Annotated in this window: 53 protein-coding genes, 1 pseudogene and 1 riboswitch; of the genes and pseudogenes, 23 read left to right on the top strand and 31 right to left on the bottom strand. The window is 73.1% G+C overall.

Features of this window, described 5'->3' with window-relative positions:
- Positions 1-7: 7 nt before the first annotated feature.
- From K4G64_RS13540 to K4G64_RS13515, 6 genes are all read left to right on the top strand, one after another.
- The gene (locus K4G64_RS13540) at positions 8-805 is read left to right on the top strand and encodes an ABC transporter ATP-binding protein (protein WP_221756287.1); all 798 of its coding nucleotides are present in this window, start codon (positions 8-10) and stop codon (positions 803-805) included.
- A 102-nt stretch (positions 806-907) separates the two neighbouring features.
- A complete protein-coding gene (locus tag K4G64_RS13535) occupies positions 908-1,624 on the top strand; it encodes a hypothetical protein (protein WP_308122351.1) in 717 nt (238 codons plus the stop codon).
- Positions 1,621-2,163: a histidine phosphatase family protein gene (locus tag K4G64_RS13530; RefSeq protein ID WP_221756282.1), complete on the top strand. Its 543-nt coding sequence runs from the start codon at positions 1,621-1,623 to the stop codon at positions 2,161-2,163. The genes K4G64_RS13535 and K4G64_RS13530 overlap by 4 nt, the downstream gene beginning before the upstream one ends.
- 27 nt (positions 2,164-2,190) lie before the next feature.
- Entirely contained in the window at positions 2,191-2,817 is a 627-nt protein-coding gene (locus K4G64_RS13525; protein ID WP_221756281.1) for a YigZ family protein, read from the top strand.
- A 200-nt stretch (positions 2,818-3,017) separates the two neighbouring features.
- Positions 3,018-4,181, top strand: coding sequence for an exonuclease SbcCD subunit D (locus tag K4G64_RS13520; RefSeq protein WP_221756280.1), 1,164 nt, complete (start codon positions 3,018-3,020; stop codon positions 4,179-4,181).
- Entirely contained in the window at positions 4,178-7,174 is a 2,997-nt protein-coding gene (locus K4G64_RS13515) for an AAA family ATPase (protein WP_221756279.1), read from the top strand. Before K4G64_RS13520 ends, K4G64_RS13515 begins: the two co-directional genes overlap by 4 nt.
- Positions 7,175-7,176: 2 nt before the next feature.
- Here the strand turns inward: K4G64_RS13515 and K4G64_RS13510 are convergent, their stop codons facing one another.
- Positions 7,177-7,623, bottom strand: a complete 447-nt coding sequence (locus K4G64_RS13510) for an Lrp/AsnC family transcriptional regulator (RefSeq protein WP_031108314.1) — start codon at positions 7,621-7,623, stop codon at positions 7,177-7,179.
- 93 nt (positions 7,624-7,716) lie between these two features.
- Here K4G64_RS13510 and K4G64_RS13505 point away from each other — a divergent pair, with 93 nt between their 5' ends.
- Positions 7,717-8,190, top strand: a complete 474-nt coding sequence (locus tag K4G64_RS13505; RefSeq protein WP_221756278.1) for a rhodanese-like domain-containing protein — start codon at positions 7,717-7,719, stop codon at positions 8,188-8,190.
- A gap of 45 nt (positions 8,191-8,235) precedes the next feature.
- On the top strand, positions 8,236-8,754 hold the full coding sequence (locus tag K4G64_RS13500) for an immunity 21 family protein (protein ID WP_221756277.1): 519 nt from the start codon (positions 8,236-8,238) through the stop codon (positions 8,752-8,754).
- Positions 8,755-8,824: 70 nt separating this feature from the next.
- Here K4G64_RS13500 and K4G64_RS13495 read toward each other — a convergent pair whose 3' ends face one another.
- Both K4G64_RS13495 and K4G64_RS13490 read right to left on the bottom strand, forming a co-directional pair.
- Positions 8,825-10,516 (bottom strand): DUF885 domain-containing protein, encoded by a 1,692-nt coding sequence (locus K4G64_RS13495; RefSeq protein ID WP_221756276.1) that lies wholly within the window; start codon positions 10,514-10,516, stop codon positions 8,825-8,827.
- 31 nt (positions 10,517-10,547) lie between these two features.
- Positions 10,548-11,039, bottom strand: a complete 492-nt coding sequence (locus tag K4G64_RS13490; protein ID WP_030835643.1) for an Lrp/AsnC family transcriptional regulator — start codon at positions 11,037-11,039, stop codon at positions 10,548-10,550.
- A gap of 67 nt (positions 11,040-11,106) precedes the next feature.
- On the opposite strand from K4G64_RS13490, the gene K4G64_RS13485 reads away from it, so the two are divergent.
- On the top strand, positions 11,107-12,324 hold the full coding sequence (locus K4G64_RS13485; protein WP_221756285.1) for a PLP-dependent aspartate aminotransferase family protein: 1,218 nt from the start codon (positions 11,107-11,109) through the stop codon (positions 12,322-12,324).
- Between the two features lie 9 nt (positions 12,325-12,333).
- Here K4G64_RS13485 and K4G64_RS13480 read toward each other — a convergent pair whose 3' ends face one another.
- From K4G64_RS13480 to K4G64_RS13460, 5 genes are all read right to left on the bottom strand, one after another.
- Positions 12,334-13,590, bottom strand: a complete 1,257-nt coding sequence (locus K4G64_RS13480) for a GNAT family N-acetyltransferase (protein ID WP_221756275.1) — start codon at positions 13,588-13,590, stop codon at positions 12,334-12,336.
- A 109-nt stretch (positions 13,591-13,699) separates the two neighbouring features.
- The gene (locus K4G64_RS13475; protein WP_221756274.1) at positions 13,700-15,262 is read right to left on the bottom strand and encodes an alkaline phosphatase; all 1,563 of its coding nucleotides are present in this window, start codon (positions 15,260-15,262) and stop codon (positions 13,700-13,702) included.
- A gap of 127 nt (positions 15,263-15,389) precedes the next feature.
- A complete protein-coding gene (locus K4G64_RS13470) occupies positions 15,390-16,829 on the bottom strand; it encodes a PLP-dependent aminotransferase family protein (RefSeq protein WP_221756273.1) in 1,440 nt (479 codons plus the stop codon).
- 60 nt (positions 16,830-16,889) lie between these two features.
- Positions 16,890-17,720 carry an alpha/beta fold hydrolase gene (locus K4G64_RS13465; protein WP_221756272.1) on the bottom strand — a complete coding sequence of 277 codons (831 nt, stop codon included), beginning with the start codon at positions 17,718-17,720 and terminating at the stop codon, positions 16,890-16,892.
- A gap of 107 nt (positions 17,721-17,827) precedes the next feature.
- Entirely contained in the window at positions 17,828-18,481 is a 654-nt protein-coding gene (locus tag K4G64_RS13460) for an NADPH-dependent F420 reductase (RefSeq protein WP_221756284.1), read from the bottom strand.
- 109 nt (positions 18,482-18,590) lie between these two features.
- Between K4G64_RS13460 and K4G64_RS13455 the strand changes: the two genes are divergently transcribed.
- Both K4G64_RS13455 and K4G64_RS13450 read left to right on the top strand, forming a co-directional pair.
- Complete coding sequence (locus tag K4G64_RS13455) at positions 18,591-19,475, top strand: RNA polymerase sigma-70 factor (protein ID WP_221756271.1); 885 nt, start codon at positions 18,591-18,593, stop codon at positions 19,473-19,475.
- A 168-nt stretch (positions 19,476-19,643) separates the two neighbouring features.
- Positions 19,644-20,405: a GntR family transcriptional regulator gene (locus tag K4G64_RS13450; RefSeq protein ID WP_221756270.1), complete on the top strand. Its 762-nt coding sequence runs from the start codon at positions 19,644-19,646 to the stop codon at positions 20,403-20,405.
- Between the two features lie 182 nt (positions 20,406-20,587).
- Here the strand turns inward: K4G64_RS13450 and K4G64_RS13445 are convergent, their stop codons facing one another.
- From K4G64_RS13445 to K4G64_RS13435, 3 genes are all read right to left on the bottom strand, one after another.
- On the bottom strand, positions 20,588-21,736 hold the full coding sequence (locus K4G64_RS13445) for an ROK family transcriptional regulator (RefSeq protein ID WP_221756269.1): 1,149 nt from the start codon (positions 21,734-21,736) through the stop codon (positions 20,588-20,590).
- A gap of 89 nt (positions 21,737-21,825) precedes the next feature.
- On the bottom strand, positions 21,826-22,488 hold the full coding sequence (locus K4G64_RS13440) for a response regulator transcription factor (RefSeq protein WP_221756268.1): 663 nt from the start codon (positions 22,486-22,488) through the stop codon (positions 21,826-21,828).
- Between the two features lie 14 nt (positions 22,489-22,502).
- Positions 22,503-23,672 (bottom strand): sensor histidine kinase, encoded by a 1,170-nt coding sequence (locus K4G64_RS13435; RefSeq protein WP_221756267.1) that lies wholly within the window; start codon positions 23,670-23,672, stop codon positions 22,503-22,505.
- Between the two features lie 108 nt (positions 23,673-23,780).
- Here K4G64_RS13435 and K4G64_RS13430 point away from each other — a divergent pair, with 108 nt between their 5' ends.
- Genes K4G64_RS13430 through K4G64_RS13420 form a run of 3 tightly spaced genes read left to right on the top strand, consistent with a single transcriptional unit; the run spans position 23,781 to position 25,916 of the window.
- Positions 23,781-24,701 (top strand): ATP-binding cassette domain-containing protein, encoded by a 921-nt coding sequence (locus K4G64_RS13430; RefSeq protein ID WP_221756266.1) that lies wholly within the window; start codon positions 23,781-23,783, stop codon positions 24,699-24,701.
- Positions 24,702-24,703: 2 nt separating this feature from the next.
- On the top strand, positions 24,704-25,429 hold the full coding sequence (locus K4G64_RS13425; protein WP_221756265.1) for an ABC transporter permease: 726 nt from the start codon (positions 24,704-24,706) through the stop codon (positions 25,427-25,429).
- A gap of 55 nt (positions 25,430-25,484) precedes the next feature.
- Positions 25,485-25,916: a hypothetical protein gene (locus tag K4G64_RS13420; protein ID WP_221756264.1), complete on the top strand. Its 432-nt coding sequence runs from the start codon at positions 25,485-25,487 to the stop codon at positions 25,914-25,916.
- 4 nt (positions 25,917-25,920) lie between these two features.
- Here the strand turns inward: K4G64_RS13420 and mug are convergent, their stop codons facing one another.
- The 8 genes from mug to K4G64_RS13380 all read right to left on the bottom strand — a co-directional run bounded on the left by mug (position 25,921) and on the right by K4G64_RS13380 (position 35,372).
- On the bottom strand, positions 25,921-26,466 hold the full coding sequence (mug, locus tag K4G64_RS13415) for a G/U mismatch-specific DNA glycosylase (RefSeq protein ID WP_221756263.1): 546 nt from the start codon (positions 26,464-26,466) through the stop codon (positions 25,921-25,923).
- Between the two features lie 13 nt (positions 26,467-26,479).
- Positions 26,480-27,922 (bottom strand): adenylosuccinate lyase, encoded by a 1,443-nt coding sequence (gene purB, locus K4G64_RS13410; protein ID WP_221756262.1) that lies wholly within the window; start codon positions 27,920-27,922, stop codon positions 26,480-26,482.
- A 92-nt stretch (positions 27,923-28,014) separates the two neighbouring features.
- Entirely contained in the window at positions 28,015-28,794 is a 780-nt protein-coding gene (locus K4G64_RS13405; protein WP_221756261.1) for an SGNH/GDSL hydrolase family protein, read from the bottom strand.
- A 141-nt stretch (positions 28,795-28,935) separates the two neighbouring features.
- Positions 28,936-29,949 carry a hemolysin family protein gene (locus tag K4G64_RS13400; RefSeq protein ID WP_221756260.1) on the bottom strand — a complete coding sequence of 338 codons (1,014 nt, stop codon included), beginning with the start codon at positions 29,947-29,949 and terminating at the stop codon, positions 28,936-28,938.
- Positions 29,946-31,286 carry a hemolysin family protein gene (locus tag K4G64_RS13395; protein WP_221756259.1) on the bottom strand — a complete coding sequence of 447 codons (1,341 nt, stop codon included), beginning with the start codon at positions 31,284-31,286 and terminating at the stop codon, positions 29,946-29,948. The genes K4G64_RS13400 and K4G64_RS13395 overlap by 4 nt, the downstream gene beginning before the upstream one ends.
- 178 nt (positions 31,287-31,464) lie before the next feature.
- Positions 31,465-31,929 carry a GNAT family N-acetyltransferase gene (locus K4G64_RS13390; protein WP_221756258.1) on the bottom strand — a complete coding sequence of 155 codons (465 nt, stop codon included), beginning with the start codon at positions 31,927-31,929 and terminating at the stop codon, positions 31,465-31,467.
- A gap of 55 nt (positions 31,930-31,984) precedes the next feature.
- Positions 31,985-34,552 carry an ABC transporter permease gene (locus tag K4G64_RS13385; protein WP_221756257.1) on the bottom strand — a complete coding sequence of 856 codons (2,568 nt, stop codon included), beginning with the start codon at positions 34,550-34,552 and terminating at the stop codon, positions 31,985-31,987.
- A gap of 4 nt (positions 34,553-34,556) precedes the next feature.
- Entirely contained in the window at positions 34,557-35,372 is an 816-nt protein-coding gene (locus tag K4G64_RS13380) for an ABC transporter ATP-binding protein (RefSeq protein ID WP_221756256.1), read from the bottom strand.
- Positions 35,373-35,507: 135 nt separating this feature from the next.
- Between K4G64_RS13380 and K4G64_RS13375 the strand changes: the two genes are divergently transcribed.
- Complete coding sequence (locus tag K4G64_RS13375) at positions 35,508-35,783, top strand: toxin-antitoxin system HicB family antitoxin (RefSeq protein ID WP_221756255.1); 276 nt, start codon at positions 35,508-35,510, stop codon at positions 35,781-35,783.
- Positions 35,784-35,787: 4 nt separating this feature from the next.
- Positions 35,788-36,162 (top strand): fic family toxin-antitoxin system, toxin component, encoded by a 375-nt coding sequence (locus tag K4G64_RS13370; protein ID WP_142165227.1) that lies wholly within the window; start codon positions 35,788-35,790, stop codon positions 36,160-36,162.
- A 12-nt stretch (positions 36,163-36,174) separates the two neighbouring features.
- On the opposite strand, the gene K4G64_RS13365 is transcribed toward K4G64_RS13370, so the two are convergent.
- From K4G64_RS13365 to bioB, 6 genes are all read right to left on the bottom strand, one after another.
- The gene (locus K4G64_RS13365; RefSeq protein ID WP_221756254.1) at positions 36,175-36,849 is read right to left on the bottom strand and encodes a class I SAM-dependent methyltransferase; all 675 of its coding nucleotides are present in this window, start codon (positions 36,847-36,849) and stop codon (positions 36,175-36,177) included.
- Positions 36,850-36,925: 76 nt separating this feature from the next.
- A complete protein-coding gene (locus tag K4G64_RS13360) occupies positions 36,926-37,864 on the bottom strand; it encodes an endonuclease/exonuclease/phosphatase family protein (RefSeq protein ID WP_308122350.1) in 939 nt (312 codons plus the stop codon).
- 8 nt (positions 37,865-37,872) lie between these two features.
- A complete protein-coding gene (gene bla, locus K4G64_RS13355; protein WP_260460412.1) occupies positions 37,873-38,775 on the bottom strand; it encodes a class A beta-lactamase in 903 nt (300 codons plus the stop codon).
- Between the two features lie 84 nt (positions 38,776-38,859).
- Positions 38,860-39,585 (bottom strand): dethiobiotin synthase, encoded by a 726-nt coding sequence (bioD, locus tag K4G64_RS13350; RefSeq protein WP_221756252.1) that lies wholly within the window; start codon positions 39,583-39,585, stop codon positions 38,860-38,862.
- Between the two features lies 1 nt (position 39,586).
- Positions 39,587-40,921 carry an adenosylmethionine--8-amino-7-oxononanoate transaminase gene (locus K4G64_RS13345; protein ID WP_221756251.1) on the bottom strand — a complete coding sequence of 445 codons (1,335 nt, stop codon included), beginning with the start codon at positions 40,919-40,921 and terminating at the stop codon, positions 39,587-39,589.
- Positions 40,914-42,089, bottom strand: a complete 1,176-nt coding sequence (gene bioB, locus K4G64_RS13340) for a biotin synthase BioB (protein WP_221756250.1) — start codon at positions 42,087-42,089, stop codon at positions 40,914-40,916. Before bioB ends, K4G64_RS13345 begins: the two co-directional genes overlap by 8 nt.
- Before the next feature lie 150 nt (positions 42,090-42,239).
- Between bioB and K4G64_RS13335 the strand changes: the two genes are divergently transcribed.
- On the top strand, positions 42,240-43,367 hold the full coding sequence (locus tag K4G64_RS13335) for an 8-amino-7-oxononanoate synthase (protein ID WP_221756249.1): 1,128 nt from the start codon (positions 42,240-42,242) through the stop codon (positions 43,365-43,367).
- A gap of 81 nt (positions 43,368-43,448) precedes the next feature.
- Here the strand turns inward: K4G64_RS13335 and K4G64_RS13330 are convergent, their stop codons facing one another.
- Both K4G64_RS13330 and K4G64_RS13325 read right to left on the bottom strand, forming a co-directional pair.
- On the bottom strand, positions 43,449-43,679 hold the full coding sequence (locus tag K4G64_RS13330; protein ID WP_221756248.1) for a DUF397 domain-containing protein: 231 nt from the start codon (positions 43,677-43,679) through the stop codon (positions 43,449-43,451).
- Positions 43,680-43,688: 9 nt separating this feature from the next.
- Positions 43,689-44,549 (bottom strand): helix-turn-helix transcriptional regulator, encoded by an 861-nt coding sequence (locus tag K4G64_RS13325; RefSeq protein ID WP_221756247.1) that lies wholly within the window; start codon positions 44,547-44,549, stop codon positions 43,689-43,691.
- A 214-nt stretch (positions 44,550-44,763) separates the two neighbouring features.
- Between K4G64_RS13325 and K4G64_RS13320 the strand changes: the two genes are divergently transcribed.
- Positions 44,764-45,222: an ATP-binding protein gene (locus tag K4G64_RS13320; protein WP_221756246.1), complete on the top strand. Its 459-nt coding sequence runs from the start codon at positions 44,764-44,766 to the stop codon at positions 45,220-45,222.
- Between the two features lie 223 nt (positions 45,223-45,445).
- On the opposite strand, the pseudogene K4G64_RS13315 reads toward K4G64_RS13320, so the two are convergent.
- The 4 genes and pseudogenes from K4G64_RS13315 to K4G64_RS13300 all read right to left on the bottom strand — a co-directional run bounded on the left by K4G64_RS13315 (position 45,446) and on the right by K4G64_RS13300 (position 48,134).
- Positions 45,446-46,074, bottom strand: a pseudogene (locus K4G64_RS13315) (DUF6328 family protein).
- An 82-nt stretch (positions 46,075-46,156) separates the two neighbouring features.
- Entirely contained in the window at positions 46,157-46,630 is a 474-nt protein-coding gene (locus tag K4G64_RS13310; RefSeq protein ID WP_221756245.1) for a C40 family peptidase, read from the bottom strand.
- A gap of 3 nt (positions 46,631-46,633) precedes the next feature.
- Positions 46,634-46,846, bottom strand: a riboswitch (cyclic di-AMP (ydaO/yuaA leader).
- A 336-nt stretch (positions 46,847-47,182) separates the two neighbouring features.
- Positions 47,183-47,491 (bottom strand): hypothetical protein, encoded by a 309-nt coding sequence (locus K4G64_RS13305; protein WP_221756244.1) that lies wholly within the window; start codon positions 47,489-47,491, stop codon positions 47,183-47,185.
- A gap of 7 nt (positions 47,492-47,498) precedes the next feature.
- A complete protein-coding gene (locus K4G64_RS13300) occupies positions 47,499-48,134 on the bottom strand; it encodes an ATP-dependent Clp protease proteolytic subunit (protein ID WP_221756243.1) in 636 nt (211 codons plus the stop codon).
- A gap of 89 nt (positions 48,135-48,223) precedes the next feature.
- Here K4G64_RS13300 and K4G64_RS13295 point away from each other — a divergent pair, with 89 nt between their 5' ends.
- The 5 genes from K4G64_RS13295 to K4G64_RS13275 all read left to right on the top strand — a co-directional run bounded on the left by K4G64_RS13295 (position 48,224) and on the right by K4G64_RS13275 (position 52,035).
- Positions 48,224-48,511 (top strand): type II toxin-antitoxin system Phd/YefM family antitoxin, encoded by a 288-nt coding sequence (locus K4G64_RS13295; RefSeq protein ID WP_221756242.1) that lies wholly within the window; start codon positions 48,224-48,226, stop codon positions 48,509-48,511.
- 498 nt (positions 48,512-49,009) lie between these two features.
- Positions 49,010-49,312, top strand: coding sequence for an urease subunit gamma (locus K4G64_RS13290; RefSeq protein WP_190897035.1), 303 nt, complete (start codon positions 49,010-49,012; stop codon positions 49,310-49,312).
- A gap of 12 nt (positions 49,313-49,324) precedes the next feature.
- Positions 49,325-49,636: an urease subunit beta gene (locus tag K4G64_RS13285; protein ID WP_221756241.1), complete on the top strand. Its 312-nt coding sequence runs from the start codon at positions 49,325-49,327 to the stop codon at positions 49,634-49,636.
- Complete coding sequence (locus K4G64_RS13280; RefSeq protein ID WP_221756240.1) at positions 49,629-51,350, top strand: urease subunit alpha; 1,722 nt, start codon at positions 49,629-49,631, stop codon at positions 51,348-51,350. The genes K4G64_RS13285 and K4G64_RS13280 overlap by 8 nt, the downstream gene beginning before the upstream one ends.
- A 10-nt stretch (positions 51,351-51,360) precedes the next feature.
- Positions 51,361-52,035, top strand: coding sequence for an urease accessory protein UreF (locus tag K4G64_RS13275; RefSeq protein WP_221756239.1), 675 nt, complete (start codon positions 51,361-51,363; stop codon positions 52,033-52,035).
- The last annotated feature ends 114 nt before the right edge of the window (positions 52,036-52,149 follow it).

Below are 52,149 nucleotides of genomic sequence, written 5' to 3'. Positions count from 1 at the left end.
GGGCGCGGTGAGCGGCGCAGGAGCATCGGTGGCGGAGGGGCTGCGGGCCGAGCGGGTCAGCCGCCGCGCCGACGGGCGTCTCATCCTGGACGGCGTCGCCCTCGCGCCGGAGACCGGCTCCACGGTCGGCGTCCTCGGACCCAACGGCTCCGGCAAGTCCACGCTGCTGCGACTGCTGGCCGGGCTGCTCACCCCGACCTCCGGAGTCGTCACCCTCGACGGCACACCGCTGGGCGACCTGCCCCGCCGCACGGTCGCACGCCGCCTCGCCGTGGTCGAGCAACAGTCCGACACCCAGGTCGAGTTGACGGTCGAGGACGTCGTACGGCTGGGCCGCGTCCCGCACCGCCGTGCCTGGACACCCGCCTCCGCGGACGACGAACGGGCCGTGCGCGCTGCCCTTCGGCGCACGGGCCTCGACGGCCGGGCCCGGCAGCTCTGGCACACCCTCTCCGGCGGCGAACGCCAGCGGGTGCAGATCGCCCGCGCGCTCGCCCAGGAACCCCGCGAACTCCTCCTCGACGAGCCCACCAACCATCTCGACATCCACCACCAGCTCGACCTCCTCACCCTGGTCACGGGTCTGCCGGTCACCACCGTCGTCACCCTGCACGACCTCAACCTCGCGGCCATGTACTGCGATCGGGTCGTCGTGCTGTCCGCGGGGCGGGTCGTGGCCGCGGGCACTCCGGGCGACGTCCTCACCGCCGAGCTCGTCGCCGATGTGTACGGGGTGCGGGCCGCCGTCAGCCGCGAGGGGCCCGAGGGGCGGCCCCATGTGCGGTTCCTGGGCCCGCAGGCCTGACAGCAGCGGCCGGACACGCCGTGGGCGGGGCGATCGCGCCACGGCGGCCGGAAATCGCCGAACCTGCCCGCGCATGCCCGCCCATCCGCCTACGCTCGCCTCGTGCTGCGCATCATCGACGCCCGAACCCGTGAGCCGGTCGACGCCGCCCCGGCCCGCCGGGGCCTGACCCGTGTCGAGGTGCACGCACCCGGCTCCGACACGACGAACCTGCGGGTGCTGCTCGTCGGAGACCTGCTGGTGCGGACCCTGGAGCTCGGCGGCACACCGGTGTGGGCGCTGCTGACCGGCGGCCACCGGCAGGCGGAGCTGCGCGCCGACGCCGCGACGCTCGGCATCCGCCCCTTCGAGGACAGCCCCGACGTCGGTGCCGGTCTGGGCGAGTCCCAGGTCGTCCACGTCACCACCGAGGACGGGGCGGCACCCGACGGGGTGCGGATCGCCGTCGCGCCCGCGGAGCCGGGCCCGCCGCACCCCTTGGACCCCGCCGTCCTGCGCCTCGCCCTGATCAGCCGGCACCACCGCACCCCCCTCCGGCTGGAGGCGGCCGCACTCGACGACGCCCACGCGACCCTGGCCCGCTGGCGCGGCGCGGTCGCCCGCTGGGCGCGGCAGCCCTCGCGGCCGGTCCCCGACGACGTACGGGACCGGCTGCGCGCCGCCTGGGACGACGACCTCGACGTGCCGCGGGTACTGGACGTCCTGCGTCAGGTCGAGACCGAGCCGGTGCTGGCGGACGGTGCCCGCTTCGAGACGTACGCCTACGCCGACCGGATCCTCGGCCTCGACCTCACCCGCGACCTGGGAGCCCCGTCATGATCGAACGCTCCGGAGCCGGCCCGCTGCGCCGCCTCATCGTGCTGCGGCACGCCAAGTCCGCCTGGCCCCTGGACGTCGTCGACCACGAACGCCCCCTCGCCCCGCGCGGCCGCCGGGACGCCCCCGCGGCCGGGCGCGCCCTGGCCGACGCCGACCTCCTGCCGGACCTGGCGCTGTGCTCCACCGCCGTCCGCGCCCGCCGGACCTGGGACCTCGCCGCCGCCGAGTGGGGCACGCCGCCGCCGGTCCGGTACGACCGGCGGCTGTACGCCGCCGGACCCGCCGGCCTGCTGGCCGTGGTGCACGAGGTGCCCGCCGCGGTGGAGACGCTGCTGCTGCTCGGGCACAACCCCGGCCTCGAGGAACTGGTCCTGGCCCTCGCCGGCGACGGCCTCGACGACACCCTGGAGCAGGTCCGCACGAAGTTCCCCACGTCGGCGATCGCTGTTCTGGCCTGGCGCGGCACGGCCTGGCGGGACCTCGCCCCCGGCACTGCGCTGCTCACGTCCGTGACCGTGCCCCGGGGCGCGAAGAAGTAGGCCCGGACCCGCGCATAGGCTGGCCGTATGCCCGACGAATACCGCACGGTCGCCGGCCCCGGCGTGCACGAGACCGAGGTCAACCGCTCCCGCTTCCTGTGCGCCCTCGCCCCGGCGGCCACCGAGCAGGAGGCCCAGGACTTCATCGCCGCGGTCCGCAAGGAACACGCCGACGCCAACCACAACTGCTGGGCCTACGTCATCGGCGCCGACGCCTCCGTCCAGAAGGCGAGCGACGACGGCGAACCCGGCGGCACGGCCGGCGTCCCCATGCTCCAGATGCTGCTGCGCCGCGACATGCGGTACGTCGTCGCCGTCGTCACCCGCTACTTCGGCGGGGTCAAACTCGGCGCCGGCGGGCTCATCCGGGCGTACGGCGGAGCGGTCGGCGAGGCCCTGGACACCCTGGGCACCCGCACCCGCCGCAGGTACCGGCTGGCCACGGTCACCGTCGACCACCAGCGGGCCGGCAAGCTGGAGAACGACCTGCGCACCGGCGGGCGCGAAGTCCGGGACGTGCGCTACGGAGAGGCCGTCACCCTCGAGATCGCCCTCCCGGACGCCGACGTGCCCGCCTTCCGTTCCTGGCTCGCCGACGCCACCGCCGGCACGGCCGGCTTCGAGGCGGGCGGGGAGGCGTACGGGGACGCGTGACGGCGGCTCCGCCTCGCGCGTTGGCGCGGTACACATGCGGACATGTCCGCCGAATTGGCCCCGGGCAGGCGTGAAATGCCGAGGTTCGTGAGGGAGCGGGTGCCCGCACGCGTTAGCGTGGTGGGTGCTGACAGCGAGCCGTACCGGCTCGCGCTGGTCGTACGGAAAGCAGGGGCGGACATGCAGGTCGGAGCGGCGTCTTGAGGCTGCTGCACACCTCCGACTGGCATCTCGGCCGCGCCTTCCACCGGGTGAACATGCTCGGCGCCCAGGCCGAGTTCATCGACCACCTCGTCACCACCGTGCGGGAGCGCGACGTGGACGCCGTGGTCGTGTCGGGAGACGTCTACGACCGCGCCGTGCCGCCGCTCGCCGCGGTCGAGCTGTTCGACGAAGCCCTGCACCGCCTCGCCGCTCTCGGCGTGCCGACCGTGATGATCTCCGGGAACCACGACTCGGCCCGCCGGCTCGGCGTCGGAGCCGGGCTGATCGGGCGGGCCGGCATCCACCTGCGGACCGAGCCGTCGGCGTCCGGCACCCCGGTGGTGCTGGCCGACGGCGACGGCGACGTCGCCTTCTACGGGTTGCCCTATCTCGAACCGGCCCTGGTGAAGGACGAGTTCGGAGTGGAGAAGGCCGGGCACGAGGCCGTGCTCGCCGCCGCCATGGACCGGGTCCGCGCCGACCTCGCCGCCCGCGCGCCCGGCACCCGCTCCGTCGTCCTCGCACACGCCTTCGTCACCGGCGGCGAACCCAGCGACAGCGAGCGGGACATCACCGTCGGCGGCGTCGCCGCGGTGCCGGCCGGGGTGTTCGACGGCGTCGACTACGTGGCGCTCGGGCACCTGCACGGCTGCCAGACCCTCACCGACCGCGTCCGCTACTCCGGCTCCCCGCTGCCCTACTCCTTCTCCGAGGCCGCCCACCGCAAGAGCATGTGGCTGGTGGACCTGGCCGCGGACGGCTCCCTCGACGCCGAGCGCGTCGACTGCCCGGTGCCCCGCGCCCTGGCCCGGATCCGGGGCACCCTGGAGGACCTGCTCGCCGACCCGGACCTGGCACGGCACGAGGAGGCGTGGGTCGAGGCGACCCTGACCGACCCCGTCCGCCCGGCCGACCCGATGGCCCGGCTCGCCGAGCGCTTCCCGCACACCCTCAGCCTCGTCTTCGACCCCGACCGCGACGACGCCGAGTCCGAGGTGTCGTACGCCCGGCGCCTCGCCGGCCGCAGCGACCAGCAGATCGCCGAGGACTTCGTCGCCCATGTGCGCGGCGCCGCGCCCGACCCGCACGAACAGGGCGTGCTGCGGGACGCGTTCGACGCGGTCCGGGCCGACGAGACTGTACGGGAGGTGGCCCGGTGAGGCTCCACCGGCTCACCCTCACCGCCTTCGGTCCCTTCGGCGGCACCCAGACCGTCGACTTCGACGACCTGTCCGCGGCCGGGCTGTTCCTGCTGCACGGCCCCACCGGCGCGGGCAAGACATCCGTCCTCGACGCCGTCTGCTACGCGCTCTACGGCTCGGTGCCGGGCGCCCGGCAGGGCGGCGGACAGGGCACGGCCCTGCGCAGCGATCACGCCGCACCCGCGACCCGCACCGAGGTCACCCTCGACCTCACCGTCGCCGGACGCCGCCTGGAGGTCACCCGCCGGCCGCCCTGGGAACGCCCCAAGAAGCGCGGCACCGGCACCACGCTCGACAAGGCCCAGACATGGCTGCGCGCGTACGACGCGACGGCCGGGGCCTGGAAGGACCTCAGCCGCTCCCACCAGGAGATCGGCGAGGAGATCACCCAGCTGCTCGGCATGAGCCGGGAGCAGTTCTGCCAGGTCGTGCTGCTGCCGCAGGGCGACTTCGCCCGGTTCCTGCGCGCCGACGCCGAGGCCCGCGGCAAACTGCTGGGCCGCCTGTTCGACACCCGCCGCTTCGCCGACGTCGAGAAGCGCCTCGCCGAGCGGCGCCGCACCACCGAGACCCAGGTGCGGGACGGGGACGCGGAACTGCTGGCCGACGCCCACCGCATGCAGCAGGCCGCGGGCGACGCCATGGAGCTGCCCGAACTGGCCCCGGGCGAACCGGGACTCGCCGAGGCCGTGCTGAACGCCGCCGCCGTCGCCCGCAGCACCGCCCGCGAGCAGCTCACCGTCGCCGCCTGCACGCTCACCGCCGCCGAGTCCGCGCAGGCCGCCGCCGGCCGGGCCCTGGACGACGTACGCGAACTCGCCCGCCTTCAGGGGCGATTCGCGCAGGCGCAGGAGCGGGCGGCACGCCTGGAACAGGGAGCCGAGGCCTACCGGGAGGCCCTGGCGCTCATGGAGCGGGCCCGCAAGGCCGAAGCGGTCGCGCCCGCCCTGGACCTGCGGGAGTCCTCCGAAGCCGAACACCGCCGGGCGGCCGCCGCCGAGGCACGCGCGCGTGCCCTGCTCCCGGACACCTTCGCCGACGCGGGCGCGGCCGGGCTGGCCGCCGCCGCACGCCGGGCCGCCGAGGAACTGGGCGGGCTCGACGCGGCCCGCCGGGCCGAGCGGCGCCTGGCCGAACTCCTCGACGAGCGCGCCGGCCTGGACCGCCAGGAGCGTGCCGACGCGGACCTCCTGCACGAGGCGGAGGCCTGGCTCGACGGCTGGGAGGAGACGCGCACCGCACTCCAGACCCGCCTCGACACCGCGCAGCAGGCCGCCGCCCTCGCCGAGCAGCTCGCCGAGCGCCGCGAGCCGGCGCAGCAGCGGCTTCGGGCGGCCCGCATGCGCGACCAGCTCGCCCAGGACACGGACCGGGCGGTCGACCGGGTCCGCACCGCGCAGGACGACACGCTCCGTGCCAAGCAGCACTGGCTCGAGCTCAAGGAGCAGCGCCTGAACGGCATCGCCGCCGAACTGGCCGCGCACCTCACCGACGGCGCGCCCTGCGCCGTCTGCGGCGCCACCGAACACCCCGCCCCGGCCCGCAAGGTGGCCGGGCACGTCGACCGCGAGGCGGAGGAGCACGCCCTCACCGCCTACCAGCGCGCCGACGAGCAGCGCGCCGAGGACGAACGGCGTCTCGCCGTCGTACGGGAGGCCCTCGCCGCGGCCACCGCGGAGGCCGGTGACAGTCCCACCGAACAACTCGCGCAGGAACTGGCGGAGTTGGACGAGCGTTACGCGCAGGCCCGCAGTGCCGCGGCCGAGCTGCACGCCGCGCGGGAGCGGCTGCGGCAGGCCGGGCAGGAGCACGAACGCCGCCTCGCCGCCCGGCAGGAGACGGCCGTGCGGACCGCCTCCCGGGTCGGTCACCGGGAGCGGCTGGACCGCGAACGGGCCTTGCTGGAGGAGGAGCTGGACCGGGCGCGCGGCTCCCTGGACAGCGTCGCCGCGCGGGCCGCGCAGCTGGAGCGGCGCACCGCGCTGCTCACGGACGCCGCCGACACCGCCCGCGCCGCCGAGGACGCCGCCCAGCGGCTGAAGGACGCCGACGCCCGCCTCGCCGACGCCGCCTTCCGGGCAGGCTTCGAGACCCCGCAGGCCGCGGCCGACGCCCTCCTCGACCGCGCCGCCCACCGCGAACTGCAACGCCGCCTGGACGCCTGGCAGCACGAGGAGGCCGCCGTACGGGCCGTCCTCGCCGAGGCCGACACCGCCGCGGCGGCCCGCGAGCCGCAGGCCGACCCGGACGCGGCGCAACAGGCCGCCGACGAGGCGGCCCGGCGGCTGCGCGCCGCCGCCTCCGCCCACGACGCCGCGCAGCGGAGCTGCGCCGAACTCGACCGGCTCTCCGCCCGGGCGACCGCCGCCGTGCGTCGGCTGGCGCCGCTGCGCGAGGAGTACGACCGCGTCGCCCGCATGGCCGGCCTCGCCGCGGGCACCTCGGCGGACAACGAACGCCGCATGCGCCTGGAGTCGTACGTCCTGGCCGCCCGGCTGGAGCAGGTCGCCGCCGCCGCGACCGTCCGGCTGCGCCGCATGTCCTCCGGCCGCTACACCCTCGTCCACTCCGACGACCGCACCGGACGCGGCCGCAGCGGGCTCGGACTGCACGTCGTCGACGCCTGGACCGGCCGTGAACGCGACACGGCGACGCTGTCGGGCGGCGAGACGTTCTTCGCCTCGCTCGCCCTGGCCCTCGGCCTCGCGGACGTCGTCACGGACGAGGCGGGCGGGGTGCGGCTGGACACCCTCTTCATCGACGAGGGCTTCGGCAGCCTCGACGACCAGACCCTCGACGAGGTCCTCGACGTCCTCGACTCCCTGCGCGAACGCGACCGGAGCGTCGGCATCGTCAGCCACGTCGCCGACCTGCGGCGGCGGATCCACGCCCAGCTCGAAGTGGTCAAGGGCCGGTCCGGCTCGACCCTGCGCCAGCGCGGCACCGGCTGACGTCAGCGCCCCAGGGGACGCCGGGGGAGGGGTGAGGAATACACCACGCTCGTGGTCACCGAGCCCAGCGCCCCGATCTTCCCCGACACCTCCTCCAGGTGACGCATCGAGCGGGCCGTGACCTTGATGACGAAGCAGTCGTCCCCCGTGACGTGGTGCGCCTCCAGGATCTCGGGCGTGACGGCGACCAGGTCGTGGAAGGGCTTGTAGTTGCCGTTCGGATACCTCAGGCGCACGAACGCCAGGATCGGCAGGCCCAGCCGCTCCGGGTCCACCACCGCGGCGTAGCCCCGGATGACCCCGGCCTCCTCCATGCGGCGCACCCGGTCGGTGACCGCGCTCGCGGACATGGAGACGGCCCGGGCCAGCTCGGCGAAACTGGCCCGGCCCTCCCGCTGGAGGACGTCCAGAATGCGCCAGTCGGTGGCGTCCGGGGAATACTCGGTCATGCCCGAGGGATAGCAGGGGAATCCCCGGCGGATCAAGCCGAGCGCCGGGGATCGTCACTTCAGGGAGGGGACCGGCGGCCGTAGTTTTGCCGCATGACCACCATCGTGAACCCCGTCCTGCGCGTCGCCCCCGCCGCTCCGGCTGAGGCCGTCGCGCACTTCCGCGCCGGGCTCGCCTTCCACACCGACGTGTCCGACGTCGCCGCCGCACTCGACGCCGGCGGCGACCCCGGCTTCGTCCTCGTCGACTCCCGCTCCACCGAGGCGTGGGACCAGGGCCACATCCCCGGCGCGCTCCACCTGCCGACCGTGCTCGTCCCCGAGCAGGCCGGGCAGCTCCTCGACCGGTCGGTGCCGGTCGTCACGTACTGCTGGGGCCCCGGCTGCAACGGTGCCGCCCGCGCCGCCCTGGCCCTCGCCGAACTCGGCTACCGGGTCAAGGAGATGCTCGGCGGCTTCGAGTACTGGGTGCGCGAGGGACTGGAGTTCGAGACCTGGCAGGGGCGCGAGCGCCGGGCCCCGGACCCCCTGACGGCGCCCGTGGACGCCGGCGACTGCGGCTGCTGAACCCCCGATCCTTTGCGGCGAGTTGACCCTGTAGGTTCTTGCGCCATGGTGCGATACGCGGAGCCGGGCGCAGTGGAATGGGTGGAGTCGGGCGGCGGACCGCTGATAGCGGTGCCGGAGACCGTCCTGCCGTTCTGGGCGGGTGCCGACGGCGAGGAGACGGCCTCGGACTACGACCGGGCCTGCGAGGTGGACGGCCACGTCGGGCTCCTCCCGGTCGGCGACTCCACGGCCCTGGTCCTGGGCGACGAGCCCGCCTCGACCGCCTACCTGCCCGACCGGGGCATGTTCGTCCGGTGGTGCGCCGCCGACTCCGAGCACGAACTCCTGGCGAGCGTCCCGCCGGCGACCACCACGGCGGAGTGGGGGCCGGAGACGACCTGGAAGGTGCCCGGGCCCGTCCGCCTCTTCGACGCGGCGTGGCCCGGCACGGGCCTCACGGACACCGACCAGGTCCGGGTGGCCCTGGAACCCGGCAGCTACGCGGTCCGCGCGGCGAGGGTCCAGCCGGGCCCGGAGACCTGGCTGGACCTGATCGAGCTGCGCCTCCTGGCGCCGCGATAGCGACGGCCCGCGACGCGCCCGCGTCCTGGCGCCGCGACGCCCCGCCGACACGCCTGCAGCTGCGACGCCCTTACAGCCGCGACAGTTCGTCCACCAGATCGTCCAGACCCAGCGACCCCTGCGACAGTGCCGCCATGTGCCAGGCCTTCGGGTCGAAGGCGTCGCCGTGGCGGGCGCGGGCGTTCTCGCGACCCAGCAGCCAGGCCCGCTCGCCGAGCTTGTAGCCGATGGCCTGGCCCGGCATGGACAGGTAGCGGGTCAGCTCGCTCTCCACGAAGTCGGCCGGGCGGCTGCTGTGCGAGCCGAAGAACTCCTGCGCCAGCTCGGCCGTCCAGCGCTCGCCGGGGTGGAAGGGTGAGTCGTCCGGGATCGTCAGCTCCAGATGCATGCCGATGTCGATGATGACGCGCACCGCCCGCATCATCTGGGCGTCCAGGTAGCCGAGCCGGCGCTCCGGGTCGGTCAGGAAGCCCAGTTCGTCCATCAGTCGCTCCGCGTACAGCGCCCAGCCCTCGGCGTTGGCGCTCACCATGCCGACGCTCGCCTGGTAACGGGAGAGGTTCTGCGCCACGTGCTTCCACTGGGCCAGCTGGAGGTGATGGCCGGGCACGCCCTCGTGGTACCAGGTCGACACCAGGTCGTAGACCGGGAAGCGCGTCTCGCCCATCGTGGGCAGCCAGGTGCAGCCCGGGCGGGAGAAGTCGTCCGACGGCGGCGTGTAGTAGGGGGCCGCGGCGCTGCCCGGAGGGGCGATGCGCGACTCCACCCGGCGCACCCGCTCGGCCAGGTCGAAGTGGGTGCCGTCGAGGGCGTCCATCGCCTCGTCCATGAGGCTCTGCAGCCAGTCGCGGACCTCGTCGACGCCCTCGATGTGCGTGCCCTGCGCGTCGAGGTGGGCCAGCGCCTCCCACGGCGTGCCGGCACCCGGCAGGATCTTCTCGGCCTCGCTCTTCATCTCGCCGAGCAGCCGGTGGTACTCGGACCAGCCGTAGGCGTACGCCTCGTCCAGGTCGAGGTCCGTGCCGTTGAAGTAGCGCACCCAGCGCGCGTACCGCTCCCGGCCCACCACGTCCGGTGCGCCCTCGATCGTCGGCGCGTACACGTCCCGCATCCAGTCGCGCAGCCGCACGACCGCCTCGGTGGCCGAGCGGGCGGCGGTGTCCAGCTCGGACCGCAGGGCCTCGGGGCCGGCCGCCGCGTACTGCTCGAACCAGCCGTGCCCCTCGCCATCGGCGTCGGCCCACTCACCGAGCTGCGTCACGAAGGTGGCGGTGGCGCGGGGGCCGGCGTACAGCTTCCGCTCCAGGCCGAGCGCCAGGGACTCCCGGTAGCCCTCCAGCGCTGCCGGGACGCCGCGCAGCCGCTCGGCGATCGCCGCCCAGTCCTGCTCCGTCTGCGCGGGCGTCACGGTGAACACCTGCCGCACCGCGTGCGCGATCGAGCTCAGATTGCTGACGGAACGCAGGCTCTCGTCGGCCTCGTGCACCGCGAGTTCGGCGCCCAGCCGCTCGCGCAGCAGCCGCGCGCACCGGCGCTCGATGTCACTGTCCGCGCCGGGCAGCCGCTCGGCCTCGTCCAGCCGTGCCAGTGTCCGCCGCGCCAGCTCCGCGAGCGCCTCCTGCCCCGCGGGCGAGGTGTCGGGCAGCCTGCTCGAACTCTCCTTGTCGCCGAGGAACGTGCCGGTGATCGGGTCGAGGGCGACGAGCTCGTCGACGTACGCGTCGGCGACCTCTCGGGGCAGCGGGCTCTTGATCTCAGACATGCGGCCATCCTCGTACGGCGGACCGCGCACGTCACGCGGATTGAGCCGAGGGCGAAGGCGGCAGCAGCGGCCCGCACTCCCACTGCTGGAAGATCAGCCGGGTCTCCACCCGCGCCACCTCCCGCTGCGACGTGAACTCGTCCAGCACCAGCCGCTGCAGGTCGGCCATGTCGGCGACCGCGACATGGACCAGATAGTCGTCGGGACCGGTCAGGTGGAACACCGTCCGCGACTCCGGCAGGACCCGGATCCGCTCCACGAACGGTCCCACCAGCTCCCGGCGGTGCGGCCTGACCTGCACCGACAGCAGGGCTTCCAGCCCCCGTCCCAGCTTGGCCGGATCCAGTTCCAGCCGGTGCCCGAGGATCACGCCCGACCGGCGCAGCCGCGTCACCCGGTCCAGGCACGTCGACGGCGCCACCCCGACCTGCGCGGCGAGATCCCGGTAGGTCGCCCGGGCGTCGTTCTGCAACAGCCGCAACAGATGGAGATCCACCGGATCGAGTACGACAGATTCAGCCATCGGCCGAACGTAGCACGGGAGCCGCACCCGGCAGCCCGGCCGATGTTCACCCTTGCCCACCATGGACATGGACACAACGAGCACGCACGCCCACGACGCCATACGCACCGCACCGCGAGCCCTCGCCACCGAGGCCGTGCACGCCGGGCGGGACGACCTCGCCCGGCAGGGCCTGCACGCCCCGCCGATCGACCTGTCCACCACCTACCCGTCGTACGACAGCCGCGGTGAGGCGGCCCGGATCGACGCGTTCGCCACCACCGGCGCGGAGCCGGACGGGCCGCCCGTCTACGGACGGCTCGGCAACCCCACCGTCGCCCGCTTCGAGACCGCCCTGGCCCGCCTGGAGGGCACCGAGGCGGCCGTGGCGTTCGCGAGCGGCATGGCCGCACTCAGCGCCGTGCTGCTCGTCCGCGGCTCCATGGGCCTGCGCCACGTCGTCGCCGTACGCCCCCTCTACGGCTGCAGCGACCACCTGCTCACCGCCGGGCTGCTGGGCTCGGAGGTGACCTGGACCGACCCGGCCGGCGTCGCCGACGCCCTGCGCCCGGACACCGGGCTCGTCCTGGTCGAGTCCCCGGCCAACCCCACGCTTGCCGAGGTCGACCTGCGGGCTGTCGCGCACGCCTGCGGCTCGGTGCCGCTGCTCGTCGACAACACCTTCGCCACGCCGGTCCTCCAGCGCCCCGCCGAGCACGGGGCGCGGCTGATCCTGCACAGCGCCACCAAGTACCTCGGCGGGCACGGCGACGTCCTCGCGGGCGTGGTCGCCTGCGACGAGGAGTTCGCGGGCCGGCTGCGGCAGGTGCGCTTCGCCACGGGCGGTGTTCTGCACCCATTGGCCGGCTACCTGCTGCTGAGGGGCCTGTCCACCCTCCCCGTCCGCGTCCGGGCGGCCTCCGCCACGGCGGCCGAACTCGTCCGCCGCCTCGCCGCCGACCCGCGCGTCGCCCGCGTCCACTACCCGCGCATCGGCGGCGCGATGGTCGCCTTCGAGGTGGACGGCGACCCGCACGAGGTGATCGGCGCGGTCCGCCTGATCACCCCGGCGGTGAGCCTCGGCAGCGTGGACACCCTCATCCAGCACCCGGCCTCCATCAGCCACCGCATCGTCGACGCGGACGACCGCAGGGGAGCCGGCGTGAGCGACCAGCTCCTGCGCATGTCGGTGGGCCTGGAGGACGTGGAGGACCTGTGGTCGGATCTCGACCAGGCGCTGGGGCGCCCCGAAACGGGCGCGGGGAACTGCGCGACAAGCCACAACGAACCCGCGCCCGCGCACTGACAGATACCGCTACGGTGCGGAGGCGCTCCCGAGGCCCTCCGCACCCGTCACGACCGCTTCACTCAACCGCGCCGTGATGACCAGTGTCCCTTCCTCGACCTGGTAGTCGAGAGGCAGTCCCAGTCCCCGCATGGCGGCGACCATCCCCGTGTTGGACGACTGCGTCACGGCATACACACTCGAGCACCCGGCATCGACTGCCATCCCCACCAGCCTGCGCAGCAACTCCGCCCCGACACCCCGCCGCTGCCAGGTGTCCTCGACGAGCAGCGCGATCTCCGTCTCGTCGCCGTCCCACAGGAGGTGACCGAGCCCGACGATCCGCCCGGAGGCCGTCTGTACGGCGAGGGTGCGGCCGTACCGCGGACTGAGCAGGTGGTTGAGGTAGCGGTCCGCGTCACCGACGGGCCCGTGATAGCGCAGCCTCAGCGTGTGCGCCGAGCAGCGATCGTGCATGGCCCGGGCCGCTTCGAGGTCCCGGGTGTCGGCCCGCCGCACGGTGATGTCGCTGCCCTCGGCGAGCGTGAGCACGTCCCGGCCGTGCGGCAGGCGCGGCCCGAGCCGGGCGTCGAGCTCCACCAGGGCCCTGGCCCGGGCGAACTCGGTGGGGGTGAAGGGCAGATACGGCCGCTCGACGGTGATCACGCCGCCTTCCGGGCCGCGCAGCCGCATCACGGTGTCGTCGAGGGCGCCCTCCACGGGAACGCCGCCCGTGGCCCGGCCGCCGCCGGCCGGAGCGGGACGGGACCGGATCGTGCACCGGCCGAGCAACTGCCGCAGAGCCAGCGGAAGTTCCGCCGCGTCCAGGGCGGTGCGGGCGGCGAGCCCGAGGACCCGGGTCGGCGCGTCCACCAGGTCGTGGGCGTCGGCCCGCTCGATCCAGGTGTCGGTGCCCCCGGCCGACTCGACGGCCGCGGTGACCCCGGACGCCGGCAGACCGGCCGGGCCCCGCAGCAGGAACTCGTCGACCGTGCCCGTGGCCAGCGGGTGCGTCTGCAGGCTCAGGATGTCGACGCGCTGCCCGGCCAGGGCGGCGCACAGCGCGGCCAGGGACCCCGGTTCGTCCTGAACCGTGGTCCGCATCCGCCACAGGGTGTTCGCCCCCGGCACCGGCTCCGGTGCCGGGGACCCGGTATCACTCGTCGGCGGTGCGTGTTCCTGGCGTCGTGTCCGCCAGGCGTGGAACGCCGCCGTGGCCCGCTGCCACGAGGTGGCGGGGCGGCAGTTGTCGTCGGGGTGCGTCACTTGCGTCACTTCTCGCGTCATGCACCCACTGTGACGGAACGGTGTTGCGTGATCGCGAACGCATTGTGACCGGTGGGTAAAGGAGGCAGTTTGCCCCCTTTGTCAACCCTTCAAACGTCGCACTCCGTGCCTACTGGCCGACCAGGCCCGGCTGGAGCGTCTGCGTGAACAGCACGGCGCCGTCCTGCTCCCGCAGACGCACCGTCAGCTCCCCGCTGTGGCCGTCGATGTCGACCTCGCCGAAGAACTGGTAGCCGCCGGCGGGGGAGACGTTGGCGGTCGTCGGCGCCTTCACGAACACGCGGTCCGGGCCGAAGGTGCCGTCGAGCGCGTTCGCGGGGAAGGCACCGGCGTTGAGCGGGCCCGAGACGAACTCCCAGAACGGCTCGAAGTCGGTGAAGGCCGCCCTGGACGGCTGGTAGTGCTGCGCCGAGGTGTGGTGCACATCGGCGGTCAGCCACACCGTGCCCGTGATCCGCCGGTGCTTGACGAACCGCAGCAGTTCGGCGATCTGCAGCTCGCGGCCGAGCGGTTTGCCCGGGTCGCCCTGGGCGACGGCCTCGATGTTCGGCGCGTCCGGGACGACGAGGCCGATCGGCATGTCGGAGGCGATCACCTTCCACACCGCCCGGGAGCGGGACAGCTCGCGCTTGAGCCACTCCAACTGCTCGCGGCCCAGGATGCCCTGCGGGTCGACGGGCTGGTCGTCCGGCGAGTTGGCGTTGCGGTAGGTGCGCATGTCCAGGACGAACACGTCCAGCAGCGGGCCGTGGTGCTGCACGCGGTAGACCCGGCCGTCGGGGCGGCGCAGCGTGGAGATCGGGAAGTACTCGGAGAAGGCCTGGCGGGCGCGGGCGGCGAGCACGTCGACGCGCTTCTCGGTGTAGCGGGCGTCGGTGAGGATCTCGCCCGGGTACCAGTTGTTGACGACCTCGTGGTCGTCCCACTGGACGATGGAGGGAACCCGGGCGTTGAAGGCCCGCAGGTTCTCGTCCAGCAGGTTGTAGCGGAAGTTGCCGCGGAACTCCGCGAGGGTCTCGGCGACCTTGGCCTTCTCCTCGGTCGTGACGTTCCGCCAGATCCGGCCGTCCGGCAGGGTCACGGTGCCGGTGATCGGGCCGTCGGCGTAGATGTTGTCGCCGCTGCAGAGGAAGAAGTCCGGGTCGAGGGCGCCCATCGCGTCGTAGATGCGGTAGCCGCCGAGCTCCGGGTTGATGCCCCAGCCCTGCCCGGCCAGGTCGCCGGACCAGACGAACCGCACGCCGTCACGGCGCTTGGCGGACGCCGTGCGGAACGTGCCCGTGACCGGCTCGCCGGTGCGGCGTGGGTCGTCCGGGTCGGCGAGCAGCACGCGGTAGTGGATCTGCTCGCCGGACGGCAGGCCGCGCAGCCGGGTCGTGCCGGTGAAGTCAGTACCGGGGCCCAGCAGCGGCCCGTTCCATCTGCGGGTGTTGCGGAACGACTCGGTCGCCGACGTCTCCACGATCATCCGGGCCGGCCGGTCGGAGCGCACCCACACAAGACCGGAATCACAGGTCACGTCGCCCGCCTGCACACCCCACCCCGCCGTCGGGCGCCCGGAGCGGGCGAAGGCGGGCGCCACGCCGAGAGCGGTGGGCAGGGACAGGGCCGCCGACGCGGCAAGGGAGCCACGCAGGACGCTACGGCGCCCGGGCAACGGACGGTGTGACATGGATGCGCCTCCAGGGACGGGATCCGGCCAAGTGTGCAGTGCCACAACTACTCCCACGCCGCAGCGCACACACGAACCCCAAGTGAACAACTGACCGCAGGGTGAGGGAACGCGCGAACCGGTCGGCTCACCCGGTCGCCGCCTCGGCCATCAGACGCACTCCGTCGGCGATCCGGGCGGGCGGCACATGGGCGTAGCCGAGGACCAGCCGGACCTCCTTGTCTCCCTCGGCCCCGGCCGGCGCGTGGGCGTAGGCCGAGAGCGGGCGCACCGCCACCCCCGCCTCCGCCACCCGCGCGAGGAACCGCTCCTCGGGCCCGTACCGCCGCGGCAGCGTGGCGATCACGTGCAGGCCCGCGGCGATCCCGGACACCTCCGATCCGGGGAAGTGCGCGTCCAGGGCGGCGACCAGCGCGTCGCGCCGGTCGCGGTAGGCGCGCTGGCAGCGGCGCAACTGGCGGTCGTAGTCGCCGCGCTCCAGGAACCGGGCGAACAGGGCCTGGTCGAGGGCCGGGTGGCCGAGATCCATCGTGCGCTTGCGTTCGACGACCTCCTCCGTCCAGGACTCCGGCACCAGCAGCCAGCCCAGCCGCAGGCCCGGCGCGAGGGACTTGCTGACCGAGCCCGTGTACGCCACGTGGTCCGGGTCGAGGCCCTGGAGCGCGCCGACGGGAGCACGGTCGTAGCGGAAGTCGCCGTCGTAGTCGTCCTCCAGGACGATGCCGTCCACCGACCGCGCCCAGTCGAGCAGTTCCGCGCGCCGCCGGGCCGAGTAGGCGAGGCCGGTGGGGAACTGGTGGGCCGGAGTCGTCACCACGGCCCGTACACCCGAGGACCGCAGCGGCTCCAGGGCGACCCCCTCGTCGTCCAGCGGCAACGCCACGGCGGTTACACCGGCCGAGGCGTACAGCGCGTCGTGCTGGGGACTGCCCGGGTCCTCCACGCCGACGACGCGCACCCCGCGCGCGTGCAGCGCGAAGCCGAGCAGCGCCGTCGCCTGGGCCACCCCGGAGACCACCACGATCCGCTCCGGGTCGGCCACCACGCCCCGCCGCCGGGCGAGCAGTTCGGCCAGCGCGGTACGCAGCCTCGGCAGCCCGCGCGGATCGGGGTAGCCCAGCTCCTGGTGCGGCAGTTCCGCCAGCACGCCGCGCTGCGCGGCGGCCCACGCCGCGCGCGGGAACAGGGCCAGGTCCGGTGTCCCGGGCACGAAGTCCGCGCGGGCGCCGGGGACGCGCGGAGCCAGATCGTGTGCCCGCGGCCGCGCGGCCCGGACGGCCGCGCCCACCCAGGTCCCGGCGCCCCGGCCACTGCGCAGATACCCCTCGGCCGTCAGCTGCTCGTACGCCTCCGTGACGAGCCCCCGCGAGACCCCCAAGTCCGCCGCGAGGTCCCGGCTCGACGGCAGCCGGGTGCCCGGCGCGAGCCGGCCCGAGCGGACCGCCTCGCGCAGGGCGGCCTGCAGGGACCGGCCACGCGTGCGTGCCGGAGCCGAGGCGGCGGGGAGCAGCAGCTCCCAGGCGGCGGACGCCGCGGCGCCGCCCGGGTCCCGCTGCACTGGTCTCATGAGGGGAGACCTTAGAGGGTTCCCCTGAGAGGGGAGGCCCCTGATGGCCCTCGGGGCGGGTCAGCGGCTGCCGTCGAGGACCACCCGGGCCACCAGCGCCGGGTCGTCGTTCATCGGGACGTGGCCGCAGCCGGGCAGCCGCACCAGCCTGGCCCGCGGGATCACGCCCTTGGCGCGCACGCCCTGGCGGGGGATGAGCAGCCGGTCCCGGCTGCCCCACGCCACGGTGACCGGCGTGCCCACGATGTCGTCCGTGAACTGCACGGTCCGGCCCGAGTGCAACGTCTCAGAGAAGCCCTCGGCACGGGCCAGCGCGAGCGTCTCGGCGACCACGGCCTCGGGTGAGCGGCGGCCCGGGCGGGCGTAGATGGTGCTGGTCAGCAGGGTGCGGCCGAGGGCCGGGCGGGCCAGCCGCTCGACCACCGGTGGCGGCAGGCGCCGGGCGATCTGCCGCATCGTCGACAGGACGGTGAAGGCGTAGCGGCGCTCGGCCTCGTTCCAGAACCCCGCGGGGGAGAGGGCGGTGACCGAGCGGACGAGCCGGGCCCGGGCCAGGTCCAGCGCCAGCAGACCGCCCAGCGAGTTGCCCGCCACGTGCGGCCGGTCGATCTCCAGCGCCGCGAAGAGCGCCGCCAGGACCGCGCTCATCGTCGGCAGGTCGTGCGCCATGCCGTCCGGGAGCGCCGGTGACTCGCCGCAGCCGGGCAGGTCCACGGCGATCACGTCGCGTTCGGCCGCGAGCGCGGGGATCACCGGTTCCCACGCCTGCCGGTGGTGGCCGATGCCGTGCAGCAGGAGCAGCGGTTCGCCGCTGCCCCGGCGGGTGTAGGACAGGGTCACGCTCTGCTCGCCCTGCGCGGAGGCGACTTTGAAGGAGACGGTGGCGGACATGGGGTGCTCCTCGGCTGTACTCGCTGACGGACGCCGTAGACAGCTTGTCAGCAATTGCTACCCGCGGGTAGCCCCATGGGGGCGCCGGCTTCGCGGCGCCAAGAACCTCAACGGGCCCGCCGCACCTCCAGGTTGAACTCACCGTGCCCGAACTTCTGGAACAGTCCGACCCACAGGGGCAGCCACATCTCCACGGCGCGAGCCGCCCGGATGCCGCCCAGGTCGAGGACGCGCTCGGCGGGCCAGCCGAACTCCCCGAGCAGCGCCGTCACCTGCTCCTTGGCGGCCGGGTCGTCCCCGCAGACGAAGACGTTGTGCTCGCCCGGCACACGGGCCGGATCCACCATCACCCGGCAGTTGACGGTGTTGAGCGACTTCACCACGCGCGCGTGCGGAAACGCCCGCTGGATCTGCTCGCCCACGCTGTCCGAGTCGACCGGGGACAGTCGCAGCTCGCCCTCCTCGAAGGCCAGCGGGTTGGAGACGTCCACGACGACCTTCCCGTCGACGTTGTCCGCCCCGGCCGCCTCCAGCGCGGCGAGTGCCACCCGTCCGCCGACCGCGTTCACCACGACCTCACCGAACTCCGCCGCCTCGGCGAACGTCCCCGCGCCCGCCCTCGGGCCGGCCGAGGCGGCCCACTGCACGGCGGCCGTGTTGTCCCGCGTGCGCGAACCGAGCCGCACCTCGTGGCCCAGCTCCACCAGCCGTCCGCCGAGCGTGCGCCCGACCTGTCCCGTGCCCAGCACCGCGTACCGCATCGCCACCTCCGAAGCCGTGCCGCCGGTCACCGGCGTCCTCCCGGTCATTCTGTCCGGGAAGGGGTGGTTCCGCCTGGACAGGGCCCCATCCGTGGGCTGGGATGGAGCCGTGACCACCGAGACCGCGACCGACGTCTTCGAAGCCCACCGTCCCGTCCTGCTGGGCGTCGCCTACCGCATGCTGGGCCGCGTGGCGGACGCGGAGGACGTGGTCCAGGAGGCCTGGCTGCGCTGGTCCGGCGCGCCGCGCGAGGACGTCCGAGAACCGCGCGGCTACCTCGTGCGGATCACCACCCGGCTCGCCATCGACCGCCTGCGCCAGATCCAGGCACGCGGCGAGACCTACGTCGGACCCTGGCTGCCCGAGCCGTACGTCACCGACTTCGGCGACGCCGTGCCCGACACCGCCGAGCGGGCCGTGCTCGCCGACTCCGTCTCCGTCGCCGTCCTCGTCGTGCTGGAGTCGCTGTCACCGCTGGAGCGCGCCGTGTTCGTGCTGCGCGAGGCCTTCGCCTTCCCCTATGCCGACATCGCCGCCATGCTCGACCGCGGCGAACCGGCGGTGCGTCAGCTGGCCGGGCGGGCCCGCAAACACGTCGAGGAGCGGCGCCCCCGGTACGAGGTCGACCCGGCCCAGCGCCGAGATCTCACCGAGCGGTTCCTCGCCGCGGCGGCCGACGGCGACCTCGAGGGCCTGATGGCGCTGCTCGCCCCGGAGGTCCGGCTCGTCGGCGACAGCGGCGGCAAGTCGCGGGCGCCGCTGCGGGTCCTGCGGACCGCCGACAAGGTGGGCCGCTTCCTCGTCGGCGTCGCACGGAAGAGCCTCCCGGGCCTGTCCGTGCGGTTCCTGGAGCTCAACGGCGGCCCGGCCGTGCTGATCCTGTCCGGCGACCAGCCCGACTCCGTCTTCCAGCTCGACGTGGCCGACGGCCGTGTGCAGTCGGTCTACATCGTCCGCAACCCCGACAAGCTGCGGTCGCTGACAGCCGCCTAGACAGGCCGCCGGGACGGTCGACGGCCCCCGGGACACGCCCCGTGAACGTTCCCGGCCATTGGTCTTGACCAAGTATCAGGGCCGCCCTATGGTCGCAGAGAAGTGCAACAACCTTTAATAAACAAGGGCGCTAAAACGCCGCCGACCACGGCAATTGCGGAGGACAGGGTGGGGACCACGCAGCTGGAATCGGTGCAGGAACCGAAGTACTGGCATCTCAGGACGGTGCTCAGTGAAGCGCTCGACTCGGAGTTCGCGGTGGGCGAGATCCTGCCCAACGAGCGCGACCTCGCGGCCCGCTTCGGCGTCGCCCGCGCCACGCTGCGCCAGGCGCTGGAGCAGCTCGAACTCGAAGGCAGGCTGCAGCGCCGCCGCGGTGTCGGTACGACCGTCGCGCCGCCCCGCGTGGGCGTCTCGCTCGGCACGGGGCCGCACACCTGGCCGGGCGGCCCCGACGACGCCTGGCAGCCCGCCGACTGCACCACGGCCGTGCCGCCGGCTGCCGTCGCCGACGCGCTGGAGACCGGCCGCGACGAGCCCGTGCACATCGTGCGGCGCTCCCGCGTCTCGCACGGCCGGCCGGTCGCCGCGGAACTGCTGTACATCCCGCAGGCCTCGGTGCCCGAGCTGTCCGGCATCGACGCGCCCTCCGGAGCGGCACGCGCGCGTGCGGTGCTGCGGGAGCTGCAGCGGCTGGAGCTGGAGCGGCAGGAGAACGCGGTGGAGCTCGGCTCCGCCGGGGCCGAGGAGGCGAAGGAGCTGGACCGGCTGCCGGGAGCGCCGGTACTGGTGGTGACCACTCATTTCGTCGCCGGGGGGCGTACGTCCGCGTTGTCGGTGGCCACGTACCGCGCTGACACGTGCCGGTTGACCTTCGGTGACTCAGGTGGCGTGGAGATTCACGCCGGGCCTCGGCAGAAGGCGTCCTGACCGTTCGGAACGGGGGCGGGCGGGGGCGCTTGGCGGGCTGCCGGGAGCGTCGTGGCTGGTCGCGCCACGCGGCGGAGCCGCACGTCAGTACAGCCCCGCGCCCCTGAAAGCCGGGGGCGGCGGAGTCTCGTGATCCGTCGTGTCCGTGCGGCGGAGTCGCACATCGGCACAGCCCCGCGTCCCTACAGAGGACGTTGCTCCACCGCGAACAGCTGCTCCTCCACGTGGTCCAGGGCCAGGCGCAGGGCGCCCGTCGCCACTGCCGCGTCTCCCAGGGCGGAGAGGGTCACCGCCGGGGGGCGCAGACAGTAGCGGGCGAGTTCCTCGCGGAGGGGGGCCAGGACGCCGTCCAGGCCCGCCGCCCAGCCGCCGATGACGACCAGTTCGGGGTCCAGAGCGAGGACGAGGGCCGCCACGTCGTGGACCAGGCGCTGGATGAAGCGGTCGACGGCGGCGCGGGCCCGCTGGTCGCCCTCGCGGGCCTGCGCGAAGACCTCGGCGACGGCCTGCTCGTCGAGCGGGTGGAGCGGTTCGTCCGTGGTGGACAGGAGCGTCTCGGGAGTCACCCCCCGGCCCAGCAGATGCAGCGCGCCGATCTCGCCGGCCGCCCCGCCGTAACCCCGGTGCAGCCGGCCCCCGATCAGCGAACCGGCCCCCGGGCTGAGCCCCGCCAGCACGAACACCACGTCGTCCGACTCCGTGGCCGCGCCTTTCCAGTGCTCGGCGACGGCCGCCGCGTTGGCGTCGTTCTCCACCAGGACCGGGCACTTGAACGACCGGCCCAGCCGCTCACCGAGCGGCAGCCCCGTCCACCCCGGCAGAGCCGTGCCCAGCCGGACCGTGCCGTCGGCCTCGACGATCCCCGGCGTGGCTACGCCCACGGCCCGCAGCGAGCCGCGGGCGACCCCGGCCCGCCGCAGCAGCTCGGCGACGGCCCCGCGCAGCCGCTCCAGCCGCTCGTCGGCCCCCGCCGTCTCCGCCACCTCCTTGGCCTGGGCGCCGATCACCCGGCCGTCCAGGTCGGACAGCAGCGCGGCCACCCGGTGCGCCCCGATCTCCAGCCCGAGCAGATGCCCGGCCTCCGCCCGGAACCGGAACCGCCGTGCCGGACGCCCCTGCCGCCGGGCGGCGCCCTCCTCGGCGGCCTTCTCGACGACGAGCCCGGCCTCGATGAGCCCTTCGACGACGCCCTCCACGGTCGGCCGGGACAGCCCCGTCACCCGGGTGATCTCGGTCAGCGTCGCGCAGTCCGTGGCGCGCAGCGCGTGCAGCACCACCGCGGAGTTGATCCTTCGCAGCAGCGAGGGGTCCCCGCCGGTCAGCCGCCCCACCGTCCGTCCTCCCAGGTCGTGCGCGTGTTGGCCGGATCGTACTTCGGCAGGGCGCACCCCGGCGAGGGGCGGGCACCGGACCTCGGTGATCAGCCCGGCGCCACGAAGCCCGACTCGTAGGCCGCGATCACCGCCTGGGTGCGGTCCCGCGCCCCCAGCTTCGCCAGCACCGCGCTGACATGTGACTTCACCGTCTCGGTCCCGACGATGAGCCGGGCGGCGATCTCCGCGTTCGACAGGCCCCGCGTCATCAGACGCAGCACCTCGGCCTCGCGCTCGGTCAGCTGGGCCCGCTCCAGCACGGCCCGTGCCGCACGGTTCCCGCCGGTGTCGCCGTACTCGGCGGCGAGCTGCCGCACCGACGCCGGGAACAGCAGCGACTCACCCTCCGCGATCAGCCGTACCGCGTGCACGATCTCGGCGGGCCGGGCCCGCTTCAGCAGGAACCCGTCGGCCCCCGCCCGCAGCGCCTCGTAGACGTACTCGTCGTTCTCGAAGGTCGTCACCACGAGGATCCGCGGCGGATCGTCGACGGTCCGCAGCAGCGCCCGGGTGGCCTCGATGCCGTCCAGCAGCGGCATCCGTACGTCCATGGCGACCACGTCCGGCCGCAACCGCCGTACGAGGGGGATCACCGCCGCCCCGTCCGCGGCCTCCCCGACGACCTCGATGTCGGGCTGCGCCTCCAGCACGGCTCGCAGACCCGCGCGCACGAGGGGTTCGTCGTCGACGAGGAGAACGGTGACCGGCATCGGACCAGCGTAGATCAACTCAGCGGCAGTTCGGCATGGACCTGCCAGTCTCCATCGACGGGCCCGGTCCGGGCCCGGCCGCCGAGCAGCGCCGCGCGTTCACGAATCCCGCGCAGACCGCTGCCGCGCCCGGAGCCGGTGCCCCCGGCGGGCAGTGGGTTGCGTACGGCAAGGACGAGGGTGTCGTCCAAGACACGCACACGGACGCGCACCGGAACCGCACCCGCGTGCCGCAGCACGTTGGTCAGCGACTCCTGGAGGATCCGGTAGCCCTCCCGGGACACCGGCCCGGGCACCGTCTCCACCGGGCCGAACACCTCGGCGTCGACCTTCGCCCCGGAGGCCCGGGCCGAGTCCAGCAGACGGTCGGCGTCCGCGAGGGTCGGTCTGCCGCTCACCGGCTTCCCCGACTCGCGCAGGACGCCGAGCACCCGCTCCAGGTCCTCCAGAGCGGCCCGGCCCGTCTCCTCGATGGCGCCCAGCGCCCGGTCGGTGAAGGCCGGATCACCCGCCGCCCGGGCCGCCCCCGCCTGCACCACGGCGACCGTGAGCGCGTGGCCGATGGAGTCGTGCAACTCGCGGGCTATCCGCGTGCGTTCCAGGAGCCGTTCCGTGCGCTCCTCCAGTGCGACGAGCCGTTCGGCGGGGGAAGGGCCGAGCAGGCGCAGGGCGATCGCCGTGATGAGGTTCCCCGAACCGACCACGACCGCCGCCATCAGGGCCAGTGGCAGGGGCGAGAGCAGGGCGTGCCACCAGTGGTGGCCCATGACGACGAGCCAGGCACCCCCGGCGCGCTCGCTGCTGAGCGCCGTCGACACCAGGTCCACCGTCAGGAGGAGGAGTTGGACGGACAGATGCGACACCAGGGCGCCGAGGAACAACCGCGTCTGGAGCCACACCACCAGCCGCCCGCGGTCGCCCCAGGTGCCCGAGGGGGCGACGACGATCTCCGCGCTCGCGCCGCCGTCCCGATGGCCGGTCAGCAGCAGCCTGGCCTGCAACCCCTCCACGACCCGCGTGGCGGGGACCAGGCCCGCGAGTCCGAGCAGCACGGTCGCCGTGCCCACGGTCCACCACGCCTCGTCGATGAACAGCCACAGGGCGGGCCACACGATGGCCATGGACAGATGCAGCCACCGCGTGTACGTCACCGCCCGGGTGAAGGGGCGCAGCATGCGGACCATGGCGTCATCGTGCCAGCCGGCACCGACAGCGAGCCTCCCCCGCACGGGGGAGACGATCTCCACCGCCGGGGGAGGACCGCACCCCGGTCCGACCGCCACGCTGCTGCCATGACCAGCATCGACGTCCAGGACCTCACCAAGGAGTTCGGCGGCCGGCGAGCCGTGGACCGGCTCACCGTCCGTGTGCGGCCCGGCCGCGTCACCGGCTTCCTCGGCCCGAACGGCGCCGGGAAGTCCACCACCATGCGGCTGGTGCTCGGCCTCGACCGGCCGACCGCCGGTTCCGCCACGATCGGCGGCCGGCCCTACGCGACGCTCCACGAACCCCTGCGCCACGTCGGAGCCCTGCTCGACGCGCAGGCCGCGCACGGCTCCCGCACCGCCCACGACCACCTACGCGTCCTGGCGGCGAGCAACCGCATCCCGGACCGGCGGGCCCACGAGGTCTTGGAGGAGGCCGGCCTGGGGTCGGTGGCGCGGCGCCGCGTGCGGACGTACTCCCTGGGCATGCGGCAGCGGCTCGGCATCGCCGCCGCCCTGCTGGGCGACCCCGAGGTGGTCATGCTGGACGAGCCGTCCAACGGGCTCGACCCCGAAGGCATCGTGTGGATCAGGCGGTTGCTGCGCCGGCTCGCGCAGGAGGGCCGCACGGTCCTGGTCTCCAGCCATCTGATGAACGAGACCGCGTCCTTCGCGGACCACCTCGTCGTCCTCGGCCGGGGCCGGCTCCTCGCCGACACCCCCATGCGGGACTTCATCCACGCGCGTGTGCAGCCCCGCGTCCGCATCCGCACGACCGACCCCGTCGCGCTCACATCGGCCCTCGCCCGGCACGGCCACGACGCGCAGGAGCACACGGAAGGGCACTGGACCGTGCACGACGCACGGGTGGACGACATCGGCCGCATCGCCTCGGCCGCGGGCGTGCCCGTCCTGGAACTGGCCGCCGAGGAGGGCACGTTGGAGCAGGCCTACTTCGACCTCACCGGCACCGAGACCGAGTTCACCGCACAGCACCAGGAGGCCTGACCATGGAATTCACGCCCGTGCTGCGCTCCGAGTGGCTGAAGATCCGCACCCTGCGCTCGCTGCCGGGGGCGCTGCTGGCGCTGTTCGCGGTGACCACCGCGTTCTCCGCGCTCGCCGCGGTCTCCGATGCCTCGGACCCCGGCTTCGATCCGCTGTTCACGTCCCTGTCCGGCGTCCTCCCGGGCCAGATCGCGGCCATCTCGTTCGGGGCCATGGCCGTGTCGTCGGAGTTCCACCAGGGCGCGCTCCGGCTCTCGCTGGCCGCGGTGCCGCGGCGCGGCCGGTGGTTCGCGGCCAAGGCGGCCGTCATCGCCGTACCGGCGCTCCTCACGGGGCTGGTGACGGCCCTCGCTGCCCTTCTGGTGGGCCGAGCGGGCCTCGGCCCGGCGGCCGACACGCTCAGCACCGGCGAGCAGCTGCGCGGTGTCGTGGGCTGCGGCGTGTACCTCATGCTGATGGCCCTGTTCGCCGCGGGTGTCGCGGCCCTGCTCCGCAGCGGCGTGGCCACCCTCTCCCTGCTGGTGCCGTTCATCCTCGTCGTGTCGTTCGTGATCGGCGACGCCACGGGCACCGTCGCCGACTTCCTGCCCGACAAGGCCGGGCAGTTGGTCCTTCGGGAGACGTACGACGGCACGCTCGGGCCGTGGTCGGGGCTCGCGGTGACCGCGCTGTGGACGGCCGCCGCCCTGCTGGCCGGAGCCTGGAGCGTGCGCCGCAGGGACGCCTGAGAGCGGGCCGGTTGATGCCCCGCCATGTGTCAGTGGGGGCGGGTTTACTGGACCCATGAACATCGCACAGCACATCGCCCTCATCGACGAGCTGTGCTACCGCCCCTTTCCGGCGGAGCACGGCCCGTCGGACGTCGGTGTCTCGGGGCCCGGTCACCACCTCGCGGTGTTAAAGGCCGCGACCGACGACGACCCGGCGACCAGGGCGGTGACGACCGACCAGTTCGAGAAGGACCGCGACGCCGTCTACGAGCTCCTCGCCTCCCGCTGGGGCGACACCCCTCCGTACAACCTGCGGACCGTCCTGCTGCGCACCGAGCGGGAGGAGATACCCCTGCCGTGGGCGGAGTTGAGTGCCCGGGCGGGCGTCGCGCACCTGTGGGAGGTGGAGGGCACGGGCCGCTGGGTCGCCGTGGCGGTCGCGGACCGGGACCCCTCGCGGGAGGTCCAGCTACTGGCCCTGGTCACGGAGACGGACCCCCCGTAGGCGATCAGCCTCCGGCGGCTTCCCGCAGCCGACCGAACTCCTCGGCCATCGTGTCGAGCGTCCAGTGCGCGTTCAGCCCGCTCGGATTCGGCAGCACCCACACACGCGTGTCGCCGATCGTCCGCGCCTGCGGCCCCACCTGGGCCTTGCGGTCGTCGAAGGCCGCGCGGTACGCGGTCACCCCCACCACGGCCAGCCAGCGCGGCCGCAGCCCTTCCACCTTCGCCGCGAGCAGCCGCCCGCCCTCCCGGTACTCCTCGGCGCTCAGCTCGTCGGCCCGCGCGGAGGCCCGCGCCACGACGTTGGTGATGCCGAGCCCGTACGACAGCAACTCCCGCTGCTCGGACGGCTTCAGCAGCCGCGGCGTGAAACCGGACCGGTGCAGCACCGGCCAGAAGCGGTTGCCCGGGCGGGCGAAGTGATGGCCCGTCGCGGCCGTCATCAGGCCAGGGTTGATGCCGCAGAACAGAACGTGCAGACCCTCCGCGACCACGTCGGGCACGACGCGGCCGCGGGCGGCCTCCAGCTCCTCGGGCGTGAAACGCGCCATCAGGTCAGGCGCGTCAGAGGATCGCGCCGGGCGTGTAGCCCGCGGCCTCGGGGTGCTGCTTCACGATCTCCTCGACCCGGGCGACGACGGCGGCGACCTGGTCGCCCGCGGCACCGGTGAAGGACAGCTTGTCGGCCATCAGCGCGTCCAGCTGGTCCCGGTCCAGCGGGATGCGTGCGTCGGCGGCCAGTTTGTCGAGCAGCTCGTTGCGCTCGGCGCCCTGCTCGCGCATGGCGAGCGCGGAGGCGACGGCGTTCTCCTTGATCGCCTCGTGCGCCAGCTCCCGGCCGACACCCGCCCGCACGGCGCCCATGAGGACCTTCGTGGTGGCGAGGAACGGCAGGTAGCGGTCCAGCTCACGGGCGACGACGGCCGGGAACGCGCCGAACTCGTCGAGCACCGTCAGGAACGTCTCCAGCAGACCGTCCAGCGCGAAGAACGCGTCCGGCAGCGCGACCCGGCGCACCACTGAGCAGGACACGTCGCCCTCGTTCCACTGGTCGCCCGCCAGCTCGCCGGTCATCGAGGCGTAGCCGCGCAGGATCACCATCAGGCCGTTGACGCGCTCGCAGGAGCGGGTGTTCATCTTGTGCGGCATCGCCGAGGAGCCGACCTGGCCGGGCTTGAAGCCCTCGGTGACCAGCTCGTGCCCCGCCATCAGCCGGATCGTCTTGGCCAGCGACGACGGGGCCGCCGCCAGCTGCACCAGCGCGGTGACGACCTCGTAGTCCAGCGAGCGCGGGTAGACCTGGCCGACCGAGGTGAACGCCTGCGAGAAGCCCAGGTGCCTTGCGATCCGCTGCTCCAGGTCCGCGAGCTTCCCCGCGTCCCCGCCCAGCAGGTCCAGCATGTCCTGCGCGGTGCCGACCGGGCCCTTGATGCCGCGCAGCGGGTAGCGGCCCAGCAGCTCCTCGACCCGGCCGTACGCGACGAGCAGTTCGTCGGTGGCGGTGGCGAAGCGCTTGCCGAGGGTGGTGGCCTGCGCGGCGACGTTGTGCGAGCGGCCGGCCATGACCAGCTCGCCGTACTCCCCGGACAGCTTGCCGAGCCGGGCCAGGACGGCGACCGTGCGGTCGCGCACGAGCTCCAGCGAGAGGCGGATCTGGAGCTGCTCGACGTTCTCGGTGAGGTCGCGGGAGGTCATGCCCTTGTGCACGTGCTCGTGCCCGGCGAGGTCGTTGAACTCCTCGATCCGCGCCTTCACGTCGTGCCGCGTGACCTTCTCTCGCTCGGCGATCGAGGCCAGGTCGACGGTGTCGAGGACACGCTCGTAGTCGGAGAGCGCCGCGTCCGGCACCTCGATCCCGAGGTCCTTCTGGGCCCGCAGCACGGCGAGCCAGAGCTGCCGCTCCAGCTTCACCTTCTGCTCGGGCGACCAGAGCGTGGCGAGCTCGGCGGAGGCGTAACGTCCGGCGAGGACGTTCGGGATGCGGGGCTTGGCGGGAGCGGAAGTCACGTGCACGGATTCTACTGGCGATTCGTGCAGGCCAGCGCCGCGGGTGTCCTTGTCGGAACCTACGAGAGCACCGGGGCCCTCTCGACCTGGGGCTACGCCGGGTCCTCGTACAGCAGCAGCTCGGGCCTCTTCGGGGGCAGTCCGTCGCCCGAGGAGCGGCCCGTCAGGCGGCGGCCTATCCACGGCAGCAGGTGCTGCCGGGCGAACCGGGCGTCCGCCACGCGCCGCATGACCCAGCCCGGCGGCAGCGTCGCCGGCATCGGCGTGTGCCACTCGGCGTCCTCCGGGGCGTGGCCCAGCGTCTGCCACACCGCCTCTGCGACCCGGCGGTGACCTTCGGCCGTCAGGTGCAGCCGGTCCACGTCCCACATCCGCGGATCGCTCAGGGACGGCGCGCCGTACAGGTCGACGACGATCGCGCCGTGCCGTGCGGCCAGCTCGTCGACGCAGGCGAACAGCTCCTCCATGCGGGGCCGGAACCGCTGCAGGACGGGGCCCTGCCGACCCGGGCTGCGCATCAGGACGAGCTGCCGGCAGGCGGGGGCCAGCTTCTCCACGGCCTCCTCCAGGAGTCCGCGGACCCGGCCCATGTCGCACTTGGGCCGCAGCGTGTCGTTGAGCCCGCCGACCAGCGTGATCACGTCGGCTCCCATGGCCGCGGCGACGTCGACCTGCTCGTCGACGATCTGCTGGATCAGCTTGCCGCGCACGGCGAGGTTGGCGTACCGGAAGCCGGGTGTCCGGGCCGCCATCCGCGCGGCGAGCAGGTCGGCCCAGCCCCGGTAGGTGCCGTCGGGCATCAGATCCGACATGCCCTCGGTGAAGGAGTCGCCGAGGGCGACCAGGCTGCTGTAGGTGGGGTTCGTCTGCATGGCGACGGAAATAGTACTCCGTGCACATACCCAGCAGTCGGTCGGTCTTCACGGGCCATCGCCCGGAGATCCCGCACGCCGGTCCCCGCGGACCATCGCCCGGAGATCCCGCACGCCGGCCTCACCACCCCGTCCCGCGTCTCACGTCCGCTGGCCGAACAGCTCCCGCAGTACGTCCTCCATGGTCACCAGCCCGGCCATGCGCCCGTCCGCACCGATAACGGCCGCGAGGTGCGTGCGGCTGCCTCGCATGGCCGTGAGGACGTCGTCCAGGGGCGTGTGCTCCCGCACGCGCGCGATGGGGCGCATGTCCCGCAGCCGGAACGGTGTGTCCCGCCCGGCGGCCTCAAGGGCGTCCTTCACGTGCAGGTAGCCCACGATCCGCCGGCCCTCGTCCACCACCGGGAAGCGGGAGAACCCGGACTGCGCCGACAGCCGCTCCAGCTCCGCGGGCGTGACGCCGACCCTCGCGTACACCACGTCCTCCAGCGGCATCACCACGTCCCGCACCGGACGGCGGCCCAGCTCCAGTGCGTCGCGCAGCCGCTCCTGGGCCCGGTCGTCGATCAGGCCGGCCTCGCTGGAGTCCTTCACGATCTGCGCTATCTCCGCGTCCGAGTAGGAGGCGGAGACTTCCTCCCGTGCCTCGACCCGCAGCAGCTTCAGCAGGGCGTTCGCGAACGCGTTCACCGTGAAGATCACCGGGCGCAGCGCCCGGGACAGCGCCACCAGGGGCGGTCCGAGCGCCAGCGCACTGCGCACCGGCTCGGCGAGCGCGATGTTCTTCGGCACCATCTCGCCGAGCAGCATGTGCAGATAGGTCGCGAGGGACAGCGCGATCACGAAGGACACCGCGTGGCCCGCGCCCTCGGGCACGCCCACCGCGTGGAACACCGGCTCCAGCAGGTGCGCGATCGCCGGCTCGGCCACCACGCCCAGCACCAGCGTGCACAGCGTGATGCCGAGCTGGGCGGCAGCCATCAGCGCGGACACGTGCTCCAGGCCCCACAGCACACTCTTCGCGCGCCGGTCGCCCCGGTCGGCATAGGGCTCGATCTGGCTGCGGCGCACCGAGATCAGCGCGAACTCGGCACCCACGAAGAAGGCGTTGACGACCAGCGTCGCCAGTCCGATCAGCAGCTGGACAGCGGTCACAGCTCCACCCCCTTCTCGTCGGGCTTGTGGTCGTCGAGGGGGGCGCGCAGCCGGACGCGGGCGGCCCTGCGCCCCGTCGCGTCCAGGACCTCAAGGTGCCAGCCGGCGACCTCCAGGGTGTCTCCGGCGGCCGGTATCCGGCCGAGCTCCGTGGCCACCAGCCCGGCGAGGGTCTCGTAGGGCCCTTCCGGCGCGCGCAGCCCGATCCGCTCCAGGTGGTCCACGCGCGCGGCTCCGTCGGCCAAGTACAGCGCGTGCCCGGACTCGTCGGTGCCGGCCGCGGCCAGGTCCGGGGTCTCGTGCGGGTCGTGCTCGTCGCGCACCTCGCCGACGACCTCCTCGACGATGTCCTCCAGCGTGGCCACGCCCGCCGTGCCGCCGTACTCGTCGATCACGACGGCCATCGTGCGCTTGCCGGAGAGCCGGTCCAGGAGCCGGTCGACGGTGAGCGTCTCCGGGACCAGCAGCGGTTCGCGCATCAGCTCGGAGACGTAGATCCGCGTGCGGCGCTCGGCCGGCACCGCCAGCACGTCCTTGACGTGGGCCGTGCCGACGACCGAGTCGAGGGTCCCGCGGTAGACGGGGAACCGGGACAGGCCGGTCGCCCGGGTCGCGTTCGCGACGTCCTCCAGGGTCGCCTGCACCTCCAGCGCGACGACCTGCACCCGGGGCGTCATCACGTTCTCCGCGGTCAGGTCGGCCAGGTTCAGCGTCCGTACGAACAGCTCGGCGGTGTCCGCCTCCAGGGCGCCTTCCTTCGCGGAGTGCCGTGCCAGGGCCGCCAGCTCCTGCGGCCCGCGCGCCGAGGCGAGCTCCTCGGCCGGCTCCACGCCGATCCGCCGCACGACCCGGTTCGCCGTGTTGTTGAGGTGGCTGATGAAGGGCCGGAACGCGGCGCTGAACCAGCGCTGCGCGTTGCCCACCGTCTTGGCGACGGTCAGCGGCGAGGAGATCGCCCAGTTCTTCGGCACCAGCTCGCCGACGACCATCAGGAACACCGTCGAGGCGGCCGTACCGAGCACCAGCGCGACGCTGTGCGACGCCGAGCGCGAGACGCCGAGGTCCTCCAGCGGCCCGGCGATCATGGCCGCGATCGACGGCTCGGCGAGCATGCCGACCACCAGGTTCGTGACCGTGATGCCGAGCTGCGCGCCGGAGAGCTGGAACGTCAGATTCCGTACGGCCTTCAGCGCACCGGCCGCGCCCCGCTCGCCGCGCTCCACGGCCCGCTCCAGCTCGGCGCGCTCGACCGTGGTGAGGGAGAACTCGGCGGCCACGAAGGCGCCGCAGGCGAGCGAGAGCAGGATCGCCGCCAGGAGGAGCAGCACTTCGGTCATCGGTTCACCCCCGTTCCATGGTTCTCCAGGACGGGGCGGAACGCGCGGTGTCGCGCACGGGGAGGCTCGCCCATGGGCGGACGCTCACAACCTTTCATGCAGGACCGAGTGGCCATTCAAGAGTAAAGGATGGGCAAAGTCCTCTTCCGGGTGCGATCACCGCTTTTCCTGGCCGTGCCTACTCGGTGAGCGGCTTCACCCAACGTCGCCACTGCTCCTCTGCCCCGTATCCCGCCGCACCCCACGTCCGGTGCGCGATCTCGTTGCGCGTGAGCACCATCGCGTCCGCGCGGCGGCCGCCGAGCGTCACGAACCGCTCCTCCGCGGCGGCGAGCAGCGCGGACGCGATGCCCTGGCGGCGGTGGCCCGGGTGCACGGCCAGCCGGTACAGATGGCAGCGCCAGCCGTCGAACCCGGCGATCACCGTGCCCACCAGTTCGCCTCGGTTCCCCCGAGCTCTCGACTCCGCTCGAGCAGGAGGGACCCCCATGGCGAGGATCAGCGCCTCGGGATCCCGCGCGACCAGCCGCTCCACGCCACCTCGGTCGTCGCTGATGCTCGTGCCCTCGGCGGCCACCTTCCAGAAAGCCAGCACGTTGTCGAGGTCCTCGGGCGTCGCGGCCCGGATGCGCACGTCGGTCATCCCAAGATCACATCACCCGCGCCGAGCCGCGTCAGACCGTTTCACCATCCGGACGTCACTCGTGCGCGATGGCCGCCAGTACGTTCATCCGGGAGGCACGCAACGCGGGCAGCAGCGCGGCCACCACCCCGACCACCGCCGAACCGACCACCACCAGCACGATCGTGAGCCACGGGATCGCCAGCGCCGTCATGCCCTGGAGCGCCAGCACCTGCTGCATGCACAGCCCCCACACCAGCCCCAGCACCAGCCCGAGGACCGCGCCGAACACCGCGATCACCACCGACTCCAGCCGGATCATCCGCCGCAGCTGACGCCGGGCCAGCCCGATCGCCCGCAACAGCCCGATCTCCCGGGTGCGTTCGACCACCGACAGCGCGAGGGTGTTGACCACGCCCAGCACCGCGATGATGATCGCCAGCCCGAGCAGCGCGTACACGAGGTACAGCAGGACGGCGATCTGGTCGTGGACCAGCCGCTTGTAGTCGGCCAGGTCCCGCACCTGCACCTGCGGGTACGGATCCAGCGTCTCTTCCAGATTCGCGCGCAGGTCGTCGTCGCCCGTGCCGGCGGCGGCGTTGACGTACAGCGCGGAATCCTGTCCGCCCGGCGCGTACCGCTCCAGGGTGCCCAGCCCGAAGAACAGGCCGCCCTGGGTGCCGAATCCCTCGGCGGCGTCCTGGTCGGTGAGCGCGCCGACCGTCAGCTCGGCCGAGCGTCCGCCCGGGAACTCCACCGGGAGGGTGCTGCCCACCCGCACGCCGTGGTCGCGGGCGAAGTCGCGGTCCATGGCGAGCCGCCCGGGCCCGAGCGCGGACGCGGAGTCCCCTTGCGCGTAGGTGATGTTGGCGACCTCGTCGAGCCGCGGATCGTAGCCCGCGGCGGTGGTCTCCACGCGGTCTCCGTCCGGGAGCCGCACCGCGACCGGGGTGAACCTCCCGCGCACGACCAGGCCCACCCCGTCGGTGCCGCGCACCTTGCCGGTGACCTCCTCCGGGAACGGCTGGAAGTTGCTGTTCTGGATCACGAAGTCGGCGCCGAGTGTCTTGTCGATCTGCTCGTCGAACGACGCGGTCATCGACTCGCTCGCCACCGACATCCCGCCCACCAGGGCGATCCCCACCATCAGGGCCGCCGCCGTGGCTCCGGTACGGCGGGGATTGCGCAGGGCGTTGCGCTGGCTCATCCGCCCGATCGAGCCGAACAGCGCGGGGAAGGCCGCACCCAGCACCCGGATCACCGGACGCACCAGCAGCGGTCCGGCGATCACGGTCGCGATCAGGGTGAGCACCACGCCGAGGCCCAGCAGGGACGCCGCCGACGAGGTCTGCCGCGACACCGCGCAGCCCGCGAGCGCCGCCGCACCGGCCGCCCCGACGATCCCGCCCGCCACCGCGCGCATCCGCAGCGGCCGGCCCACCCCGGCGACCTCCGCGTCCGAGAGCGCGGCCATCGGCGAGACGCCCGCCGCCCGCCGCGCCGGGAGGTACGCGGCGACGAACGTGACGCCGAGCCCGACGACGTACGCCGCCACCGGGGTCACCCAGCCGATCTCCATCTCGTCGGCGTCGATGTTCATGCCGAGCAGGCCCATCAGCCCGATCAGCCCGGCCGCGAGCCCGATGCCGGCGGCCAGTCCCAGCGTGGAGCCGACCAGGCCGAGCAGCAGGGCCTCGGTGAGCACCGAGCCGCGGACCTGGCGCCGGTCGGCACCGAGGGCGCGCAGCAGGCCGAGTTCGCGGGTGCGCTGGGCGATGAGCATGGAGAAGGTGTTGACGATCAGGAACACGCCGACCAGTACGGCGATCCCGGCGAAGCCGAGCATCACGTACTTGATGACGTCGAGGAATCCGCCCAGTTGCTCGACGTCCGACTCGGCCTGTTCGCCGGCCGTCCTGAAGTCGTAGGTGTGTGCGCCGAGCGCGGCGGCCACGCGCTGCTTGAGCCGATCGTCACTGACGCCCGCCGCCGCGTCGACCGAGATGGCGGTCGCCGTCCCCGGCCGGCCCAGCAGCTTCGTCTGAGCGGTGGGCGTGTCGAAGTAGAGCAGCGCGGAACCGGGGTTCGTCGTCGTGAACGTGACGATGCCGACGACCCGCACCGTGAACGATCCGGGGGGCGCGATGACGGTGAGGGGGTCGCCGATGCGCACGTTCTTGCGCTCGGCGGTCTCGGAGTCGAGCAGCGCCTGGGCGGGACCGCGCGGGGCATGACCCGAGGTCAGCTCGACCGGGCTGCGCTCGTTCGGGTTCCAGGCGTAGCCGAGCGTCGGCGCCCCGGTGGTCGGACCCACCGGCCGGTTCTCCTCGTCGACGGCCGTGAGGCCGTTCACCTTGACGTCCGCGCGGGCCGCCGCGACCCCGTCGACCTGCCGGACCCGTTCGGCGAGCGCGGCCGGCAGGGTGGCCGTCCGGCCGGAGGGCACCGCCTCGTCGAGGTCCTCCTTCGGGCTGACCGTGACATCGGCCGCGGTGGAGGCGAACAGCCGGTCGAACGTGCGGCTGACGGTGTCCGAGAAGATCAGGCTCCCCGTGACGAACGCGACGGACAGCAGGACGGCGAGCGCGGAGAGCATCAGCCGCCCCTTGTGCGCCAGGAAGCTCCGCAGGGTCGCCTTGAGCACGGGCTCAGTTCTCCTCGGGTGACGCGGGGGCGTCCTCGGACCGGCTGCGGATCACGTCGAACCGCTTCATCCGCTCCAGCACCGCCTCCGCCGTGGGGCGCCGCATCTCGTCGACGATCCGGCCGTCCCCGAGGAAGAGCACCAGGTCCGAGTGGGCGGCGGCGCCCGGGTCGTGGGTGACCATGACGACGGTCTGCCCCAGCTGGTCGACCGCCTCGCGCAGGAAGCCGAGCACCTCCAGGCCGGCCCGCGAATCGAGGTTGCCGGTCGGCTCGTCCGCGAAGATCAGCTCGGGCCGGGAGGCCAGCGCCCGCGCGCAGGCCACGCGCTGCTGCTGCCCGCCGGACAGCTGCGACGGCCGGTGCCGGAGCCGGTCCCGCAGGCCCAGGGTGTCGATCACCCGGTCCAGCCACGTCTCATCCGGTTTCCGGCCCGCGATGTCCATCGGCAGGGTGATGTTCTCCAGCGCGTTCAGGGTCGGGATGAGGTTGAACGACTGGAACATGAACCCGATCCGGTCCCGGCGCAGCCGTGTCAGCTCGCGCTCCCTCAGCCCCGTGATCTCCGTGTCGCCGAGCCACACCTGACCGGCCGAGACGGTGTCGAGCCCCGCCAGACAGTGCATCAGGGTGGACTTCCCGGAGCCCGACGGGCCCATTACGGCGGTGAACCGGCCCCGGACGACGTCCACGTCCACCGAGTCGAGTGCGAGCACGGCCGTCTCGCCCGAGCCGTACGCCTTGGTGAGACCGCGGGCGCGGGCCGCGATCCCGTCGGCCGGCGCGAGGCCGGGAGCGTGCTCCGCAGCAGGTGTGGACAAGGCCGCCTCCTCTGGGTGGACGTCAGGACCTCCTGGCCCTGCCCGAGGGTAATGTGATCCGGCCCACACTCGGTATCCTCCGCGGGTCGGACACCGCCCTTGCCGGTGCTAGCACCTCCGCGCTAGCTTCGAGGTATGGCGAAGACCCAGCTGAACGTGCGCGTCGACGAGGGCACCGCCCGCGCCGCCCGTGAACGCGCCCTGGCCCGCGGCATGAGCGTCAACCGCTACATCGAGGAACTGGTCAGACAGGACACCGGCGAGGTCGGCCACACCTTCGTGGAGGCCGCCGCCGACTTCATGAAGCAGTACGAGTCCGTCTTCGCCGAGGAGTTCGATGGGGGTGCCCCCGCTCGAGCGAAGCCGAGAGTGGGGGAAGACCGTGAGGGCTCGCGCGAAGGTCGCCACTGAAGCGTTGAACAACCTCGAGATCGACCTCGCCTGGCTGCTGATGCTCGCCGAGCACAAGACCCCCGGCGACCCGCAGGTCACCGACTGGGGAGCCCTCGTCGCCGCCGTCGCCCGCCACCAGGCCGCCATATTCGACGTCCCCGTCTACGACAGTCCGCACGCCCGCGCCGCAGCACTGCTCCAGCTCCTGCTCCACGTGCCCGCCCTGGAGCGCTCCAACGCCCTGTTCGCCTCGGCCGTCGCCTACGCCTACCTCGTCGCCAGCGGCGTCAAGGTCATCACCTCGCCCGAGCAGGTCCGCGACCTCGCCCGGCTGGTCAAGAGCGGCGAGGCGTCCGTACGGGACATCGAGCAGGAGCTGCGCCAGTGGAGCCTATGACCACCGGCCGTACTACCCGCCGGCCGGACGCCAGGCCGTGCCCAGCACGCAGTACGAGCTGGGCAGCCGCGGCCCCTCTTCGGGCATCAGAACCCGCCGGTAGGGGCCGAGTTCGAACCCGGCGTCCCGCAGCGCCCGCACCGGCTCCCGCGCCACGTGGCAGCCCCCGCTCATCATCGGCCACACCGTCCGGTCCAGGGCGTGCTGAGTGAAGGTCATCGCCCGGCCACCGCCCCGGCCGTGCTCGAAGAACCGCACCTCGCCGCCCGGCCGCAGCACCCGCCGCAGCTCGGCGAGCGCCCGGGGCACGTCCCGGACACTGCACAGCACCAGCGACACCACGGCCGCGTCGAACCCCTCGCTCTTGACCGGCAGGGCCTCGGCCGCACCGGGCACCACGTCCACCGGCACCTCGGCGCGCAGCGCTGCCTCCACGGCCAGGTGCCGCAGCCGCCGCTCCGGTTCGATCGCCACGACCTCCGCGACGGCGCCCGGGTAGTGCGCGAAGTTCAGCCCGTTGCCCGCGCCGATCTCGATCACCCGCCCGGACAGCCCGTCGAGCAGTCTCCCGCGGATGCGGCCCATGCCCATCCGGGTCTCGGCGGCGACACTGAGCCGGGCGTAGCAGCGGGCGAACAGCGGATGGTGCACTGCGTCCCGTGGCACCTTGCCGGAGCGGAGCTGCATGAGGACCTCCCAGACGAGGCTGGCCTAGCGCCTTAGGGCGATTGTCCCCCGCACGGGCCCGCCGCACCCCTGCCCGCTACCGAAGGAGTACCCGGCCCAGCACCGGAAGGTGGTCGCTCCCGGTAGCCTCCCGTGCCGACACCTCCGTCACCTCGACCCCGCGCCCCAGCACCTGGTCGATCCTCGCCACCGGCAGCCCGGCCGGCCAGCTGAACGCGAACCCCGAGGCCGGGGCGTCGAGTCGGGAGGTGAGCGGACCGAGCCCGCGGTCCTGCACCGTGCCGTTGAGGTCGCCCACCACCAGGAGCCGCCGGGCCGGGTCGTCGGCGATCCGGCCCGCGAGCCGGGCCGCGCTCTCGTCACGGGCCGCCGAGGCGAGCCCCGTCACAGCCAGCCGCACGGACGGCAGATGGGCCACGTACACCGCCAGCTCGCCGCCGGGCGCGGAGACCGTGGCCCGCAGAGCCCGCCGCCAGCTGCCGGGAAAGCCCGCGGGCCGGATGTCCACGGGCCGCACGTCCGACAGCGGGTACGCGGACCACAGCCCGACCGTGCCGTGCACCGCCCGGTGCGGATGGGACCCGCCCAGGACGTCCTGGTACGCGGGCCGCGCAGCGGGCGTCAGTTCCTCCACGGCGATCAGCCCGGCACGGGTGGCGAGCAGGGCCCGTGCGGTGCCGGCGGGGTCGGCGTTGTCGTCGGCCACGTTGTGCTGCACGACGGTCAGGTCGGACGTGGCCGGGGGCGAGGAGAACCACATCCCGCCGAACATCCACAGCCACACGGCCGTGGGAGCGAGGCACGCGAGCAGCCCGGCCCTCGACCGCCCGAGCAGGGCGAGGCAGCCGAGCACCGGCACCGCCATCCCCAGCCACGGCAGGAACGTCTCCAGCAGGCTCCCCAGCCGGCCGACCCCGTTGGGCACGGCGGAGTGCAGGGCGAGCAGACCGGCGACACCGAGGGCACCGCCGACGAGCAGGCCGTCCCGCGGCCGCAGTCCGTCCGTGCCGACCACGCGCGCCCCTACGCGAGTTCCGCCGCCAGCAGGGCGGCAGCGCCGGCCACCAGCGGATTGTCGGCCGGGGCGTCCTCCTCCGGCTGGGTGGTCAGGACGGACATCACGATCGGCGGGCCGTCCGGCGGCCAGGCGATGCCGACGTCGTTGTTGGTGCCGTACCGCCCGCCACCCGTCTTGTCGGCGAGCAGCCAGTCGGCCGGCAGTCCCTTGCGAAACCTCTCCAGGCTCGTGGTGTTGCGCAGCAGCCAGTCCGTCAGCCGGTCCCTGTCCCGGGGCTCGAGCACGTCGCCGAGCACCAGCCGGGCGTAGGTCAGGCCGATGGCGCGCGGGGAGGTCGTGTCGGTCACGCGCCACGGCTCCGCGGAGTTGAGCTCGGGCTCCCAGCGGTCGAGCCGGGTGACCCGGTCACCGACCGAGCGGGAGAACCGCGTGACGGCGGTCGGGCCGCCCAGCTCCTTCAGCAGCAGGTTGCCCGCGGTGTTGTCGCTGAAGCGGATGGTGGCGTCGCACAGTTCGCCGACGGTCATGCCGGTCGCGACGTGGTCCTCGGTGACGGGGGAGTAGCCCGACTCGGTGACGTACTTCTGGGTGTAGTGGATGCGCCGGGCCAGGAACTCGCCGTCGCGGTCGAGGTCGCGCAGCACGGCCGCGGCGGCGAGCGTCTTGAACACCGAAGCCATCGGGAAGCGTTCGTCGGCCCGGTACGCCACCGTCCGGCCCGTGCGCATGTTGCGGGCGTACACGCCCAGCCGGGCGGTGTGCTCCAGCTCCAGCTCCCGCAGCCGCGCGGTGACGCCGCCGGTGGCGGGTAAGGCGCCGGCCGTTCCGGCGCCGCCCAGCCAGAGAGCGGCGGCCGTGCCGAGCGCGAGGGCCGTACGGCGGGACGGGCCTGATCCGTTCGAGTACAAGGTGGTCCCTTCGGAGGTGATCACATACGTACTTCAACACGCAATCACGCCCGCCCCGGTTTCACCGCGAGCCCGTCCCTGCCCTCAGAACGCCTCGGGCGCCTCCCGGATCCGGAATGCCTCCGCGTCCCACGAGCCGTCCAGTCGGGGCGCCAGCCAGTGCGGCGCGGTCGCCCGGAACGCGGCGGGGGAGAGGGTGCCCGAACCGGCCGGAACCGAGCCCAGCAGGGGGGCTTCGGCCACGTCCGGCAGATCCGCGAGATTGCAGCGCGCGGCGAGGTCCGGAGCCGCGGGCCAGCTGCCGATCACGATCCCGGCCAGGTCCAGCCCCCGGGCCCGCAGTTCACGCGCCGTCAGCTCCGTGGTGTTCAGGGTGCCGAGCCCCGCGGCGGTCACGACCAGCACGGGCGCGGACAGCAGCCGGGCCGCGTCCGCGAGGGTGCCGCCGGCCGCGTCGAACCGGACGAGCAGTCCACCGGCCCCTTCGACCAGCACCAGGTCGTGCTCGGTGGCCAGCTTGGCGGCGGCCTCCGCGACCTCGTGCGGATGGACCGGGGTCCGTCCGGCCCGGCGCGCTGCCGTGGCCGGCGCCAACGGATCGGGATACCGGGCGAGTTCGGCCGTCGACACCGGGCCCGCTAGGCGCGCCACCTCGGCAGCGTCGCCGGGCTCGTCCGGCCCGACGCCCGTCTGCGCGGCCTTCAGCACGGCCACGGAGCGGCCGGCGGACAGCGCCGTCGCCGCCACGGCGGCGGTCACGACCGTCTTTCCGACCTCCGTGCCCGTGCCCGTGATCACCAGTACCGGCATGTCATCCCTCCCGCGCCGCCGCGCACACCGCCCGCGCGATCCGGGCCAGGTCCTCCTCGCCCGTCACGTACGGCGGCATGGTGTAGATCAGATCGCGGAACGGCCGCAGCCACACGCCCTCGCGCACGGCCGCCGCCGTCGCCGCCGCCATGTCCACGGCGTGGTCCAGCTGCACCACGCCGATGGCGCCGAGCACCCGCACGTCCGTCACGCCCGGCAGGTCCGAAGCCGCCGAGAGCCCGTCCCGCAGCCCCGCCTCGATCCGCTTCACCTCGGCGAGCCAGTCCTGACCCAGCAGCAGCTCGATCGAGGCGCAGGCCACCGCCGCCGCCAGCGGATTGCCCATGAACGTCGGGCCGTGCGCGAGCACCGGAACCTCGCCCCGCGAGATGCCGTCGGCCACCCGCGGGGTGCACAGCGTCGCCGCCATCGTCATGTATCCGCCGGTCAGCGCCTTGCCCAGGCACATCACGTCCGGCGTCACGGCCGCGTGCTCCGCCGCGAACATCGCACCCGTACGGCCGAAGCCGGTCGCGATCTCGTCGAACACCAGCAGCACGTCGTGCGCGTCGCACGCCTCGCGCAGCACCCGCAGATACGCGGGGGAGTGGAACCGCATCCCGCCCGCGCCCTGCACCACCGGCTCGACGATGACCGCGGCCAGCTCGTCGGCGTGCCGCTCGATGAGCGACCGCAGCTGCTCGGCATACGCCTCGTCGTACTCGGCCGGGGGCGGGTCGGCGAACACCTGACGCTGCAGGACCCCGGTCCACAGGTCGTGCATCCCGCCCTTCGGGTCGCACACCGACATGGGCTGCCAGGTGTCGCCGTGGTAGCCACCGCGCCAGGTCAGCAGCCGCTGCTTGCCGGGCCGGCCCAGGGAACGCCAGTACTGCAGGCACATCTTGACGGCGACCTCGACCGACACCGACCCGGAGTCGGCGAGAAAGACATGCTCCAGGCCCGCGGGTGACATGTCGACAAGGAGCTTCGCCAGGCGTACGGCGGGCTCGTGGGTGAGCCCGCCGAACATCACATGGCTCATCCGCTCCAACTGGCCGCGCGCGGCCTCGTTGAGCACCGGGTGGTTGTAGCCGTGGATCGCCGACCACCAGGACGACATGCCGTCGACCAGCTCTCGCGGACCGTCCGGCACGCCCGGACCGTCCGCGACTCCTGAGCCGCCCGGCGCTCCCGAGCCGTCCGCGAGCCGCAGCCGGACCCCGCTCGCCGACTCCACGACGAGCGGTTCCTGCCGTCCGGGCATCGGACCGTACGGATGCCACACATGCCGCCGGTCGAGCTCAAGCAGCTCGGGCACCGTCAGCTCAGGCATTGGGCGCGAGGTCCGTTCCGGCGCCCCGGCGGCGGACGGCGACGAGGTCGGTGCGGGCATCCGCGGCCGTACGGGGCTCGGAGGCCTCCGGGACGGCGTCGGAGCCGCACGCTCCGCCGCCCTCGGAACCGCAGACGCCGCCCCCGTCGTGGCAGCCTCCGGCGGCCCGGTGCTCCGGCAGCGTCACCTGGTCGGTGCCCTCCACCTCGAAGCCCGCGTCCGCGATCATCTCCAGGTCGGCCTTGCCTGCCTGGCCCTCACTGGTGAGGTAGTCGCCGAGGAAGATCGAGTTGGCCAGGTGCAGCGCGAGCGGCTGCATGGTGCGCAGATGGACCTCGCGCCCGCCCGCGATCCGCACCTCGGCGTCCGGGCAGACGAACCGCGTCATCGCCAGGATCCTGAGGCACCGCTGCGGGGTCAGGTTCCACTCCTTGCCGAGCGGGGTGCCCTCGAACGGGATGAGGAAGTTGACCGGAACCGAGTCCGGGTCCAGCTCACGCAGCGAGAAGACGACGTCCACGAGATCCTCGTCCGTCTCGCCCATGCCGGCGATCAGCCCGGAGCAGGCGGACAGACCGGCCGCGTGCGCCTTCTGGACGGTGTCGACCCGGTCCTCGTAGGTGTGCGTGGTGGTGATCTCCCCGTACGTCGCCTCGGACGTGTTGAGGTTGTGGTTGTAGGCGTCGGCGCCGGCCTCGCGCAGCCGCTCGGCCTGGCCGTCGGAGAGCAGCCCCAGGCAGGCGCAGACCTCGACGCCCTCGTTGTTGTCCTTGATCGTCCGAATCGTCTCGGAGACCCGGTCCACGTCCCGGTCGGTCGGGCCGCGCCCGCTCGCCACCAGGCACACCCGCTTGGCCCCTCCGGCCACACCGGCCGCCGCCGCCTCGGACGCCTGGTCGGGCTTCAGCCAGGTGTACTTCAGGATCCCGGCCGTCGAGCCGAGCCGCTGCGAGCAGTACGAGCAGTCCTCGGGGCACAGGCCGGACTTGAGGTTGACGAGATAGTTCAGTTTCACCCGTCGGCCGAACCAGTGCCGGCGCACCTTTCCGGCCGCGGCCACCACATCGAGCAGGTCGTCGTCGGACGTCGCAAGGACGGCCAGAGCCTCGTCGCGGGTCGGCAGCTCGCGCCGAAGCCCCTTGTCCACCAGCGTGTTCAGCAGGTCCATGGAAGCCGATCCTGTCCTAAGGAGGTGCCCGGGGCAAAGGAGAGTTCGCACAACAGAGTCGCTTCGAGGTGTGGGTATTGCCACACAGTGACCTGCTGGTGGTCCCGCTAGTGTCTGTGCACTGCCTACAAATTCCCCGGAGGACCACCCATGGCGTTCGGCTGGATCGACGAGCAGGCGGAGCTGCGCGCCCGCGCCGGACTCGTACGGACTCTGCGCCCCCGTCCGGCCGAATCGCCGCTCCTCGACCTGGCGAGCAACGACTACCTCGGGCTGGCCCGCCACCCCGAGGTCACCGAGGGCGCGGCCCGGGCCGCGCGGACCTGGGGCGGCGGCGCCACCGGCTCCCGGCTCGTCACCGGCACGACCGAACTGCACGCCGAACTCGAACGGGAACTGGCCGATTTCTGCGGTTTCGAGGCGGCTCTCGTCTTCTCCTCCGGGTACGCCGCCAACCTCGCGGCGGTCACCGCGCTGGCCCCGCACGGCTCCCTGATCGTCTCCGACGCGGGCAACCACGCCTCGCTCATCGACGGCTGCCGGCTCGCCCGCGGGACCACCCAGGTCGTGGCGCACGCCGAGCCGGACGCCGCGCGCAAGGCCCTGGCCGGCCACGAGGGCACGGCCATCGCCGTGTCCGACACGGTCTTCTCGGTCGACGGCGACGCGGCCCCCCTCACCGAGCTGGCCGAAGCCTGCCGGGAGCACGGGGCGGGGCTGGTCGTCGACGACGCCCACGGGCTGGGCGTGCTCGGTGACGGCGGCCGCGGCGCCCCGCAGGCGGTGGGGCTCGCGGGCGCGGACGACGTCGTCGCGACGGTCACGCTCTCCAAGTCGCTCGGCAGCCAGGGCGGAGCCGTCCTCGGCCCGGCCCGGGTCGTCGAGCACCTGGTCAACGCCGCCCGGACGTTCATCTTCGACACGGGACTCGCCCCGGCGGCGGCCGGTGCGGCCCTGTCGGCCCTGCGGCTGCTGCGCCGCGAGCCGGAGCGGGCCGCACGGGCCCGCGCGGTGGCGGGCGAACTGCACGCACGCCTGACCGCCGCGGGTCTGGAAGCGGTGCGTCCGGACGCCGCGGTGGTCTCGGTGCGGGCGCCCTCTCCCGAGGACGCCGTGCGCTGGGCGGCGCAGTGCCGCGCGGCGGGCCTGGCCGTGGGGTGCTTCCGGCCCCCTTCCGTGCCGGACGGCATCTCACGGCTCAGGCTGACCGCACGCGCGGACCTGACCGCTCAGCAGATCGAACGCGCTGTACGGCTGATCGGCGAGACGCGGCCATGAGTCGGCGTGACACGGCCGTGCGTCGCACGATGGCGGACTGAACGATGACGGACTGCATGACGACGGACTGATCAGAAGTGGTCAGATGCGGTCGACCGAGGCCGTGAACCCCGCCCAGCTCCTCGGTGAGAAGAGCAGCGCGGGTCCGGCCGGGTCCTTGGAGTCCCGCACGGCGAGCAGTCCGGCCCAGGGCGGGGTATCCGGACGCGCGGTCTCGACGCAGTTGTTCGCGCCGGTGCTGTAGCTGCTGCGCAGCCACCGCACACCGTGCAGTTCGATGCTTGAGGGGACGTGACGAGGAAGTGCACGCATGGTGCCTCCTTACGCGCCGGCGGCTGTCCCGGCGATGAAATCCAACGAGTCCTCGGGCGAAAGGGCGTGGATCTGAAGGGCGTTGAAGGCCTCCGTGTAGGCCTGGAGGTCTTCTTTCCGTTCGAGGTAGAGGCTACTCGTCAAGTGGTCGAGAACAACCACATCTAGATCAGAAGTGCTCGAAAATGACAAGATTACGAAAGGGCCGGTGACGCCGATGTGCGCCCCGGCGGCGAACGGCAGTACTTGCAGGCGCACTTGGGGCAGCCGGGCGGACTCGACCAGTCGTTCCAGCTGGCGGGCCATGACCCCGGGTCCGCCCACCTCCCGCCGCAGCACCGCCTCGTCCAGGACGGCACTGAGTTTCAGCGGGGGATCCGCGCGCAGCACGTCCTGCCGGGCCAGTCGCACCTCGACCAGCGTGTCGAGCCGGTCCTCCGGAAGTCCCTCGACCGCGGCCCTGGTCACCGCACGGGCGTACTCGGGCGTCTGGAGCAGGCCCGGGACGACGGTGGTCTCCAGCGTGCGCATCGCACCGGCCTGCGACTCCAGGCTGATGAAGTCCCTGTAGGTCGGCGGCAGCACCCCGCGATAGGCGTGCCACCAGTGATGCCGGCCGCCGCTGTCGTCGGACCCTGCCAACACCATGAGCAGTTCGCGAAGTTGGGAGTCCGTCACACCGTAGGCGTCGAGAAGTAACCGCACATCGGCCGGTTTCACCCCGCTCGTGCCCGTCTCGATCCGGCTGACCTTGGACTGGTGCCAGCCCACCAGCAAGGCCGCCTCACCGCTCGTGAGCCCCGCAGAGGTGCGCAGCGCACGCAGTTCGGCGCCCAGTTTCCGGCGGCGCACCGCGGGACCGTGCTGCATGGGCTCCTCCTTACTCCTTCCGAGCCACCCAAATACGGTTACGCGTCGCAGAGTTCACCGCTTTGAGCGACAGATATATGCATATCTTGGTGGATCGCCGTCCTTCGGGGGTGTTCTGGTGGCAGTCTGGCGAACGAAGCACCAGTCCGGGACCGTACTCGAACCATCCGCTCCGTGTCGGGCTGTGGTCCCGTGGGAAAGGGACGAGGTCGCCATGGCAGACCATCTGGAAGCATCCGTCACTCTGCCGAGCGATCCCGCCTCGGTCTCCGCAGCGCGTGCCTACGTGGTGGGCACGCTGGCGGAGTGGGGTCTGCCGGCGGACACGGAGGTGTCCGACACCGTCCGGTTGATCATCTCCGAACTCGCCACCAACGCCGTCCAGCACACTTTCGGTCAGTCGCCCACCTTCACCGTGGACGTCGAACTGGACCGTGACGAGCACCTGCGCGTCGGTGTCACCGACAGCCATCCGCGCTTCCCCAGACGCCTGCCGGCCGCCGTCCAGCAGGACAACGGCCGCGGCCTGGTCATCATCCGCTGGCTGACCGCGGAATGCGGCGGCAGGCTCCGCATCCGCCCCACTCGCGAGGGCGGCAAGACCATCTCGATCGAACTCCCCTGGGTGGTCCCGGTCCGGCCGGTGACGGCCGCGGTGCGGCAGGAGCCCTAGCCCACACGGCAGGAGGCCTGCTCACCGACAGCAGGAGCCCTGGCCCCACACGGCAGGAGCCCTGGTCACCGACAGCAGGAGCCCTGTTCACCCCCAGCAGGACCCGAAAGGCATGTCCAGCGGGTGCCCTCCGCGCACCCCGGCCCGCGCGACTCACATCCGGGCCACCCCCACGGCCATGACGCCCGCTCCGCGCCTCGCGCCTCGCCGGAGCCCGCTACCGTCACCGGTGCCGAGCCGAAGCCTCCCGGTGCGTTGCCGCCCCTCGAAGCCCTGAGGGCTGACCGACGGTGTGCCGCAGCGGTGCGGGGATCCCGGCGTCGCCCCCGGCCGTCTCCTCCTCGGTGGTCTCCCCGGCGCCGTCCGCCTGGGCACGCAGCCCGGCCCGCCGCACCAGCCGCGGGAGCAGCCCCCACAGGCCGACGCAGACCAGGAAGGTCGCGGTGCCCGCGGCGATACCGCCGCTCCGGCCCGTGGTCACTCGACGACCAGCAGCACGGAACCGCTGAACGCGAACACCAGCACGCCCAGGCCTGTGGTGGCCAGGCGCGAGGAGACCTGCACGATGCGGGGCTTGGCGCCCTGCTGGAAGAGGGAGCGGTGCAGCGCGGCCGGGGCGGTGAAGAGGGCGGCGGCAAGGACCGCCAGCAGCAGCGTGACGACGTAGGTGACGCGCTGGACCGTGTCGAGGTCCTCGAAACGCGAGGTGAAGGCCAGCGACAGCAGGAAGGCGAAGAGGATCTGCACGCCCGTCTGGGTGACGCGCAGTTCCTGGAGCAGCTCGACGAAGTTGCGGTCGGCGCGTTGCAGCGGCGTCTCGTTGCGCGCGGTGCAGGGGCGGTGCTCGGCCATGGGGCCACGGGTATCCAGATGAGCCCGTGTCACGCTCCGGCGTGCGGCGGCGTGTCAAGGACGCCGCCGCACGCCGGGCGGATCACTTCACGCGTCCGTACCAGACACTCTTGGTCCAGATCTTCTGCAGTCGCACCACGTCCCCGCTCTTCGGGGAGTGCCAGAGCTTGTTCTTACCCGCGTAGATACCGACGTGGTACACGTTGCTGCCCGAGTGGAAGAACACCAGGTCCCCGGCCTTGCGGTTCTTGGCGGAGATGTGGCGCGTCTTGTTGTACTGCTGGGCAGCCGTGCGGGGGAGCTTCTTGCCGGCCTTCTTGAACGAGTAGAGCGTGAGCCCGGAGCAGTCGAACCGGTGCGGACCGGTGGCCCCGTACCTGTAGGGTGCACCCTTCTTGGAGGCTGCTATCTGGAGTGCCTTGGTCGCCGGTGTGGCCGCCGCCGCATCGGATGCGAAGCCGGGCGCCACGATGGAGCCGCCCACCGCGGCGATGGTGAGCGCCGAGGCCGTGCCGGCCCGGGCCATGAGCGACGGGACACGATTGAGCGCAGTCATGCGCAACCCTTCGTCAGCCGCCTGTGAAGGATGACCTGTCGGATTCGGGCTGACAAAGTTGCCCGGCCGCTGACGCGGCTTCACCCCAAGGGCTGCTCGGGGTCGGTCATGGCGTGACCGTCCCGGCGACCCGTCGTGCTCGGGTCCTCCACTCCTGCCGATCCACTCCTGTCGACCGGTCATCCGGGCGGCGGCAGGACTCGGCGTCCGCCCGGATCGCCCCGCCACAGCGGCGGGGGCTTGTCGTCAAAAAGGGATCTTGGCGCATGCCTGTCCTGATTTTCCAACGGAACCGGGGGTTTGTGTTGTTACTCACCACTCACCCGTTCGGGTGGACACGTGTGCGTTCGAGCCACTGTCCACAGGTTCGCGGGGCTCCGGACCAGCGATGGAATGCTTCATTCCGTCCGCCGACTACGCGCGTTGCGCAACCGGAACGGTCCAGAAATCCGTCTCCCGCCTACTCCGAACAGAGGTACGTCATTTGGTCCGTTTCAACTCAGCTCCGGACGCATCGTGGGCGGCGCGTGCGTCCGGACCGACGGTTCCGCGTCAACTGACGGACTCGGGGGGCAGGGTGAGCCGGGCGGTGCGCCGCTCGCCGTCCAGCACCCGCAGGGCCCGGGCCAGGGTGCCGGCGTGCAGTTCCGTCTCGCCCCGGTGGTGCATCAGGGCCAGCGCGTCACGCAGCGCGGTCGCCTTGCCGACCAGCGCCTGGGCGGCGCGCAGTCCGCGGTAGGTGTCGCCGTCCAGGGCCGGGTTGATGCGGCCGAGCAGGTCGACGACCTCGAGGTAACGGTCGATCACTTCCGCCTCGGCGCGCGTCAGGGCGGGCAGGGGCGGCAGCTCGGGCGGGAGCACCGGAGCCTCACCGGCCGGTCGGCGGGGCCAGAGTGGCCTTGCGGCTGGGGATGATCCCGTCGATCAGGCCGTACTCCACCGCCTCCTGGGCGGTGAGGACCTTGTCCCGCTCGATGTCCGCGCTCACCTGCTCCCGGGTGCGTCCCGTGTGCAGCGCGAGCATCTCCTCCATCCGGCTCCGGATGCGCGTCAACTCGTCGGCCTGGATCGCCAGATCACTGGCCTGCCCCCGGACCGGCTCGGGCAGCGCGGGCTGATGGATCACCAGGCGGGCGTCGGGCAGGGCGAATCGCTTGCCGGGCGTGCCCGCCGCCAGCAGCACCGAGGCGGCGGCACCGGCCTGGCCCAGGCAGATCGTCTCCACGTCGCAGGAGAGGTACCGCATCGTGTCGTACAGGGCCGTCATCGCGTGGAAGGTGCCGCCGGGGGAGTTGATGTAGAGCGAGATGTCGCGCTCCGGGGCCTGGTGCTCCAAGTACATGAACTGGGCCATGACGTCGTTCGCCGAGGTCTCGTCCACCGGTGCCCCGAGGAAGACGATCCGCTCCTCCATGAGCTTCGAGTAGGGATCCATCGTCCGTTGCCCGGACCCCGTGCGTTCGGTGAACTCGGGCAGCACGTGGCGGGCGGACGGTCGGGTCATGACGAACCCCTCCTCGCGGGCAGAGCCGTCTCCGGCGACAGCTCGTCTGTAAAAAATGTACAGGACGTACGTCGCGATAGGATGGGGACATGGCCTACGAGATTCCGGTGACTCAAGCAAGGGCTGAGCTCGCCGACCTGATCAACCGCGTGGTGTACGCCGGCGAACGCGTCGTCGTCACCCGGCACGGCAAGCCTCTCGTCGCCCTCGTCTCGGCCGATGACCTGCGGCGACTCGAAGAGAGCCAGGAGCTCGCGGAGGTCACGGAGGAGCAGGTGGTCAGCGCGGTCTCCACCGTCCGCGAGGTCGCGTCCGCTCCTGGCGAACCCCAGCGCTTCGGCATCGCGGCGGAGCACCGCAGGGCCGGCCCGTCCTAGCCGGACAGACGAAAGGCCGTCGGTCCGGTCCAGGGTCGGCCGGCCGGACGTAAAGACCGTGCGCCCCCCGTCCGCTACGGCGGGGACGCACGGTCGCTTTCTGCGGTCGCCTCCGGGGCGCGCGGGTGGCGGTCAGGTCACCGCCGAGAGCTCCCGTCGCTCGGCCGCGGGCGCACTGCCCGCCTTCCGGGCCCGGAGCGAGCTGCCGAGCGGGACGGCCCCGGGCCGAGAACCGCCCACCAGGTCAGGGTCAGGGCCGGTCCCGTCGCCGCTCCGTCGAAGTACCACACCGAGCGCAGTTCCTCGGCGCCCGAGCCGATCCGGATGGTGGAGGTCGCGGAGGCGCATGCGAGCCGAGGGCGCCGGAGGATCACAGCTCGGTTAACGTGCCCGAAACGCGGTCCAATTAGCCTGCCGATCCACGCCACCTGGCACTTTGCCCCGTGGCCGCGGCAACCGGGCTCCGCACGGCCCGGAGCGACGACTGTGAGGTGGGACGTGCAACTGACCCCGCACGAGCAAGAACGGCTGCTGATCCACGTGGCGGCCGACGTGGCCGAGAAGCGCCGGGCCCGCGGGCTGAAGCTCAACCACCCCGAGGCGGTCGCGCTCATCACCTCGCACATCCTCGAGGGCGCCCGGGACGGCCGTACCGTCGCCGAACTCATGGCCTCCGGGCGCAAGATCCTGACCAGGGACGACGTCATGGAGGGCATCCCGGAGATGATCCACGACGTCCAGGTCGAAGCCACCTTCCCGGACGGCACCAAGCTCGTCACCGTCCACGACCCGATCGTCTGACGGGGAGCCGCCGTGATTCCCGGGGAGATCCTCTTCGCCGACGGGCCGATTGCCTACAACCAGGGCCGCGAGGTCGTCCGCCTCACCGTCCTCAACGCCGCCGACCGGCCCGTCCAGGTCGGCTCCCACTACCACTTCGCCGAGGCCAACCCCGGCCTGGAGTTCGACCGCGCCGCCGCGCGCGGCAGGCGGCTCAATGTCGCCGCCGGCACGGCCGTGCGCTTCGAGCCCGGGATCCCCGTCGACGTCGAACTCGTGCCGCTGGCCGGCGCCCGTGTGGTGCACGGCCTGCGTGGCGAGACCGGAGGTGCCCTCGATGCCTGAGATGTCGCGTGCCGCGTACGCCGACCTGTTCGGCCCGACGACCGGCGACCGGATCCGCCTGGCCGACACCGACCTGCTGGTCGAGATCGAGGAGGACCGCTCCGGCGGCCCCGGACTCGCCGGTGACGAGGCCGTGTTCGGCGGCGGCAAGGTCATCCGCGAGTCCATGGGCCAGGCCCGGGCCACTCGCGCGCAGGGCACGCCGGACACCGTGATCACCGGCGCGGTGATCATCGACCACTGGGGGATCGTCAAGGCCGACGTCGGCATCCGCGACGGCCGGATCACCGGCATCGGCAAGGCCGGCAACCCCGACACCATGGACGGCGTCCACCCGGACCTGGTCATCGGCCCGGAGACCGAGATCATCGCCGGCAACGGGCGGATCCTCACGGCGGGCGCGATCGACGCGCACGTCCACTTCATCTGCCCGCAGATCGCCGACGAGGCCCTCTCGTCGGGCATCACGACCCTCGTCGGCGGCGGCACCGGCCCCGCGGAGGGCTCCAAGGCCACCACCGTGACCCCCGGCCCCTGGCACCTCGCCCGGATGCTGGAGGCGATGGAGGCCTACCCGCTCAACATCGGCCTGCTCGGCAAGGGCAACACCGTCTCGCACGAGGCGATGCTGTCCCAGATCCGCGGCGGCGCCCTCGGCCTGAAGCTGCACGAGGACTGGGGCTCCACCCCGGCCGTCATCGACGCCTCGCTGACCGTCGCCGAGCGGACCGGCATCCAGGTCGCCATCCACACCGACACCCTCAACGAGGCCGGATTCGTGGGAGACACCCTGGCCGCCATCGCCGGGCGGGGCATCCACGCGTACCACACCGAGGGTGCGGGCGGCGGGCACGCGCCGGACATCATGACCGTGGTCTCCGAGTCGTACGTGCTGCCCAGCTCCACCAACCCGACCCGGCCGTTCACCGTCAACACCGCCGAGGAACACCTCGACATGCTGATGGTGTGCCACCACCTCAACCCCGCGGTGCCGGAGGACCTGGCCTTCGCCGAGTCCCGGATCCGCCCCTCCACGATCGGGGCCGAGGACGTACTGCACGATCTGGGCGCGATCTCGATCATCTCCTCCGACTCCCAGGCCATGGGACGCGTCGGTGAGGTCGTCATGCGCACCTGGCAGACCGCGCACGTGATGAAGCGGCGGCGCGGCGCCCTGCCCGGGGACGGACGCGCCGACAACCACCGCGTACGTCGCTATGTCGCCAAGTACACGATCAACCCCGCGCTCGCCCAGGGCCTGGCCGCAGAGGTCGGGTCGGTGGAGAGCGGCAAGCTGGCCGACCTGGTGCTGTGGGAACCTGCGTTCTTCGGGGTCAAGCCGCAGCTCGTCATCAAGGGCGGGCAGATCGCCTACGCGCAGATGGGCGACGCGAACGCCTCGATCCCCACCCCGCAGCCGATCCTGCCGCGCCCGATGTACGGGGCGATCGGGCGGGCGCCGGCCTCCAACTCCCTCAACTTCGTCGCCCCCCTGGCCGTCGAAGCAGGGCTGCCGGAGCGGCTGGGGCTCGGCAAGCGCTTCGCGGCGATCGAATCGACCCGCGGTGTCACCAAGGCCGACATGCGAGAGAACGACGCCCGGCCCGAGGTGCGGGTCGACCCCGACAGCTTCGCCGTGCACATCGACGGGGAACTGGTCGAGGCGGCGCCCGCGGCCGAACTTCCCATGGCCCAGCGGTACTTCCTGTTCTGAGGGTGGTCTGATGTCGCGTGCAGCGCTTCTCGTCCTGGCCGACGGGCGGTTTCCCGCCGGGGGGCACGCGCACTCCGGCGGTGCCGAGGCGGCGGTCAAGGCCGGCCGGGTCAGCGGGGCGGCGAGCCTGGGGGAGTTCTGCCGGGGGCGGTTGCACACGGCGGGGCTGACGGCGGCGGGACTGTCCGCGGCCGCGGCGCTCGGGATCGATCCCGTCGCGCTGGACCGTGCCGCGGACGCGCGGACGCCGTCGCCCGCACTGCGCGTCGCCGCGCGCAAGCTGGGGCGGCAGCTGCTGCGGGCCGCCCGGGCGACCTGGCCGTCCGCCGAACTGAACGCGCTCGGGAGGGAGTTCCCCAAGGGGGCGCACCAGCCGGTGGTGCTGGGGCTGGCGGCCCGGGCGGCGGGGCTGGGGCCTATGGACGCGGCGTACTGCGCGGCGTACGAGAGCGTGAGCGGGCCGGCGTCGGCGACCGTGCGGTTGCTCAGTCTGGACCCGTTCGACGCGACGCGGGTGCTCGCCCGGCTGGCGCCGGAGGTGGACCGCGTCGCGGACCGGGCGGTGGAGGCGGCCCGGAAGGCGGTCGACGACGGGGTCGACGCCCTGCCCGCGGGGTCGGCACCGCTCCTGGAGATCGGGGCGGAGGTGCATGCGGCATGGCCGGTGCGGCTGTTCGCGTCGTAGCCGGCCCTCCGAACGCCCTGGAGACCAACCACCTCAGGGGCGCTGGGCTGTGCTCGATGTGCGGCTCCGCCGCGTGAGCGCGACCAGCCCCCACCCATCCGCACTCCGCACCAG

Source organism: Streptomyces sp. WAC04114 (genome assembly GCF_019733245.1).
GTDB lineage: Bacteria > Actinomycetota > Actinomycetes > Streptomycetales > Streptomycetaceae > Streptomyces > Streptomyces massasporeus_A.
Note: the sequence above shows the minus strand (reverse complement) of the source record. Positions and strands in the feature narration are given on the sequence as shown.

What these genes read in the sequence shown, in the direction of transcription:
- K4G64_RS13525 (WP_221756281.1), top strand. Translation starts at nt 2,191, where the DNA reads ATGCCCGACGAATACCGCACGGTCGCCGGCCCCGGCGTGCACGAGACC.
- K4G64_RS13480 (WP_221756275.1), bottom strand. Translation starts at nt 13,590, where the DNA reads ATGACGCGAGAAGTGACGCAAGTGACGCACCCCGACGACAACTGCCGC.
- K4G64_RS13300 (WP_221756243.1), bottom strand. Translation starts at nt 48,134, where the DNA reads ATGACCCGACCGTCCGCCCGCCACGTGCTGCCCGAGTTCACCGAACGC.
- K4G64_RS13460 (WP_221756284.1), bottom strand. Translation starts at nt 18,481, where the DNA reads ATGCGGTACGCGGTGCTGGGCACGGGACAGGTCGGGCGCACGCTCGGC.
- K4G64_RS13470 (WP_221756273.1), bottom strand. Translation starts at nt 16,829, where the DNA reads ATGAGACCAGTGCAGCGGGACCCGGGCGGCGCCGCGGCGTCCGCCGCC.
- K4G64_RS13500 (WP_221756277.1), top strand. Translation starts at nt 8,236, where the DNA reads ATGGTGCGATACGCGGAGCCGGGCGCAGTGGAATGGGTGGAGTCGGGC.
- K4G64_RS13430 (WP_221756266.1), top strand. Translation starts at nt 23,781, where the DNA reads ATGACCAGCATCGACGTCCAGGACCTCACCAAGGAGTTCGGCGGCCGG.
- K4G64_RS13390 (WP_221756258.1), bottom strand. Translation starts at nt 31,929, where the DNA reads ATGACCGACGTGCGCATCCGGGCCGCGACGCCCGAGGACCTCGACAAC.
- K4G64_RS13345 (WP_221756251.1), bottom strand. Translation starts at nt 40,921, where the DNA reads ATGCCTGAGCTGACGGTGCCCGAGCTGCTTGAGCTCGACCGGCGGCAT.
- K4G64_RS13440 (WP_221756268.1), bottom strand. Translation starts at nt 22,488, where the DNA reads ATGCCGGTCACCGTTCTCCTCGTCGACGACGAACCCCTCGTGCGCGCG.
- K4G64_RS13420 (WP_221756264.1), top strand. Translation starts at nt 25,485, where the DNA reads ATGAACATCGCACAGCACATCGCCCTCATCGACGAGCTGTGCTACCGC.
- K4G64_RS13465 (WP_221756272.1), bottom strand. Translation starts at nt 17,720, where the DNA reads ATGTCCGCCACCGTCTCCTTCAAAGTCGCCTCCGCGCAGGGCGAGCAG.
- K4G64_RS13330 (WP_221756248.1), bottom strand. Translation starts at nt 43,679, where the DNA reads ATGCGTGCACTTCCTCGTCACGTCCCCTCAAGCATCGAACTGCACGGT.
- K4G64_RS13505 (WP_221756278.1), top strand. Translation starts at nt 7,717, where the DNA reads ATGACCACCATCGTGAACCCCGTCCTGCGCGTCGCCCCCGCCGCTCCG.
- bioD (WP_221756252.1), bottom strand. Translation starts at nt 39,585, where the DNA reads ATGCCGGTACTGGTGATCACGGGCACGGGCACGGAGGTCGGAAAGACG.
- K4G64_RS13325 (WP_221756247.1), bottom strand. Translation starts at nt 44,549, where the DNA reads ATGCAGCACGGTCCCGCGGTGCGCCGCCGGAAACTGGGCGCCGAACTG.
- K4G64_RS13365 (WP_221756254.1), bottom strand. Translation starts at nt 36,849, where the DNA reads ATGCAGCTCCGCTCCGGCAAGGTGCCACGGGACGCAGTGCACCATCCG.
- K4G64_RS13395 (WP_221756259.1), bottom strand. Translation starts at nt 31,286, where the DNA reads ATGACCGAAGTGCTGCTCCTCCTGGCGGCGATCCTGCTCTCGCTCGCC.
- K4G64_RS13335 (WP_221756249.1), top strand. Translation starts at nt 42,240, where the DNA reads ATGGCGTTCGGCTGGATCGACGAGCAGGCGGAGCTGCGCGCCCGCGCC.
- K4G64_RS13490 (WP_030835643.1), bottom strand. Translation starts at nt 11,039, where the DNA reads ATGGCTGAATCTGTCGTACTCGATCCGGTGGATCTCCATCTGTTGCGG.
- K4G64_RS13295 (WP_221756242.1), top strand. Translation starts at nt 48,224, where the DNA reads ATGGCCTACGAGATTCCGGTGACTCAAGCAAGGGCTGAGCTCGCCGAC.
- K4G64_RS13475 (WP_221756274.1), bottom strand. Translation starts at nt 15,262, where the DNA reads ATGTCACACCGTCCGTTGCCCGGGCGCCGTAGCGTCCTGCGTGGCTCC.
- K4G64_RS13320 (WP_221756246.1), top strand. Translation starts at nt 44,764, where the DNA reads ATGGCAGACCATCTGGAAGCATCCGTCACTCTGCCGAGCGATCCCGCC.
- K4G64_RS13425 (WP_221756265.1), top strand. Translation starts at nt 24,704, where the DNA reads ATGGAATTCACGCCCGTGCTGCGCTCCGAGTGGCTGAAGATCCGCACC.
- K4G64_RS13495 (WP_221756276.1), bottom strand. Translation starts at nt 10,516, where the DNA reads ATGTCTGAGATCAAGAGCCCGCTGCCCCGAGAGGTCGCCGACGCGTAC.
- K4G64_RS13485 (WP_221756285.1), top strand. Translation starts at nt 11,107, where the DNA reads ATGGACACAACGAGCACGCACGCCCACGACGCCATACGCACCGCACCG.
- mug (WP_221756263.1), bottom strand. Translation starts at nt 26,466, where the DNA reads ATGGCGCGTTTCACGCCCGAGGAGCTGGAGGCCGCCCGCGGCCGCGTC.
- K4G64_RS13375 (WP_221756255.1), top strand. Translation starts at nt 35,508, where the DNA reads ATGGCGAAGACCCAGCTGAACGTGCGCGTCGACGAGGGCACCGCCCGC.
- K4G64_RS13310 (WP_221756245.1), bottom strand. Translation starts at nt 46,630, where the DNA reads ATGACTGCGCTCAATCGTGTCCCGTCGCTCATGGCCCGGGCCGGCACG.
- K4G64_RS13405 (WP_221756261.1), bottom strand. Translation starts at nt 28,794, where the DNA reads ATGCAGACGAACCCCACCTACAGCAGCCTGGTCGCCCTCGGCGACTCC.
- K4G64_RS13530 (WP_221756282.1), top strand. Translation starts at nt 1,621, where the DNA reads ATGATCGAACGCTCCGGAGCCGGCCCGCTGCGCCGCCTCATCGTGCTG.
- K4G64_RS13510 (WP_031108314.1), bottom strand. Translation starts at nt 7,623, where the DNA reads ATGACCGAGTATTCCCCGGACGCCACCGACTGGCGCATTCTGGACGTC.
- K4G64_RS13280 (WP_221756240.1), top strand. Translation starts at nt 49,629, where the DNA reads ATGCCTGAGATGTCGCGTGCCGCGTACGCCGACCTGTTCGGCCCGACG.
- K4G64_RS13435 (WP_221756267.1), bottom strand. Translation starts at nt 23,672, where the DNA reads ATGGTCCGCATGCTGCGCCCCTTCACCCGGGCGGTGACGTACACGCGG.
- bioB (WP_221756250.1), bottom strand. Translation starts at nt 42,089, where the DNA reads ATGGACCTGCTGAACACGCTGGTGGACAAGGGGCTTCGGCGCGAGCTG.
- K4G64_RS13275 (WP_221756239.1), top strand. Translation starts at nt 51,361, where the DNA reads ATGTCGCGTGCAGCGCTTCTCGTCCTGGCCGACGGGCGGTTTCCCGCC.